General features: G+C 70.7%; 41 protein-coding genes (1 of these 41 cut by a window edge). 20 read left to right on the forward strand and 21 right to left on the reverse strand.

All coding sequences use genetic code 11. The annotated features are described in order from the left end of the window. Positions 1–531 carry the 3' portion of a PspA/IM30 family protein gene (locus tag ACFVH0_RS08755; protein WP_385818877.1) on the forward strand. 180 nt of this gene lie to the left of the window's left edge, so 531 of the gene's 711 nt are visible here — the last part of the coding sequence; its start codon lies beyond the left edge, outside the window; the stop codon is at positions 529–531. Positions 532–547: 16 nt separating this feature from the next. Here the strand turns inward: ACFVH0_RS08755 and ACFVH0_RS08760 are convergent, their stop codons facing one another. The 6 genes from ACFVH0_RS08760 to ACFVH0_RS08785 all read right to left on the reverse strand — a co-directional run bounded on the left by ACFVH0_RS08760 (position 548) and on the right by ACFVH0_RS08785 (position 7,962). Further along, on the reverse strand, positions 548–3,076 hold the full coding sequence (locus ACFVH0_RS08760) for a SpoIIE family protein phosphatase (RefSeq protein ID WP_385819017.1): 2,529 nt from the start codon (positions 3,074–3,076) through the stop codon (positions 548–550). A 191-nt stretch (positions 3,077–3,267) separates the two neighbouring features. Further along, positions 3,268–3,696, reverse strand: a complete 429-nt coding sequence (locus ACFVH0_RS08765) for an ATP-binding protein (RefSeq protein ID WP_266912640.1) — start codon at positions 3,694–3,696, stop codon at positions 3,268–3,270. Positions 3,697–4,043: 347 nt separating this feature from the next. Further along, a complete protein-coding gene (locus tag ACFVH0_RS08770) occupies positions 4,044–4,445 on the reverse strand; it encodes an NUDIX domain-containing protein (RefSeq protein WP_385818878.1) in 402 nt (133 codons plus the stop codon). Positions 4,446–4,614: 169 nt separating this feature from the next. Further along, the gene (locus ACFVH0_RS08775) at positions 4,615–4,815 is read right to left on the reverse strand and encodes an SPOR domain-containing protein (protein WP_266688844.1); all 201 of its coding nucleotides are present in this window, start codon (positions 4,813–4,815) and stop codon (positions 4,615–4,617) included. Between the two features lie 445 nt (positions 4,816–5,260). After that, a complete protein-coding gene (locus tag ACFVH0_RS08780; RefSeq protein ID WP_376425172.1) occupies positions 5,261–6,013 on the reverse strand; it encodes a GntR family transcriptional regulator in 753 nt (250 codons plus the stop codon). Positions 6,014–6,378: 365 nt separating this feature from the next. Then, positions 6,379–7,962, reverse strand: a complete 1,584-nt coding sequence (locus ACFVH0_RS08785; RefSeq protein ID WP_385818879.1) for a S8 family serine peptidase — start codon at positions 7,960–7,962, stop codon at positions 6,379–6,381. Positions 7,963–8,192: 230 nt separating this feature from the next. On the opposite strand from ACFVH0_RS08785, the gene ACFVH0_RS08790 reads away from it, so the two are divergent. Together ACFVH0_RS08790 and ACFVH0_RS08795 are read left to right on the forward strand one after the other, a co-directional pair. Beyond that, positions 8,193–9,290: a threonine synthase gene (locus ACFVH0_RS08790; protein WP_385818880.1), complete on the forward strand. Its 1,098-nt coding sequence runs from the start codon at positions 8,193–8,195 to the stop codon at positions 9,288–9,290. Positions 9,291–9,521: 231 nt separating this feature from the next. Next, positions 9,522–12,152, forward strand: coding sequence for a discoidin domain-containing protein (locus ACFVH0_RS08795; RefSeq protein ID WP_385818881.1), 2,631 nt, complete (start codon positions 9,522–9,524; stop codon positions 12,150–12,152). 65 nt (positions 12,153–12,217) lie between these two features. Here the strand turns inward: ACFVH0_RS08795 and ACFVH0_RS08800 are convergent, their stop codons facing one another. Next, positions 12,218–12,400: a hypothetical protein gene (locus ACFVH0_RS08800; protein WP_361999582.1), complete on the reverse strand. Its 183-nt coding sequence runs from the start codon at positions 12,398–12,400 to the stop codon at positions 12,218–12,220. A gap of 404 nt (positions 12,401–12,804) precedes the next feature. After that, positions 12,805–13,497 (reverse strand): peptidoglycan recognition protein, encoded by a 693-nt coding sequence (locus tag ACFVH0_RS08805; protein WP_385818882.1) that lies wholly within the window; start codon positions 13,495–13,497, stop codon positions 12,805–12,807. A gap of 835 nt (positions 13,498–14,332) precedes the next feature. On the opposite strand from ACFVH0_RS08805, the gene ACFVH0_RS08810 reads away from it, so the two are divergent. Both ACFVH0_RS08810 and ACFVH0_RS08815 read left to right on the forward strand, forming a co-directional pair. After that, positions 14,333–14,839 carry a DUF2004 domain-containing protein gene (locus tag ACFVH0_RS08810; protein ID WP_385818883.1) on the forward strand — a complete coding sequence of 169 codons (507 nt, stop codon included), beginning with the start codon at positions 14,333–14,335 and terminating at the stop codon, positions 14,837–14,839. 172 nt (positions 14,840–15,011) lie between these two features. Next, on the forward strand, positions 15,012–15,356 hold the full coding sequence (locus ACFVH0_RS08815) for a CPCC family cysteine-rich protein (RefSeq protein ID WP_385818884.1): 345 nt from the start codon (positions 15,012–15,014) through the stop codon (positions 15,354–15,356). Positions 15,357–15,400: 44 nt separating this feature from the next. On the opposite strand, the gene ACFVH0_RS08820 is transcribed toward ACFVH0_RS08815, so the two are convergent. The 5 genes from ACFVH0_RS08820 to ACFVH0_RS08840 all read right to left on the reverse strand — a co-directional run bounded on the left by ACFVH0_RS08820 (position 15,401) and on the right by ACFVH0_RS08840 (position 23,079). Beyond that, positions 15,401–16,777, reverse strand: a complete 1,377-nt coding sequence (locus ACFVH0_RS08820) for a hypothetical protein (protein ID WP_385818885.1) — start codon at positions 16,775–16,777, stop codon at positions 15,401–15,403. Continuing rightward, the gene (locus ACFVH0_RS08825; RefSeq protein WP_385818886.1) at positions 16,774–18,762 is read right to left on the reverse strand and encodes a hypothetical protein; all 1,989 of its coding nucleotides are present in this window, start codon (positions 18,760–18,762) and stop codon (positions 16,774–16,776) included. The genes ACFVH0_RS08820 and ACFVH0_RS08825 overlap by 4 nt, the downstream gene beginning before the upstream one ends. Continuing rightward, positions 18,759–19,550: a toll/interleukin-1 receptor domain-containing protein gene (locus tag ACFVH0_RS08830; RefSeq protein WP_385818887.1), complete on the reverse strand. Its 792-nt coding sequence runs from the start codon at positions 19,548–19,550 to the stop codon at positions 18,759–18,761. Before ACFVH0_RS08830 ends, ACFVH0_RS08825 begins: the two co-directional genes overlap by 4 nt. A 312-nt stretch (positions 19,551–19,862) precedes the next feature. Next, positions 19,863–21,110, reverse strand: coding sequence for a helix-turn-helix domain-containing protein (locus ACFVH0_RS08835; RefSeq protein WP_385819018.1), 1,248 nt, complete (start codon positions 21,108–21,110; stop codon positions 19,863–19,865). Positions 21,111–21,660: 550 nt separating this feature from the next. Further along, complete coding sequence (locus ACFVH0_RS08840; protein ID WP_385818888.1) at positions 21,661–23,079, reverse strand: ATP-binding protein; 1,419 nt, start codon at positions 23,077–23,079, stop codon at positions 21,661–21,663. A 308-nt stretch (positions 23,080–23,387) separates the two neighbouring features. Here ACFVH0_RS08840 and ACFVH0_RS08845 point away from each other — a divergent pair, with 308 nt between their 5' ends. Together ACFVH0_RS08845 and ACFVH0_RS08850 are read left to right on the forward strand one after the other, a co-directional pair. Continuing rightward, on the forward strand, positions 23,388–23,540 hold the full coding sequence (locus ACFVH0_RS08845) for a hypothetical protein (protein ID WP_385818889.1): 153 nt from the start codon (positions 23,388–23,390) through the stop codon (positions 23,538–23,540). Positions 23,541–23,550: 10 nt separating this feature from the next. Beyond that, positions 23,551–23,841 carry a type II toxin-antitoxin system RelE/ParE family toxin gene (locus ACFVH0_RS08850; RefSeq protein ID WP_385818890.1) on the forward strand — a complete coding sequence of 97 codons (291 nt, stop codon included), beginning with the start codon at positions 23,551–23,553 and terminating at the stop codon, positions 23,839–23,841. Positions 23,842–23,879: 38 nt separating this feature from the next. Here the strand turns inward: ACFVH0_RS08850 and ychF are convergent, their stop codons facing one another. Further along, the gene (ychF, locus tag ACFVH0_RS08855) at positions 23,880–24,968 is read right to left on the reverse strand and encodes a redox-regulated ATPase YchF (protein ID WP_385818891.1); all 1,089 of its coding nucleotides are present in this window, start codon (positions 24,966–24,968) and stop codon (positions 23,880–23,882) included. A 264-nt stretch (positions 24,969–25,232) separates the two neighbouring features. On the opposite strand from ychF, the gene ACFVH0_RS08860 reads away from it, so the two are divergent. Further along, positions 25,233–25,778: a DUF6542 domain-containing protein gene (locus tag ACFVH0_RS08860; RefSeq protein WP_385819019.1), complete on the forward strand. Its 546-nt coding sequence runs from the start codon at positions 25,233–25,235 to the stop codon at positions 25,776–25,778. Positions 25,779–25,793: 15 nt separating this feature from the next. On the opposite strand, the gene ppgK is transcribed toward ACFVH0_RS08860, so the two are convergent. Beyond that, on the reverse strand, positions 25,794–26,531 hold the full coding sequence (gene ppgK / locus ACFVH0_RS08865; RefSeq protein WP_385818892.1) for a polyphosphate--glucose phosphotransferase: 738 nt from the start codon (positions 26,529–26,531) through the stop codon (positions 25,794–25,796). A 125-nt stretch (positions 26,532–26,656) separates the two neighbouring features. Then, positions 26,657–27,646 (reverse strand): 4-hydroxy-3-methylbut-2-enyl diphosphate reductase, encoded by a 990-nt coding sequence (locus tag ACFVH0_RS08870; RefSeq protein WP_385818893.1) that lies wholly within the window; start codon positions 27,644–27,646, stop codon positions 26,657–26,659. A gap of 74 nt (positions 27,647–27,720) precedes the next feature. On the opposite strand from ACFVH0_RS08870, the gene ACFVH0_RS08875 reads away from it, so the two are divergent. From ACFVH0_RS08875 to ACFVH0_RS08890, 4 genes are all read left to right on the forward strand, one after another. Then, the gene (locus ACFVH0_RS08875) at positions 27,721–29,175 is read left to right on the forward strand and encodes an APC family permease (protein WP_385818894.1); all 1,455 of its coding nucleotides are present in this window, start codon (positions 27,721–27,723) and stop codon (positions 29,173–29,175) included. A gap of 583 nt (positions 29,176–29,758) precedes the next feature. Beyond that, entirely contained in the window at positions 29,759–30,970 is a 1,212-nt protein-coding gene (gene xseA, locus ACFVH0_RS08880) for an exodeoxyribonuclease VII large subunit (protein WP_385818895.1), read from the forward strand. A 67-nt stretch (positions 30,971–31,037) separates the two neighbouring features. Further along, complete coding sequence (locus tag ACFVH0_RS08885) at positions 31,038–31,310, forward strand: exodeoxyribonuclease VII small subunit (RefSeq protein ID WP_385818896.1); 273 nt, start codon at positions 31,038–31,040, stop codon at positions 31,308–31,310. Between the two features lie 377 nt (positions 31,311–31,687). Next, positions 31,688–32,278, forward strand: a complete 591-nt coding sequence (locus ACFVH0_RS08890; protein ID WP_266688864.1) for a malonic semialdehyde reductase — start codon at positions 31,688–31,690, stop codon at positions 32,276–32,278. An 85-nt stretch (positions 32,279–32,363) separates the two neighbouring features. Here ACFVH0_RS08890 and ACFVH0_RS08895 read toward each other — a convergent pair whose 3' ends face one another. Next, the gene (locus tag ACFVH0_RS08895) at positions 32,364–32,882 is read right to left on the reverse strand and encodes a DUF4245 domain-containing protein (protein ID WP_385818897.1); all 519 of its coding nucleotides are present in this window, start codon (positions 32,880–32,882) and stop codon (positions 32,364–32,366) included. A gap of 141 nt (positions 32,883–33,023) precedes the next feature. On the opposite strand from ACFVH0_RS08895, the gene glpX reads away from it, so the two are divergent. Further along, a complete protein-coding gene (glpX, locus tag ACFVH0_RS08900) occupies positions 33,024–34,055 on the forward strand; it encodes a class II fructose-bisphosphatase (RefSeq protein ID WP_385818898.1) in 1,032 nt (343 codons plus the stop codon). Positions 34,056–34,220: 165 nt separating this feature from the next. Here glpX and ACFVH0_RS08905 read toward each other — a convergent pair whose 3' ends face one another. Further along, a complete protein-coding gene (locus ACFVH0_RS08905) occupies positions 34,221–34,601 on the reverse strand; it encodes a WhiB family transcriptional regulator (protein WP_385818899.1) in 381 nt (126 codons plus the stop codon). 276 nt (positions 34,602–34,877) lie between these two features. After that, entirely contained in the window at positions 34,878–35,549 is a 672-nt protein-coding gene (locus ACFVH0_RS08910) for a DUF1707 domain-containing protein (RefSeq protein ID WP_385818900.1), read from the reverse strand. Between the two features lie 203 nt (positions 35,550–35,752). On the opposite strand from ACFVH0_RS08910, the gene ACFVH0_RS08915 reads away from it, so the two are divergent. Continuing rightward, the gene (locus tag ACFVH0_RS08915) at positions 35,753–37,420 is read left to right on the forward strand and encodes a fumarate hydratase (protein WP_385818901.1); all 1,668 of its coding nucleotides are present in this window, start codon (positions 35,753–35,755) and stop codon (positions 37,418–37,420) included. A gap of 94 nt (positions 37,421–37,514) precedes the next feature. Here ACFVH0_RS08915 and ACFVH0_RS08920 read toward each other — a convergent pair whose 3' ends face one another. Next, entirely contained in the window at positions 37,515–38,501 is a 987-nt protein-coding gene (locus ACFVH0_RS08920; protein ID WP_385818902.1) for a LuxR C-terminal-related transcriptional regulator, read from the reverse strand. Positions 38,502–38,571: 70 nt separating this feature from the next. Here ACFVH0_RS08920 and ACFVH0_RS08925 point away from each other — a divergent pair, with 70 nt between their 5' ends. Together ACFVH0_RS08925 and ACFVH0_RS08930 are read left to right on the forward strand one after the other, a co-directional pair. Continuing rightward, positions 38,572–39,945: an MFS transporter gene (locus tag ACFVH0_RS08925; protein ID WP_385818903.1), complete on the forward strand. Its 1,374-nt coding sequence runs from the start codon at positions 38,572–38,574 to the stop codon at positions 39,943–39,945. Positions 39,946–40,372: 427 nt separating this feature from the next. Further along, on the forward strand, positions 40,373–41,674 hold the full coding sequence (locus ACFVH0_RS08930) for a M18 family aminopeptidase (RefSeq protein WP_385818904.1): 1,302 nt from the start codon (positions 40,373–40,375) through the stop codon (positions 41,672–41,674). Positions 41,675–41,736: 62 nt separating this feature from the next. On the opposite strand, the gene ACFVH0_RS08935 is transcribed toward ACFVH0_RS08930, so the two are convergent. Then, a complete protein-coding gene (locus tag ACFVH0_RS08935; RefSeq protein ID WP_385818905.1) occupies positions 41,737–43,266 on the reverse strand; it encodes a ricin-type beta-trefoil lectin domain protein in 1,530 nt (509 codons plus the stop codon). A 106-nt stretch (positions 43,267–43,372) separates the two neighbouring features. Here ACFVH0_RS08935 and ACFVH0_RS08940 point away from each other — a divergent pair, with 106 nt between their 5' ends. The 4 genes from ACFVH0_RS08940 to ACFVH0_RS08955 all read left to right on the forward strand — a co-directional run bounded on the left by ACFVH0_RS08940 (position 43,373) and on the right by ACFVH0_RS08955 (position 49,486). Further along, the gene (locus ACFVH0_RS08940; protein WP_385818906.1) at positions 43,373–44,797 is read left to right on the forward strand and encodes a class II fumarate hydratase; all 1,425 of its coding nucleotides are present in this window, start codon (positions 43,373–43,375) and stop codon (positions 44,795–44,797) included. Positions 44,798–44,855: 58 nt separating this feature from the next. Then, positions 44,856–45,554: a DUF402 domain-containing protein gene (locus ACFVH0_RS08945; RefSeq protein WP_385818907.1), complete on the forward strand. Its 699-nt coding sequence runs from the start codon at positions 44,856–44,858 to the stop codon at positions 45,552–45,554. Between the two features lie 371 nt (positions 45,555–45,925). Beyond that, positions 45,926–47,857 (forward strand): SpoIIE family protein phosphatase, encoded by a 1,932-nt coding sequence (locus tag ACFVH0_RS08950; RefSeq protein ID WP_385818908.1) that lies wholly within the window; start codon positions 45,926–45,928, stop codon positions 47,855–47,857. Positions 47,858–48,016: 159 nt separating this feature from the next. Further along, positions 48,017–49,486 (forward strand): catalase, encoded by a 1,470-nt coding sequence (locus ACFVH0_RS08955; RefSeq protein ID WP_385818909.1) that lies wholly within the window; start codon positions 48,017–48,019, stop codon positions 49,484–49,486. Positions 49,487–49,572: the final 86 nt, after the last annotated feature.

The following is a 49,572-nucleotide window of genomic DNA, read 5'->3' on the forward strand; positions in this document are numbered from 1 at the left end:
GAGCAGGACCACCAGGAGGATGTGGACGCGGCGAAGGAGTGGGGCGGCAAGGCGCTCGCCGCGAGCCGGAAGGCCGACGAGCTGCGGGCGGCCGGGTCGGCCGCGGAGGCGGACAAGTTCGACAACCTGGCCAAGGTGGCGCTCGGCCGTCAGCTGCGTTCGGAGAAGGAGGCGAAGACGGCGGAGCCGACCATCGCGGCGCAGACCGAGGTGGTGGACCGGCTGAAGTCGGGCCTGGACCAGATGAAGGCCAAGCTGTCGGAGCTGAAGGCGAAGCGGGACGAGCTGGTGGCCCGCGCCAAGTCCGCCGAGGCGCAGAACCGGATGATGGACTCCGTCAAGAGCATCGATGTGCTCGACCCGACCAGTGAGCTCAGCCGGTTCGAGGACAAGGTGCGGCGGGAGGAGGCGAGGGCGCTGGGCAAGCAGGAGCTGGCCGCGTCGTCCCTGGACGCCCAGTTCGAGCAGCTGGACAGCCTGGGCGACAGCGCCGAGGTCGAGGCCCGGCTGGCCGCGCTGAAGACGGCCTAGGCCCGGTTCGGGCGGGTCAGTACATGCTGAGCAGCTGGTCGACCGAGAGTTCGGCGGCCGGCTCGCCGTCGGGCAGGGCCAGTTCGAACCAGACGGTCTTGCCGCGCGGGGTCCGCCTCGATCCCCAGGCCACGCTCAGCAGCCCGACCAGCTGGAGCCCGCGCCCGCCCTCGTCGGTGTCGCGGGCCCGCCGTCGCCGGGGCTGGACGAGTCCGGCGTCCCAGACCTCGCAGACGAGGGTGCGGTCGCGCAGCAGTCGGAGCCGGATCTCGCCCTCCCCGTACCGCAGGGCGTTGGTGACCAGCTCGCTGACCAGCAGTTCGGTGGTGTCGACGAGGTCGTCCAGGCCCCAGGCGAGCAGCCGGCCGCGGGCCAGTTCGCGGGCGCGGCCCACGGAGCGGGGCTCGCGGGGCAGCCGCCAGTCGCCGACCGCGTCGGCCGGCAGTCCCTGGATGCGGGCCACCAGCAGGGCGATGTCGTCCTCGCCGTGACCGGTGTCGAGGGTGGTCAGTACGTGGTCGCAGACGTCCTCGATCGGCCGTTCCGGTTCGACGAGCGCCGCGCGCAGGGCTTCGAGCCCTTCGTCGAGCGGGTGGTCGCGGGACTCGACGAGCCCGTCCGTGTAGAGGGCGAGCAGGGAGCCCTCCTTGAGTTCGACCTCGACCTCCTCGAAGGGTTCGCCGCCGACGCCGAGCGGCATGCCGGGCGGCACGTCGAGCAGCAGGGCGGCCTCGCCCGGTTCGACGACGGCGGGCGGGAGGTGGCCCGCGTTGGCGAAGGTGCAGCGCCGGGTGACCGGGTCGTAGACCGCGTACACACAGGTCGCCAGGTAGACCTCGGAGAGGTCCGCCTCCCGGGACTTGTGGGCGGCCCGCGAGGGCCACTGGGAGCCGCCGCCCGAGGCGCTGCCGCCGGGGGTGCCCAGTCCGCGGGCGACCTCGTCGAGCGCGGAGAGCACCTCGGCGGGTTCCAGGTCCAGCAGGGCCAGGGTCCTCACGGCGGTGCGCAGTTCGCCCATGGCGACGGCGGCCCGCAGTCCGCGGCCCATGACGTCGCCGACGACGAGGGCGGTGCGGTGGCCGGGGAGTTCGATCACGTCGAACCAGTCGCCGCCCACCTCGGTGGCCGTGTTGCCGGGCAGGTAGCGGCAGGCGATGTCGAGGCCGGCGGCCACCGGGTCGCCGGGCGGCAGCAGGCTGCGCTGGAGGATCAGCGCACGTTCGTGCTCGCGCCGGTAGAGGCGGGCGTTGTCGATGCAGACCGCGGCGCGGGCGGCGAGTTCGGTGGCCAGGGCCCGGTCCCGCTCGCCGAAGGGCTCGCTGCCCTTGGTGCGGGAGAACTGCACGAGACCGACCACCGTGTCGTGGGCGACCATCGGGACGGCGAGTGTGGACTGGACGAAGCCCCGGTCGTCGCCGGGCACGTCCTCGACGTGGCCGGTGCGCAGCGCGATGGCGCACGGCGAGTTGAAGGAGAAGCGGTGTACGGAGCCGAGCTCGGGCGAGCCGGTCTCCGCGGCGGTGTCGGGCAGGACGTCCGCCACCGCGCTGGCCAGGGCGACGCGGCGTAGTTCGGCGGAGCCGCCGACGGCTTCCTGACGGAGCGAATCCCAGCTGCCGGGCGGTGCGTCGTCGCCGGTGAGCAGCCCCTGGTAGAGGTCGACGGAGGCGAGGTCGCAGAAGCCGGGCACGGCGACGTCGAGGAGTTCGCGGGCGGTGGTCTCCAGGTCCAGGGAGTTGCCGATCCGGGCGCTGGCCTCGTTGAGCAGGGCGAGGTTGCGGCGGGCGCTGGCGGCCTCGCGGGCGGCGATGTGCCTGCGGGTGACATCGGTGGCCAGTCCGGCGACGCCGACGGGGCGGCCGGATCCGCTGTGCACGCGGTAGAGGTTCATGGACCAGTGGCGGCTGCCGGGTTCGCCGGGCGCGGTACCGACGATCCGGAGATCGGTGACGGACGTTCCGGTCTCCAGTACGCGCTCGATGGTGGCGGTGAGCTGGTCGGCCTCGGAGCCGGAGAGATAGTCCTCGACCGTGCGGCCGCGGTGGTCCTCGGCCCGGCCGCCGAAGACGGTGGCGAAGCGCTGGTTGGCGCGGATCACCGCGAGGTCCGTACCGAACAGCACGAAGCCGAAGGGAGATTGGCCGAATATTGCCTGTGATGCGGCAAGGTCCGTCTCGATGTGACGCAGTGCCCGGACGTCCACGACGATGCAGAGCGCGGCCCGTTCCCCGCCGGCCGTCTCGCTCGGCATCACATAGATCTCGGCAAGCCCCCGCACCGCCTCTTCGCCGGGAATGCGGAAGGGGACGAGGCCCGTCCATTCCCGGCCGTCGAGGATCTCTCCGACCGTGCGGCGGCCGTCCGTGCGCAGTTCGGCGGGCATGAATGCCTCGACCGGGTCCATGCCCACCGCTTTGTCCGCGGCAATGCCGAAGAGGCCGGCGGCCCGGCGGCTCCACTGCTCGATCAGGCCATCGGGGCCGATCGAGAAGGAGGCGACCCTGATGTAGTCGTAGATCGAGCCAGGCGGGCTGCTCTGCCACACGATGTCGCCCGCTGTCCCAGGTATTTCGCTCACGCGACCGTCCCCTCCAGCTCACACACCGGACCGGTCATGCCCGCAGTATTCAGCACTCCGGCCCCAACCGACACGGCGTTCACGATCACAGCACGGTCTCAGTCCCTTTCAGCCAGCTTCTGGCCGACCCGGTGATCGCTGTCCGTCCCACCCCACTCCTAACCAGGCAGGGCCAGCTCGAACCACACGGTCTTGCCGGTCTTTCCCCGCCGGGTTCCCCAGCGGCGGGCGGAACACGCCACCAGCTGCAGCCCTCTGCCCCCTTCGTCCTCCGGTCCCGCCATACGTTCGGTGGGCGGATCCGGAAGCGGATCGGAGACTTCCACGAGCAGTCCCGGATGGGCGGAGGGGGCGTCACCGTTGAGATGAGGACGTACCAGGCGTACGCCGATGGGCCCCGATGTATAGCGCATCGAGTTGGTGACCAACTCGCTGACCAGCAGAACTGTCACATCCCCGACAGCGGCGTCGAGCCCCCAGGCGCTCAACGCCCCATGGACCGCATGCCGTGCGGATCGCACGGCGCCCGGCTCAGCCGGAAAGGTCCACTCGGCGCAGTCGCCTTCACTGTCGATCACGCCGATCACTTCCCAAGACCAGCAGCGGGGAACACCCTGTTTACAAGGGTTATTCAGCACATACCCGATATTTGGGTTTAACTATCGCCAGGATCGACACGTGGGGCGTACGGGTGTACGGCCGCGCGCACGAACAGATGTGCCTGGGTAGAAGGGGCGCACGAGGCAGCGGCCACGCGCTGCCGCCTTGGCGCCTGCCCCGGTCGACCACCCCTGGCGCCCCCGCGTACGGGCCAACTCCCATACGGCTTCCGCCCCGTTCGGGCCGCCGGCGCGAACGCCGGGGCAAGGACCGGGGCGAGGGGCGGGGCGATGCGGCGGAACCGTGGTGGTACGGGGAGGCAGGGCGGGGCGGATCAGGCCAGCGCGCCCGAGGCCCTGAGGTCGTCGAAGAGCAGTTGGTCGACCGGCGGGACGAGCGGTCGGTCGGCGTAGGAGAACCAGGCCATCTCCTCGATCTCGCTGCTGACGGTCAGCGTCCCCCGGTACTCGCCGGCGTAACAGCTCATGCGCACGACCACGCCTTCCGGATGGCCGTGCGCCTGCGCCTCGTACGTACCCATGTGGGACACCGTCGCGGGCAGGATGGCCACGGCCAGCTCCTCCTCGACCTCGCGCAGCAGGGTCTGCAGGTCGGTCTCCCGGCCCTCCCGCTTGCCGCCGGGGATGTAGAAGACGTCCTTGCCCCGCGGTCGCGCACAGAGAATCCTGCCGTTCTCCACCCGCACCCATGCCACCGTGTCGATCAGGACCGACATCACTCCGCCTTCGCTCATCCGCAACCCGGTCGGACCGACCCGGGGTCTTTCGTCCGGATCATGCCGGGCGGCCGGCACGGGCGGCAAGCGCGGGCGACGGGCCGGTGAACGCGGGCACGGTCATGCGCCGGAGCGCGATCACCGCCCCGCCGCGCTCCTCGCGCTCGCCCTACGGCCGGGCGCTCTGCCCGACGCGCTCCACCCAGTAGAGCTGCTTGTGGCCGTGCTCATCGAGCTTGTCGGCGATCTTCTGGGCCTCGCCCTGCGTGGCATACCTGCCGACGCGATAGCGATTGCCGTTGTCGTCCTGCCTTATCACCAGCCACGGGAGCACGGCACCGCTGTCGCTCATCGTGTCCCTCCCGAGCATTGCGCCCCTCCCTCGAACGGCGTGCACATCAGTAAAGATCCCCAGGAAACCGCAGTACGCATATGCCCGAGCGTACGCCTGACCTTTACTCAACGGATACGTAATTACACAAAGAGATACGGATCCGGCCGACAAGAGGGGGCGCACCCAGCTGGATGCGCCCCCTTCTGCGCCCCTCGCGCCCACCCCGGACGCCGGAAGCCCGGCCGGTGCACCGGCCGGGCTTCGTGTCGGCTGCGCCCTGTCCGTCACCGACGGCTTCGCGTCCGCCTTCCGATGAGCGGGTACGGAACGGAAGGCAGGATCAGGACATGACAATCAGCTGAGACCGGTGATCACCGCCCGGTCGCAGGATGCGGCAGGGCGTCGGCCCGACCCGGCCCAGCCCGATTCGGCCCGGCGTCGGCCCGGTGGACCGCGCCGGACGGCGCCCGCCGAGCACCGCTCACCGGACCGGTAGGTGGTAGGCGACCCGGTAGCGATCGGCGGGCACCACCACGTCCGCCGTCTCGACCGGGCGACCCGAGGCGTAGTACGTCCGCTCGATCACCATCACCACATGCCCCGGCACCCCGCCGAGCGCCAGGAGCTCCTCCGCCAGCCCCGGACGCGCGCCGACCTGCTCGGCCACGTTGTCCACGACGACATCGATCGCGGCCATCCGCTCGACCACTCCGCAACCGCCCAGCGGACCCTCTTCCGGCAGCATCACCGGCGTACGCCCCGTCACGGCGAGCGGCTCCCAGGAGGTGGAGAGCATCATCGGCTCCCCGGCCTCACGGAAGGTGTACCTCGTCCGCATCACCCGGTCGCCCGGCTCGATGCCCAGGCGCTCGGCGATCTCGACGCTCGCCCCTTCCTGTTCGCTGCGGGACTCCCATGTCCCGTGCACCCCTTCCGCCGTCTGCTCCTGACGGAACGGACTGGCGCCGGCCGCGGACCGGTATCCGGAGCGGGCGATCCGCCGCGGGACGGGGCGCTCGCGCACATAGGTCCCGGAACCGGAACGCCCCTCCACCAGACCCTCGGCCATCAACACCTTTCGCGCCTCCAGCGCGACGGTGTCCGAGACTCCGTACTCCTCGCGGATACGGGCCTGCGAAGGCAGGCGCGTATGCGGCGGCAGCGAACCGTTGACGATCTTCTCTCGCAGATCGCTTGCAACGCGCAGATACGCGGGCTGCTCACCGAAAGTCACAGGCCACTCCCAACAGGTTGACAGTCTGCAACAGCCTGACAACCGTCGGTTGTGAACCGCAAGCGCAGGCCAAAGATTCACTCGAAGTGATGATTCGCCCTGGCCTTACGCATATCCGGCCGTCGGCCACCAGATGGTTCTCGGCTCTTCTCACGCCTCCTCCCCTGGTCCGGTTCACCGCAACCGCGTCCGTCATTTCCTGCATGAACCCGCATACGGAGGCGCTCGCCCGGGAACGCGCGAGTGGGACGGCCGCCGAAGCAGCCGCCCCACTTGTTCGGCGCGTCAGTTGTTCAGCGCGCCAAGGACGTACGGTTTCCCATCAGCCCGTCAGAACTGCAGGCCCGCGGTTTCCCATCAGCCCGTCAGAACTGCAGCCCCCAGGAGTTGATCTTCCCGGTGTCCGCCGCCGCGTTGTCCGCGACCCGCAGCTTCCAGGTGCCGTTGGCCACCTCCGACGAGGCGTTCACGGTGTAGGTGGTGTTCACGTTGTCGGCGCTGCCACCGCTCCCGGCGGCCTTCAGGTTGTAGACCGAACCGTCGGGCGCGACCAGGTCGATCTTCAGGTCACCGATGTAGGTGTGCGTGATGTCGACGGGCACGCTCAGCGTGGCCGGCGCGTTCCCGGTGACACCGCTGACGGTGATCGGCGACTCGACGGTGGCGTTGTCGGCGATGGTGTAGCTCGTCGTGCTCTCGAACTTCTTGCCCGGCGGCGTGGTGGTGCCGGTGCCGACGTTCAGCAGACGGTTCGGCGAGCCCGTGCCCGGGTTGGTCACCACTCCGGTGCTGGCCGCGGCGACCAGTCCGGCCGAGACCTGGGCCGGGCTGTCGCTCGGATGCTGGGCCAGGTAGAGGGCCGCGGCACCCGCGACGTGCGGGGTCGCCATCGACGTACCGGAGATGGTGTTGGTGGCGCTGTCACCGGTGTTCCACGCCGAGGTGATCGACGAGCCGGGGCCGAAGATGTCCAGCACGCTGCCGTAGTTGGAGAAGCTGGAGCGGGCGTCGGTGCTGGTGGTGGAACCGACCGTGATGGCCTCGGTGACCCGGGCCGGGGACTTCGTGGAGGCGTCGGTCGACTCGTTGCCCGCGGCGACGGCGTAGGTGATGCCGGACGCGATGGACTTGCGCACGGCGGCGTCGAGCACCGAGTCCGCCCCGCCGCCCAGGCTCATGTTGGCCACCGCGGGCTTGACGGCGTTCGCCGTCACCCAGTCGATGCCCGCGACGACCTGCTCGGTCGTGCCGGAGCCGCTGTCGTCGAGGACCCGGACGGCGACGATCTTCGCCTTCTTGGCGACGCCGTACGCCGAACCGGCGACGGTGCCCGCCACGTGCGTGCCGTGGCCGTAGCCGTCCTGCGCGGTGTTGTCGTTGTCGATGGCGTCGTAGCCGTAAGAGGCCCGGCCGCCGAAGTCGCTGTGGGTGATGCGCACACCGGTGTCGATGATGTACGCGGTCACACCCTCGCCCCCGTTGTCGGGGTAGGTGTAACTCTGGTTCAGAGGGAGGGCCTTCTGGTCGATCCGGTCGAGTCCCCAGGAGGGCGGCGAGGGCTGGGTGCCGGTGACCCTGAAGGTCCGGTTCTGCACGACGGACTTGACGGCCGGGTCCGCGGCGAACTTCCTGGCCTGCGCGGCGGAGAGCTCGACCGAGTAGCCGTTGAGGGCGGCGCGGTAGGTCTTCCTGATCTTGGCGCCGTACTCCTTGGCGAGCGCCTTGCCCCGCGCGGAGCCGGCCTCGGCCGCCGAGTCGTCCAGCGTGACGATGTAGCTGCCACTGATGGTGCCCGGGGCGCCCGCGTTCTCGATCCGGCCTTCCGCCGCGGTCCCGGACGCGGAGGCGGGGAGCACCGCCGCGGTGGAGAGCGCGAGGGCGGCACCGGCTATGACACTCGCCGCGGCAAGTCTTCGACGCGTGTGGGGGGTGCGACGCATCACTGACATGTGGGGGGTCCTCCTCGATTGCGGTGCACTGGTGGGGGTTGCACACGGAGCGGAGACGGAACGGGACAGCCGAACAGCATGGACATGACAAGCAACTGCTGCGGGTTCCGCACCGCTCGCTCCCTGCCGACAGCGAAAGATTGACCGATTCATAGGAATCACACAAGGGTGCGATGGGCTCTGCAATACCTTCGCCACGGGCCTGCCACGCGCCTGACATGCTGACGGGCATGCCCGCATACATCTGCCCGCAGGACGGCACCCGCGCCGACACCACCGCTCTCACCTGGTGCTGCCCGGTCTGCCGGGGCCCCTGGGACCTCGAATTCGAACCCGTCGGCGCGCTCGCGCTCAACTCCCTGACCGGGCGCGTCAATTCACTGTGGCGTTACGAAGAGGTGCTGCCGCTCTCCTCGCCCACGACCACGCTCGGCGAGGGCCGCACCCCGCTCGTCCCTCTCACCGGCACGGTCTCGGCCAAGCTCGACTTCCTGATGCCGACGCTCTCCTTCAAGGACCGCGGCGCAGTGATGCTCGCCGAGCTGGCCCGCCGGCTGTCGCCCGGGCGCGTCGTCGCGGACAGCAGCGGCAACGCCGGCACGGCCGTCGCCGCGTACTGCGCCCGCGCCGACCTCCCCTGCACGGTGTACGTCCCCGAGGGCACGTCCCCGAAGAAGACCGAGCAGATCCGGGCGCACGGCGCGCACCTGGAGATCGTCCCCGGCGACCGCGAGGCCACTGCTGCCGCCGCCCGTGCGGCCGCCGACGTCCCCGGCACCTTCTACGCCTCGCACGTCTTCAACCCGTACTTCCTGCACGGCACCAAGACATACGTGTACGAGCTGTGGGAGGACCTCGGCGGCCGCCTCCCGGACGCCATCGCCGTACCGGTCGGCAACGGCACCCTGCTCCTCGGCGCCGCCCTGGCCACCGCCGAGCTCCACGCCCGGGGGCTGATCGACCGGCGCCCGGCGCTGATCGCCGTGCAGGCCGAGGCAGTCTCGCCGCTGGCCACCGCCTTCCGCGCGGACGCCGAAGACCTGCTGCCCGACGGCCCGGCCGGCACCGCCGCCACCCTCGCCGAGGGCATCGCCATCCCGCGCCCGCCGCGCGCCCGCGCCATCCTGGCCGCGGTCCGGGAGTCGGGCGGCACCTTTCTCACGGTGACCGAGGATCAGATCCGCGCCGCGCAGCTCGATCTGGCGGCGCGCGGGTTCTACGTGGAGACGACGGGCGTCGCCTGCTGGGCGGCGGTCGGCGACTGGACGGACCGGAGCGTCGTCGTCCCTCTGTGCGGCGCGGGCCTCAAGACCGGCCTCGCGAGCTGACGGAGCGGGCCGCGCGAGCGACCGGAGCGGGCGGGCCGACGAGGTGGACGGGCGGACAAGGTGAGCGGGCAGGCGGCCGGGAACGGCCCGGACGGCCCGGACGGCCCGGACGGCCCGGACGGCCGGGAACGGCCAGGGCGGGCAGGGCCACCGGCCTCCCCCGGCCCCGTCAGCCGTTCACCCCGCGCGCCGCTCACCACCGCGCGGCGCACGCGTCCCTACCTTCGTACGGTGAGCCTCTCGCGCCTCGTTCTCCTCACGTCCCTCACGTCCCTGATCGCGGGCGCCCTGATCGCGCCTTCGGCCCCCGTCCCGTACGCTGCGCCTCCTGCGACGGCGGCGCCTGCCTCCGCGACGACCGCCTGCGGCCGGGACACCGACCCCGCCTGGGCGCCCACGTCCACCCGGTACGGCGAGGCGGCCGGCTACGACGCCTACACCGGCAACGGATACCTGGGCCACCGGGTGCCCGCGGCGGGCGCCGGATACGCGGCGTCGGGCGAGAAGACCGGCTGGCCGCTGTTCACCCCGCGCTACGACGGCGCGTTCGTCTCCGGCCTGTTCGGGCGCGAGAAGGACCTCGCCGGCGGCCGGGAGGTGGCCGCCGCGCTGCCGAGCTGGACCAATCTCGACCTCCGCGTCGGCGACGAGGTCTACGGCGCCGGCACGCCCCCGGGCCGGATCTCGCGCTACCGCCAGACGCTCTTCCTGCGCTGTGGACTGGTGCGTACGTCGCTGCGGTGGACCACGGCCGACGGCCGCGCGACCGATCTGACGTACGAGGTGCTCACCGACCGGTCCGATGTGCACACGGGCGCCGTGCGACTGCGCATAACACCCCACTGGAACGGCACCGCGACCGTCGCCGGCCGGCTCGACCCGAGGGGCGCGCGCCGGATCGCCCTCGCCGGCGACGGCACGTTCCGCACCCGGGGCACCGGCACCGAGGGCGCGATCGTCCAGGAGCTGCGAACCGGGGGCTCGGGGACGGGAGCTCCGGTCGCACCACGGAGCACCCACCGGGTGCGTGACGGGCGCACGCACACCTTCGTGAAGTACGTCGGCGTCGACACCGCGCTCACCTCCGCCACCCCGCGCGCCGCCGCCCGCGAGGCCGCCCGGCGCGCGGCCGGGCGCGGCTGGTCCGGGATCATGGCGGCGAACACCGCGGCCTGGCGGCGGGCATGGGCGGCCGACATCGCCGTACCGGACCGTCCCGAACTCCAGAAATGGCTGCGGGCGGCGCAGTACGGACTGCTGGCATCCACCCGGACCGGATCCCGCGACAGCATCGCGCCGGCCGGTCTGACCAGCGACAACTACGCCGGCATGGTGTTCTGGGACGCTGAGACCTGGATGTACCCGGGGCTGCTAGCCACCCGCCCCGAACTGGCCCGCCCGGTCGTCGAGTACCGATACCGCACCCGCGAGGCCGCCCGCGCCAACGCCCGGAAGCTGGGGTTCCGAGGCCTGTTCTACTCGTGGACGAGCGCGAGCAGGGGCGATCTGTGGTCCGAGTGCCAGAGCTGGAACCCGCCGCACTGCGTCACCCAGAACCACCTCCAGGGCGATGTCTCGCTGGCCGTCTGGCAGCACTACCTGGCGACCGGGGACCAGGAGTGGCTGGCCGGGCACGGCTGGCCGCTGCTGGAGGGGATCGCCGACTTCTGGGCCTCGCGGGCCACCGCCAACGACGACGGCAGCTACTCGGTGAAGGAGGTCGCGGGCCCCGACGAGTACAGCAACGGCGTCACCGACGGGGTCTTCACCAACGCGGTCGCGGCCACCGCCCTGCGCGACGCCACCCGAGCCGCGCAACTGCTCGGACACACAGCACCGGTCGAGTGGAAGCGGGTGGCGAACGGCCTGCGCATCCCGTACGACCCGGGGCGCAAGCTCTTCCTCCAGTACGCGGGGTACAACGGATCGACGATCAAGCAGGCCGACACGGTGCTGCTGATCTACCCGCTGGAGTGGCCGATGGAGCCGGGCGCCGCCGCCGCCACGCTCGACTTCTACGCGGCGCACACCGACCCGGACGGCCCGGCCATGACCGACTCGGTCCACGCGATCGACGCGGCTGCGATCGGAGCGCCCGGCTGCGCGACGTACACCTATCTCCAGCGCGCCGTACGCCCGTTCACGCGCGGGCCGTACGCCTTGTTCAGTGAGGCCCGGGGCGCGAAGGCGGGCGCCCAGGACCCGCTTTCGGGGTTCCCCGCCGACGACTTCCTGACCGGGAAGGGCGGCTTCCTCCAGGTCTTCACGCACGGCCTGACGGGGTTGCGGCTGCGGGAGGACGGGGTGCGTCTCGATCCGATGCTGCCGCCGCAGCTGGGCAGCGGTGTCACACTGACGGGCCTGCGCTACCGGGGCCGTACGTACGACCTCGCGATCGGTCCCCGGACGACGACGGTCCGGCTGGTCTCCGGTGCCCCCTTCACCGTCCACTCCCCCGCCGGCCCCCGCCTGCTCACCGGCATGCTCACGCTCCCCACCCGCCGCCCGGACCTCGCCGCGACCACCGACTCGGCCCGCTGCCGCCCGGTGACGGCGACATCGGAGTCCCCCGGCCTGTACGCGGTGGCCGCGGTGGACGGCAGTCCGGCCACCTCCTGGTCACCGGACGGCGCGAAGGGCGCGCTGACGGTGGACCTGGGACGTGCGGGCGCGGTGACATCGGCCGAGCCGGAGTGGGCGGACGTGCGCCCGTCCTCGTACCGCCTGGAGACATCGCCCGACGGCACGCACTGGCAGCCGTACCGGGCGGGCGCGGTGGCCCGGACGGTACGGCTGACGGTCGAGTCGGAGGACCCGCAGAAGCCCGCGGGCGTACGGGAGTTGAGAATCACCCAGCCGTAACCGTAACCGTATCCGCAGCCGCAGCCGCAGCCGCAGCCGGCGGAGCGTGCCCGGCGTACGGAGTGTCAGTCGCGGGCGCGGAGCCTGCTGCCGAAGCCGTAGTAGAGGCCGAGCAGCACACCGCCCACCGCCGCGACGATCCCCGTCGCCCTGCCGGAGCCGAGGGCCCCGGTGAGGACGACGGCCGCCGCGTACACGCTGGGCAGCCACCAGTTGAAGCCGGATCTCGCGGCCGGGCGCCGTTCCATGATTCCCCCTGATCGATGTCGGCAGGCCGCATGGGTGCGGCCGAGCGTTGCCGATCATGTCATCCGGTCCCGCGCGGCGGAATGGTCTCCGGGAAGAGGACCGGATGGGGGCTGGAAGAGGACTGGCAGAGTCCGGTACCGCGCGCCGGCAGGCCGTATCGGGGAGCCCGCTCCCGAAGATCCGCCGCGAGCCGTCCGAACTCCTTCAAACGGTCGTGGTGAACGGGGCGCCCCGGTCCGGCCGGCTGCGCCGTGGTGAAGAAGGCGGACAAGTGCGGCCCGGCCTGTGGAAGACGCCCTGAGCGGCGAGTTCGCGCCGGAGGAGCCGGCCTGCTTCGAGGAGTACCTGGAGCGGGCGATCACCCTGCTGGGCGGCCTGGACCGAGGTCGGCCCCGCCGAACCATCACTCACCGCCGCTGCGAGGACTTCCCGGGCCCGCGGCGAGCCGGGCGCCGGAGAGGATACGCGGAGACGATCTGCCCTGGAGGCTCGCGGCAAGGGTCCGGATGGCGGGGAGCCGCGCGAACAACGCTTCGCCGGGACAGCTGGTGGCGAAGCCGTCGCGGTGGCCGGAGATGGCGTCGAACTCGGCCGAAGTGCCCTTGGCGTAACGGCTCTTGCCGTTGGTGGAGGTGAGCCGCACCTTGCCGGCGGGGTCGACACCCCCCAGTCCCAGCTTCCAGGCCGCGAGAGCCGCGATCGCGTGCTCCATGGCCGCCGGCACCGGCGCCCCCGGCCCGAAGGTGCCGATGGCCGCGATCCCCGTGGTGCCCTGGTTGAACCCGAGGGTGTGGGAACCGACGACGGGACGGTCGGCACCGCCGGCGCGGCCTTCGTAGATGGTGCCGCACTTGTCGACCAGGAAGTTGTAACCGAGGTCCCCCCAACTCCGGTCACGGGTCTGGCCCGTGTACAGATTGCGCAGGGTACGGGGGACGTCGGCGCAGTCGTAGCCGTTGGGGGTGTCGGTGTGATGAATGAAGACCGCCCTGACACCTCCCGCGTAGTGCGCATGGCGGTCCCTCTTGGTCTCGTCGGCCCGCCACTGCGCACGCGAGACGATGGCGGGCCGGTGCACCGTACGGGGCAACGCCATCGACGCCGCCCCGAGGGCCGGGAACGGAGGCGCGGCATCGGCCGCCGGAACGGCCGGCGGTGTGGCCGCTTCGGGCCGCCATACGGAGAGGGGCCCTTCCGGAGCCGCATCGCGAGCGACTCGGGCCGCCGTCACTCCGGCGGGTGCCACAAGGAGGGGAAGCGCCATGGGGACGGTGGCCCACAGCGCTATTCGGTACAGACGCACAGGAAAAACCTTCTTCGTCTTTCGCCGGGAAGCCGGCGGGAGCGCGTATGCCCACAGCTTTGCGGCGCCGGGTTCGCCGCGCTCGCCGGGTTAGTGCAGACAGGCGAGCAGCACGACGACCACGAAGAGTGACGAAGAAACGAGAAGGGCCGACGGCCGTCAACGTAGCCGCCCACCCTCGAAAGATTTCACAGAAACCCACCTGACCTGGCAATTCACCACAGCTGCGAATCGACTACCGGCCCCCACATGACCGCGTGCAGGGCGCACGACCATCGCGATCATCACCGACCGTTCAACAGCCGGGCAGTGCGCGCATCAAGGTCCTCGCGCCGGTCCCGGGCGACTCGGCGCGGCCACTCTCGCGAATCCCGCGACGCCCCACCACTCGACCGGGTCGCGGATGCCGGCCGACAACCCCTTTCCGTGAGCCACACTTCCCCGGCCCCGACCGCCCAGCCCCTCCCCTCCCCGGCCCGGCCCGGAAATGCACGGCCCCAGTACCGATCCATCGATGCCACTGCACGGATGAGCCACCGCTTCCCGAGCGGAACGGTCAAGGTCCTACCCTGGGCCAGGAACGCTCACTGCTTCTCAAGCCGTACCGCCCATCGGAATGGCAGGCCCCGTGAAGAGCATCGATCACCCCTACTTCGGGCACCTTGAGGTTCCGTCGGCGGACGGGACGGAAGTCATCTGGGAAGGCGCAGCCGCACTGGGAAACAGCAAGGTCAAAGTGTGGCTGTGGGCCGACCCCGGCACCGGGCCGGACGCGGGAGAACTGGATGCGTTCGCGACGCACCTGACCCACCTGCCGGCTCTGGACACCGCGGCTCGCGCGGCGCTGCGCGAGAACCTGGAGCAGGATCGCTACTTCATCGACCACCACGCCGACGAACTCGACGACATCGAAGTGATCGAGCGCCTCACCCGCGAAGCGAACGGCGAAGCGATCAGCGCGGGCGCGTTCACTGCAGCCATGTACCCCGTTCGGATCGGTCTGTGGCACCGGACCGAGGAGGCCGGGGCCCGGATCGTCATGGACTACACAATCGACGCCACGACCAGTGACGAACTCCTCGCCGTCAAGGTGGCCAGCGACGGGACCGTGGTCTCCGTCGACTGGGAAAGCTGACGGCGTCGGCCCCGCCCCGGTGGCGGCAACCCGGCAGCACCGAACGGGGCACGGCGCATCGATCCCGGGCGCTGAGGACCCGGACCGCGCCGGTATTCAATCGCGACAACCCACGGGCCCCCAGGAACTCGCACAAAACGGTGCGCTTTTCGCGGACCTGGGGATTCGGGTGATGCTCCGCAGCCGCAGAAAGAACTCCGCGTCGTCGGCGTCGACCCGGCCGCGAAACTGGAGCTGGTCCAGGACGCCGATAAACCCCTGTCCCTGCTGCGGGCGTCTCGTCCTGGACGAGACGCCCGGCGCGTACGCCACCTACCCTGTCCGCTTCCGGGAGGACGACGCCATCCAGTTTCAGTGGCCCACCATGGATGGCGGGGCGAACAAGGTCTCCCTCACCCATCAACGACCTGGCCGGCCACGCCCAAGTGATCCTCCACTCCCAGTTCTGGCAGGTGGACGCCGGCCGCACGTACGGCGTCTCCGGCACCGGCCTGGACTGGGAACTCGACTGGACTGAGTGTGCGGTGAAGGGGAGCCTCGGAGGACCGAGCGTCTATCGGATCAGCTCCCGTCCTGGTCGTCCTCGTCCTGTGCGCGAGGTGCGGCGGGCCGGTGCGGGCTGCGCGAGGCGTCCCAGAAGTACGGAGGCGCCATGTCGTCCTCGCTCGTCTCCTGCCGGTCTTGGCTCCGTCCGCCTGCGCCGCTCTCCGCGGGCCCCGGCGTGAACGGGTCCGCGCCGGCATCCGGGTCCGCGCCGGCATCCGGGTCCGCGCCGGCATCCGGGTCCGCGGCCGCGTCGGTGAACGGCGCACCCTCGGGGGCTTGGAAGCGCGGCGACCAGGGCCCGGTGGTGTCCCCCTCGCTCGGAGGTTCACCCTCCGGCCCCTCGTCGGGCGCCGGGAGAAGGGTCCGCCTGATCTCCTCGGCGGCCTCGTCCAGCTCGGCCGCCTCCAGGCTCCGCACCACACGGTGCACGAACACCGTGTACTCATCCATGTCCGGCTTCAGGCCCACCGCCGCCAGCAGCAGGAGCAGCCGATCCGAAACCCCCACTGCCTCCTCGCGGTCGAACGTCCCTCCTCCCTGGGTGTGTCCGTCCAACAGCGGGCCTCCGACGGTTGCTCCGGTCCGCGCGTCCACGGGCGGGACGAGCAGGTGCCGGAAGATCTCGGGCACCTCCTCGTTCTTGGCCGCCGCCGAGATCTGGGCGAGCGGACCGATCATGTCGACTGCCTTCTCGATGTCGTCCTCGTGACGGGCCAGCCACCACACCACGGCGCTGCCCGTGCTCTTGAGCACGTCGTCACCGAGGTAGCCCCGCTTGTTGCGCTCGTGCTGACGCTCGTACTCCCAGAGCTCCTCGTCCTTGCGAAGGTCGTTCAATTTCCGCAGGCGCTCGCGGTCGGCGGGGGCGAGGGTGAGTGTCACATCGGCCGCCAGGGCCTTCACCCGTCCGCTCCGGTCAGGGAGCGGTGCGCCCAGCTCCCCTTCCAGGAGATGGCGTGCGAAGCTCGCCCGGCCGGGCTCCTCGTGGCGGACGACCTGCAGGGCCCGGCTGACGACCGAGGAAACGGCAAGGGCTGGCGAGGCGCCGTTGGACCAGTCGGCGTGGTCGGGGACCGGCCTCCACCACACGGTGGCGGAGAAGAGGAAGTCGTAGCCGTCCGTTGCGCTCGGCAGCGCCGCGTCGACCACCCGAGTCTCCTGGTACGGCTGCTCCGTCGGCGCCGCGGGCGGCTCAGCTTCCTCGGGCTCGTACGGATCGGCCGACGCGCGGCCACCGCTGAGAACCGTCATCACGAGCAGCAGGGAGCCCGAGGATGTGACCATGGACATGAAGCCCCACAGCCACGCCGACCAGTGCAGGAGGTTTCCGAGCACAGCCGGTGCGAGGCCGCAGAGAGCGACGAACAGCAGGCTGGGAAAGCGGTGTTTCATCGTGCCTCTTCCGTGGTCCGTGGTCCGGCGCCCGCACGCTTCGCACTCTCCCTGCGGACGTACTGCGCGTTGTCGATGTGCTGCCAGAAGAGGGCGGCGACGGCCGCCCGGGACGGGTGGTGCCTGGGCCCCGCCCAGTCGCAGGCGATGGCGTAGAGGCGGTGCAGAGCGGCCGTGCGGCCGTGTGTCGCCCCGACCATCACGCCCAGCGCCATCTCCCGCGTACTGTCGCCCGCCGCGGCGTTCAGCCAACTGCTCACCAGCGGGTTCCAGCGCTCCGTCGGCGGATGGGAGAAAACCTTCTCCCATCCCAGGAACAGGTCCGGCCACGGTGGCGGCTCCGGTGCCCGGTCGCTCCTCAACAGTTCAGCGAGCAGATGGAGATGGAGCTCTGCCTCGCGCGGTTCCCGACGCGCCCGGTCCCGCAGGCGGTCGATCAGTAGCCGGTAGGCCCGACGGTCGCGGCCGGCGAGGTCAAGAAGTATGTCCCGGGCCTCGCGTGCCGCCTCTCCCTTCCGTACGGCGAGGTAGTGGAGCCGCACCATCGCCTGATCCGGGTGCGTCGCGCCGAGGCTCTGGAGGCAGGCAGCGGTCAGGACGCGAACGAGACCGTCCGACAGGGGACCGGACCTCGCGCACTCGTACATCCGTCTGCGGAACCATCCCCCGAACCTCTCGTGGCTGAGACCGAGTTCGAGGGCCGTCACTGCTCGTGGGTCGCAGGACGCCCCGGTCGCATGGTCCGCCCAGCGGACCACAAGGTCGAAGAGGTGGTCGGGCCGCCCGACGGCCAGGGACCGCTCGCCGAAGCGGACGACGACGTTCACCCGGTCGTCGGTGGTCAGACCGCGGAGCCCGGCGGCATGGCCGATCCAATTCCTGAGGTCGTCGCGCGTCCCGGGGAAGTTCGCCCAGAAGTACGTCCGTACCGCTTCGGCGTAGGCCAGCCGCCCGAAGTGGAGCCGCCCTTCCAGGGCCCGCTCGATCCCGAGCGTCGCCAATCGCTCCCCGAAATCCATCCGTGCGAGCTCGGTTGTCGTCTCTTCCTCGTGCCTCACCGTCCTCATCAAGCCGTGCCACGCCTCGTAGACGGTGTCTGCGCGGGCCTCCTCGAACACTGCCGCCGCAAGCAGCAGGGCCCGTTCGGGCACGGTGCGGACCGTGGCCACCTGCCGGCCCACCTCACCGGCACGGTCGGTCACCGCGTGCATAGCCTGGTCGAGCCATCCCGCGAAGTCGACGCCGAACCGGCCGCTGTCGCGAGCAGACCTCACCAGCCCCGTGAGCCGCGCCAGTTCCCGCATGGGGGAGCGTTCGCACAGGCGCTGGAGGTCGTAGCTCCCCAGGTCCGTGGAGTGGAAGGCCATCCGGTCCATACGGAGGTACCGGGTGACGACGGCGATCCCCCGAGGGCGCCCCAGCGCCACCGTGTGCGGTTCGAGCTGCGGTGCGTGGGCGTGCTCCATGCCCGACGGCAGGACGACCACCATGTGGGCCCCCGCCTCCTGGACCTGCGACCGGCGCACGGCCAGTAGGCGCTGGGCCTTGGCATACGCCTCCTCGTCGGCGATCCCGGAGAGGTCGAGGAGGAAACGGTCCCCCTCGCCGGGGGCGAGAATGGCCTCGTCCTTGTCCGTGGCGGGAAGCTCCTCGAACCGGTCCTTTTCCTGCTCCTCTTCAGCGCCTGCGTCCTCACCGAGCTCGTGCAGCAGCATGATCGCTGCGGCGCGCCGGCCGCTGCCGGGCTCAGCCTCCAGCAGCACCACCGATCCGGGCTTCTCCAGGCAGTCGGCGGCGATGCGATAGCCCACCGGCCGAACGAACCGGTCGGCCAGGCGCATCCGGTCGTCTCGGACGATCCGGAGGGACTCGACCCCTTTGCGGATCATCCAATCCGCGCCGCCGTAGAAGACGTACTGGGGCCCTACGCCATTGTTCACCGGGCCACGCGGATCGTTGACGGTGACGCGGTCCTGCTCGGTCATCGTTTGCCGTCCGAGCGCCGACGCTCGCGCTCGAAGCGTTGGTGGACCGTACCGCTGTTGTCGCCCGCGGTGAACTGGACCCCGGTGTTGTCGCCCTCGAAGTGGGGAGCGTTGTACTGGTGTCCCCCACCGGTGTTCACGGGCCCCTGCGGTTCGTTGACGAAGGTGCCGGACAGATCTCCGTTGAGGTTTCCGATGCCGCGCACGCGCTGTTCGACGTCGCGCGTCCGCATCCTGGTGTGCCTGGCATCCTTGGCCGACTTCTTGCGGGACTTCGCCTCCGCCCGCTCCCGCGCCGCACGGGCATCGCGGTCCACCGCACCCAGCTCGGGCAGGAGCCGGGCGAGGGTGTCGCCGAGCGCCGTCAGGTCCGATTCGGCGTTGCGGTGGTCGAACCGCCTGTACTGGCAGTCCGCCAGCTCCAGCAGATCGTCCGGAAGGACGGAGCGGTCGATCCGCGTGGCCTTTCCGACGAGCACGGGGATCACCAGGACCCCGCGGTCGAGCGCGGTCTGGATCTCGCGACGGGTCCAGTCCTGCTCGGCTTCGAGGGCGGGGCGGCCGTCGGCCCCCCGCACCTCCGCCCAGCGCGGGCCGATCACGGCGAGGAGAGCCTGGCACTCCTCCACCGCCCTGACCAGTTCCACCGGGAAACGGCGTCCGGGCTCGATCGAGTTACTGGCGAAGAAGATCCGCGCGTCGCCGAACCGACGGGCGAGTTCCCGAGCGATCATGGTCGCTGCGGACTCCTCGTCGCCTGTGCGGTAGTTGACGAAGACGTCAGGCATGAAGGTTCCCTTCGTGAGAAGAAGACGGGGCGAACGGGCGCGGGGCTGTGGACCGGCGCTCCGGTCCGCCCGGGCCATGAGGTCCCGACTGTGTGGACGGCATGGCGCATCCACGGGAGGGCGTGCGGGTGGAGGGGCGCCGCCTGGTGCGTCGCTGGTCGCGGGCAGCCCGAAAAAGCCGGGGGCGCGATGCGACGCGTCGAGCGGTGATCAGAGGGTTCCGCCGGGGATCGTGGGATCCGGGGGGGGCGGAGAGACCGGGCAGTCCGGCGAGCCGGGCGGCTCGGGTCCGTGTCGGTCGTGGAGGGGCTGTCAGTCGTGCGCGGGGGCGAGCACGCGTGCCAGCGCGGGTTGCAGCTCACGTACGGCGCGGCTGCTCCGGAACCGGGAGAGTTCCCGTGCGAGACGCCGGACGTCGCTATTCACCGTCGCCGAGGGCACGGCCGGCATCACTTCCAGGAGATCCCCGGCGATCGCACACGCGCGCTCGACCTCCCCGGACGCGGCATGGGCCAAGGACCGGCGGAAGCCGTACCGGGCACGGGCACGCAGCGCGTGCGGCGGGAGGCGGCGGTACTCCCGGTCGAGTACCTCGGCGGCGGCCTTGGGACGGCCGAGGTCGTGCAGGCACCAGCCGGTCGACATCGCCGCCGGATCGCTCACATGGGAAGTGCCGATCACGGGCTCGGCGCCATTGCGGGCGTCGTCACCGGCAAGCAGTTCCCGCGCTTTGTCGAGGCTGCGGAGGCAGTCGACTTCGTTGCCGACGAGAGCGTGCCCCTGGGCCTCCCGCTGGGCCGCGAGTCCCCGGATGCGCGGCGGGAGTTCGCTGCTCTGGGCGCGGCGGGCCAGGGCAACGGTGCCAGCGGCGTCCCCGCCATACATTGTGACCAGGGCGCGTCGCACCAGTGCGTAGGAACCGAGGTACGGGTCACCCCCGGCGCGCGCCAGTTCGGCGGCCTCGCCCGTCCAGCCGAGTGCCGCGTCGCTGTTCCCGGCCTCCTGGGCCATCCAGCCGGTGAACTCCGCGAACCGCGAGGCGAGCAGGAGCGCAGGGGCCCGAGAAACGGACCGGGCGTCGGCGGCCAGCCCGGCGATCATGCGAGTCTGCGCCTCCAGCAGGGGCAGCAGTACCTTGGGTGCGGTGGACTGACCGAGCTTCCGCAGCTGGTCGAACTGCATGCGGAGGGAGGGCAGGAGGGGGTCGTCGGCGGAGGACAGCGCCTGACTGCCGAGTTTCAGGCCGAGGTCGATCAGCGCTCCTGTCCCCGCTGAGAGGACCGCCCGGCGCCCGACGAGCCGGCGGCTCGGACCGGCGGGGGATTCGGCGGTGCCCGAGTCCGTCTCGGGTCGGGTGACCAGGCGCTGCAGCTCGCCGTCCGCGCCGAGGAAGGCGTCGCACCGCCGGGCTAGTTCGGGGGACGCGGAACGTTCCCCGCGCTCGACCTTGCTTATGTGCCCCTTGTCGTAGTTGAGCGCCACGGAGAACTCGGTCAGAGTCAGCCCCGCTTCTACTCGTAAACGGCGAAGTTCCGGGCCAAAACATAAAGTTGTGCTCATCATCAGCCTCCCCTTGAACAGTGACCGTGATAGGCGTCTGCCCTCACGGGAGCCGTCATCCGACGATCATCGGTCGACACGAAACCCCGACGGCGAACACCCGCTGTGACAGCGTCGTTTCGGTCCGCATCCGAAAGTGAGTCTGGCACGACGCGCGCCTGGAGAATCGAGGTTCGGCGGTGTTGCCCGTTGCCTCTTTCGTTCTCCGTTGCTTCCCGTCCGTTTCTTGGAGTGACCGGGGTCGACCACGGTCGGTACATAGCGATCGAGAATGGCAGGATCACGGGCGGGGTCCAGTCGTTCACGAAGTCGCAGCGCTCGTCCATCCAGTGGGGGCGACGAAGATGTTGTCGTCGGCGGGAGCTTCGGAGGCTTCCATCAGAGGCCAGGTGCGGGACTCTTCGACCAGGTGCTCCCAGGGCGCGACGGGGGAGCCTTTCCTGTCCCGGGACCTGGGCACGAGGAGGCTCAGGTCCGCCAACTCCGCACAACAGGGCCGGTAAGCAACCATGGCCTCACCGACTCCCGTACCTCACCCGACATCCGCCACTCACAGCGGCCAGGCAGTCAGCAAATCGCCGGGGCCGTAGGTGGCGTCGAGCCCCGGACAGTCGACTCCACTACGCGAAACCGCCACGACTGGAACAGGTTCGTCGGTGAGGGCAGCCCGGTGCCGGTGCAGAGCGGCCAAGTCATGCCGGTCGAAGGGCGACTGCTCCAGCCACTTGATGGAGCCGACGAAGAACAGCTCCTTGGCGATGGGGGCGCGGTCGGCCCCGACGATATCGATCTCGATGTCGTTGGTGCGGGTCCAGTAGCCGCCCACCGCAGGGGCAGCGGGCAGTCGGTCGTCGGGCAGTATCCGCGCCAGGGCCTCACGGACAAGAGGCTCGACGGCCCGACCACGCCAGCTGGTCCAGTTCTCCCGGATGCGCGCCAAGGTCAGATCGCCCCGCCCCCGCTCGATCTCCTCCATCGACGGGCCGAGCAGGTGCAGCCAGAACCGCAGGTACGGATCTGTCACCCGGTAGCGGCGGTCCTTCGACGGGCGCAGCGATACAGGCAGCTCGCCGGCGACGATCCGTTTGTCCGTAAGCAGCTCCAGAGCTCGCTGCAGCGGCGTGGCCCCGATCCCGCCGACTGCACGGGCGATATTGGTGAAGGTCCGCTCACCACTCCCGATGGCCGTCAGCACCTTGCGCGCCTGTACCTGCGGGGGAAATTCGGCGGCCAGCGAACGCTCGGCCGACACCAGCAGAGCCGAGACCGGATCGCTCAGCGCCTCGCCGAGGAAGTCCCACAGCCCTGCGCCGCGCGGCCACTCCGCGCAGATCAGCGGCAGCCCGCCGGTGACCAGTGCGGCGTCGAAGGCTTCCGCCGGATCCAGCCCAAGCATCTGCCCCACCTCGGCGGGGTTGAGCGGTCCCAGCACCATCTCCCGGCCGCGTTGATGGAAGGGGCGTCCGTAGCTGTTCAGTGCCTCCATCATCGACAGATCGGAGCCGATGAGGACCAGCAGCACCGGCTTGGTCTCCAGCACCCGGTCCCAGGCCCGTTGCAGCATCCCTTCAAAGGCACCGTCGGTATCCATCAGGTACGGCACTTCGTCGATGATCAGAACGCTCGCCCGGTCGGCAGGCAGCGCCGCGGCCAGCACATCGAACGCGGCATCCCAGTTCTCCGGCCGCGCGGCGGCCACCAGCCCCGCCAACGGCAGCGTCGATGCCTGGGCGTCCCGGGCCAGGCGTGCCAGATCATCCCTGGGGGATGCACCAGTCGCAGCGAAGAACAAGAAGGGGGCTCCGGAGCGCTCCGCAAAGCACTCGACCAGCCGCGACTTGCCCACCCGGCGCCGCCCACGCAACATCACACACCGACCGGGCCGCTCCCCGCCGATCCCTGCCGCCACCTTCTGCAGCTCTCGCTCCAACGTCGCCAGCTCCTGGCGACGTCCTACAAAATCCACCACGTCCGGTCAACCTCCACCCATGACACTAACAACAATGTTAGCAACATGGAGGTTAGCAATTACCTTCGTGACCCTCGGTAGACCTGTCGACCGAGCCTTACGACACGGTGACACTCTGTGCGTCAATGCGCACTCAGGGTTGTCACTTCGAGCAGACTGCGCGTGCGCATCGTGTACGGGCAGGTGACACCGGAGGCGCTGTACCGACGGAACCGGTACCCGCGCAAGGAATGACCGAGGTCGCAACCTGGCCCAGGAACGTTCACTGCTTCTCAAGCCGTACCGAGCCCACCGGAATGACAGGCCCCGTGAAGAGCATCGATCACCCCCACTTCGGGCACCTTGAGGTTCCGTCTGCTACGACCAGTGACGAACCCCTCGCCGTCAAGGTGGCCCGCGACGGGGCCGCCGGCGTCCCGATCGAGGACGTGATGAGGGAGACGCTGGCACGCAGCGAGTGACTACCGCACGGTGTTCCGACCCGAGGCCCAGGCCGAGCTTCGCAAGATCCCTCGCGACATGACGCTTCATATCCTGGCCGAACCGACAGAGTTGGAGAGCGACCCTTTCGGCTTCAACACCACGGCACTTGTATCCCAGCCCGAGCGCCGCCGCCCACGAGTCGGCGACCATCGCGTCTTCTGCACCATCGACAACGGGGAACCAGCGGTGCGGGTCGTACACGTCGGACACCGCTCCACGGTCTACGCCACGCAGCCGCCTCAGGTTCTGCGGACCACTACGGACAGCACAACGGCCTGACCTGCCTTCTCGCAGGTCAGGCCGTTATTCACGTCCAATCAGACGTTGAAGCGGAACTCCACAACGTCCCCGTCCTGCATCACATAGTCCTTGCCCTCCATGCGGGCCTTGCCCTTGGCGCGGGCCTCGGCGACCGAACCGGTCTCCACCAGGTCCTCGAAGGAGACGATCTCCGCCTTGATGAAGCCCTTCTGGAAGTCGGTGTGGATCACACCGGCCGCCTCGGGGGCCGTGGCGCCCTTCTTGATCGTCCAGGCTCGGGCTTCCTTCGGGCCCGCCGTGAGGTAGGTCTGGAGGCCCAGGGTGTCGAAGCCGACGCGGCCGAGGGTGGCGAGGCCGGGCTCTTCCTGGCCCATGGACTGGAGGAGTTCCAGGGCCTCGTCGTCGTCGAGCTCGATCAGTTCGGACTCGATCTTGGCGTTGAGGAAGATCGCCTCGGCGGGGGCGACCAGAGCGCGCTGCTCGTTCTTGAAGTCCTCGTCAACCAGCTCGTCCTCGTCGACGTTGAAGACGTAGAGGAACGGCTTGGTGGTGAGGAGGTGCAGCTCGTGGAGGAGGCGGCCCTTCTCGGTGGAGGCCGTGATGCCGGCGTGGAAGAGGGTGTCGCCCGCTTCGAGGATCTTCTGGGCCTCCTCGACCGCGGCGAGGACCGCGACCTTCTCCTTCTGGAGGCGGGACTCCTTCGTGAGGCGGGGGATGGCCTTCTCGACGGACTGGAGGTCGGCGAGGATCAGCTCGGTGTTGATCGTCTCGATGTCGTCCTTGGGCGAGACCTTGCCGTCGACGTGGACGACGTTCTCGTCCTTGAAGGCGCGGATGACCTGGCAGATCGCGTCGGACTCGCGGATGTTCGCGAGGAACTTGTTGCCCAGGCCCTCGCCCTCCGAGGCGCCGCGGACGATACCGGCGATGTCGACGAAGTCGACCGTCGCGGGGAGCAGCCGCTGGGAGCCGAAGATCTCCGCCAGCGTGTTCAGCCGGGCATCCGGGACGCCGACGACGCCGACGTTGGGCTCGATCGTGGCGAACGGGTAGTTGGCCGCCAGCACGTCGTTCTTGGTCAGGGCGTTGAACAGGGTCGACTTGCCGACATTCGGCAGGCCGACGATTCCGATCGTGAGCGACACGTTGACGACTTCCTGAGGAGTGGAGTGGTACTGCGGGCCCGGGTGGGTCGATTCTCCAGTTTACGGGCGGGGGCGGCCGGGTCCTCACGGGTCCGGTCGGGTGCCGATTCGGTTCCCGTTCGGCCGTGTGGCATCGAACTCATCCCCTAGGTCGCGCAAAGGGCGTGTCCCGTACCTGCTTCCTGCTGCCCGGCGACCTACGTTGTCCCGGTGGAGCAGCACAGGACACGTCCCCCGCAGCGCAGGCAGTCTCGCCAGGCCCCGCTGTCCCCGCAGGGCACCATCGAGGAGACCGCGACCGTCTACCGGGTGGTGAGCGCGCCGGAGGGCCGTTCGCGTCCGGTACCGCCCGTCGTTCTCGCGCTGCGCAGGCTGCCGAACCCCCGGCTGACCGGGATCGGGGCCGGGCTCTTCGCCGCCGCCACCATGTTCGTACTGGCCTGCCTCGACCTGCTGGTCCTGGACGGTTCCTCGGTGGTGTTCGGTGTGCTGTTCCTGCCGGTCTGCGCACTGACCGCACTGTGGGTGCGGCCCGCGGACCTGGTGACCGCGCCGATCATCGTGCCGATCGCGTTCGCCGTCGGCGTCATCCCGATCGCCGGTGGCACGGGCGGCTTCGGCGGCCAGACCATGGCGGTCGTCACCGCGCTCGCCGTGCACGCCGGGTGGCTGTACGGCGGAACGCTCATCGCCGGGCTCATCGCGACCGTACGGAAGGTACGGCTGATGCGTCAGCGGCAGCGTCGCATGCTGCTCGCCGCGCAGACGGCGCGCCCCTCCTCACAGGGACCGCGCCGCCCGCGGCGGTGAGCGGCGCGTGAGGCTCTAGTTGCCCCTGGCCGCCATCGCCGCGCCGACGATGCCGGCGTTGTTCTGGAGCTCCGCGGGGACCATCTCGGCCCGTACGTGCTCGATCAGCGGCAGGAACTTGTCGGCCTTGCGGCTGACCCCGCCGCCGATGATGAAGAGCTCGGGCGAGAACAGCATCTCCACATGGGCCAGGTACTTCTGCACCCGGTGCGCCCAGTGGTGCCAGCTCAGGTCCTCGTCCTCCTTGGCCTTGGTGGAGGCGTGCTTCTCCGCGTCGTGGCCGTTCAGCTCCAGATGGCCCAGCTCGGTGTTGGGTACGAGCCGGCCGTCGATGAAGAGGGCGCTGCCGATCCCCGTACCGAGCGTCAGGACGATCACGGTGCCCTTGCGGCCCCGGCCCGCGCCGAACGTCATCTCCGCGACGCCGGCCGCGTCCGCGTCGTTCAGCACGGTGACGGGGAGGCCCAGCCGGTCACCGATCAGTCCGCGGGCGTCCGTGTCGATCCAGCCCTTGTCGACATTGGCGGCGGTACGGGTGACCCCGCCGGTGACGACGCCCGGGAAGGTCACGCCCACCGGGCCCGACCAGTCGAAATGGCCGACGACCTCGGCCACGCATTCGACCACGTCCTTGGGCGTGGCCGGGTGCGGTGTCAGCACTTTGTGGCGCTCCTGCGCCAGGTCTCCGCGGTCCAGGTCCACGGGAGCGCCCTTGATCCCGGATCCGCCGATGTCCACGCCGAAGATCTGCATGCAGTCCACGGTACGGGCAGGGCGCCCGGCCCACTTCCCGAAATCGGAACCGCGGGGGCGGAACCGCGGGGTCGGGACAGCGGGGGCGGGGCAGCCTGTGATCGGGACAGCGTGACGCCGGGGCGCTACTTCTCCGAGAGTGCGGCGGCCTCGGCGCGCAGGTCGCGGCGGAGTTCCTTGGGCAGCGAGAAGGTGATGGACTCCTCGGCCGCCTTCACGATCTCCACGTCCTCGAAGCCGCGCTCGGAGAGCCAGGCCAGGACTCCGTCCACCAGCACCTCGGGGACCGACGCTCCGGAGGTGACGCCGACCGTGGAGACACCCTCCAGCCAGGCCTCGTCGATCTCCTCGGCGAAGTCGACCAGATGGGCGTCGTTCGCACCGGCGCCGAGGGCGACCTCGACCAGGCGGACCGAGTTGGAGGAGTTCTTCGAACCGACGACAATCACCAGGTCGGCGTCCGCGCCCATCTGCTTCACCGCGATCTGGCGGTTCTGCGTGGCGTAGCAGATGTCGTCGCTGGGCGGCGAGATCAGGAGCGGGAACTTCTCCTTGAGCGCGCCGACCGTCTCCATCGTCTCGTCGACGGAGAGCGTGGTCTGGGAGAGCCAGACGACCTTCGACGGGTCGCGCACCTCGACACCGGCGACGTCCTCGGGGCCGTCGACCAGCGTGATGTGGTCGGGGGCCTCGCCGGAGGTGCCGATGACCTCCTCGTGGCCCTCGTGGCCGATCAGGAGGATGTCGAAGTCGTCCTGCGCGAAGCGGACGGCTTCCTTGTGGACCTTGGTGACCAGGGGGCAGGTCGCGTCGATCGTGGCGAGCTTCCGCTCGGCCGCCTCCTCGTGCACGGTCGGTGCGACGCCGTGCGCGGAGAACATCACGATCGAGCCCTCGGGGACCTCCGCCGTGTCCTCGACGAAGATCGCGCCCTTCTTCTCCAGGGTCTGTACGACGTACTTGTTGTGAACGATCTCGTGGCGCACATACACCGGGGAGCCGTACTGCTCCAGGGCTTTCTCCACGGCGATCACGGCACGGTCCACGCCCGCGCAATAGCCACGGGGAGCGGCGAGCAGGACGCGGCGAGGTGTCGTAGCAGTCATGCGACCCATCGTAAGGCCGAGTCGAACGCGCGGAAGATCGGCCGGGTGGCGAGACTGATCCGTACGCGATCGAGGGAGGGCTCATGTCGGATACCGGCAGCGGCGTCGGCGAGGATGTCGGCGGCGGTACGGAGCCGGCGGGGGCGGAAGGGGCGACGGGGCCCCAGGGGGCCGTGGGGGCGGCGGGGGCGCACCAGGAGAGCGGCAGGCTGCGGCGGACGCTCGGCTTCCGTGACCTGGTGGTCTACGGGCTCCTGTTCATCGCGCCGATGGCGCCCGTCGGGGTGTTCGGCACGCTCGACGCGAAGTCCGACGGCGCGGTCGCGCTGGTCTATGTCGCGGCGACCGTGGTGATGGCGTTCACGGCCTTCAGCTACGCCCAGATGGTGCGGGTCGCGCCGCTGGCGGGTTCCGTCTTCGCGTACGCGCGCAAGGGGCTCGGGGAAGGGCCGGGGTTCATCGCCGGGTGGATGGCGATGCTCGACTATCTGCTCATCCCGGCGGTCGCCTATCTCTTCTCCGGGATCGCGCTGAATTCCCTGGTGCCCTCGGTGTCGCGGTGGGTGTGGACGGCGCTCGCCGTCGTCGTCACCACACTGCTCAACCTCTGGGGTGTGCGGGCCGCCGCCCGGGTCGGCTTCGCGGTGCTCGCGATGGAGACCGTGGTGCTGCTGGTGTTCCTGGTGTCGGCGGTGGTGGTGCTCGTACGGGACGGCGCGCAGCGCGGCTGGCTGACCCCGCTCACCGGTGATTCCGGCTTCTCCACGTCGGCGGTGCTGGGGGCGGTGTCGGTGGCGGTGCTGTCGTATCTGGGCTTCGACGCGATCGCCTCGTTCGCGGAGGAGGTGACCGGGGGTTCGGCGAAGGTGGCGCGGGCGCTGCTGTTCTGTCTGGTGCTGGCGGGTGTGCTGTTCGTGGCGCAGGCGTATCTGGCGGCGCTGCTGGAACCGATGACGTCGGCGGAGCTGGCCGCCGATCCGGCCGCGCAGGGGTCGGCCTTCTACGACACGGTGGACTCGGCGGTCGGGAGCTGGCTGCACGATCTGGTGGCCGTCAGCAAGGCGATCGGGGCGGCCTTCGCGGCACTGGCCGGTCAGGCGGCCGCGGGCCGGCTGCTCTTCGCGATGGCCAGGGAGCGGCGGCTGCCCTCGGTGCTCTCCAGGGTCGACCCGCGGTCCGGGGTGCCGCGGACCGCGATCCTGCTGGCCGCGACGGTGACGCTGATCGCCGCGGTGTGGGCGACCCGGCGGGACGACGGGCTCGACCATCTGGTGTCGGTCGTCGACATCGGCGCGCTGACGGCCTTCGTGCTGCTGCACGCGTCGGTGGTCGGCTGGTTCGCCGTACGCCGGATGGCGGGGCCGCCGAGCTGGTGGCGGCATGTGCTGGTGCCGGTGGTGGGTGCGGGGGTGCTGATCGCGGTGATCGTGGAGGCGACCGGGAGCGCCCAGGTGGTGGGGGCGTGCTGGCTCGCGGTGGGGCTGGTGGTGCTGGCGTTGCAGTCGAGGCGCGGCGCACGGGCCGGTGCGGCGGGGTGAACCGGCCGGTGCGGGTGGTGCGGGTGGCGTGAGCCGACCGGCGCGGGTGGCGTGAGCCGACCGGCGCGGGTGGCGTGAGCGGCGTACGGGCCGGGACGGCGGCGTGAGCCGAGCAGGGTGAGCAGCGCACGGACCGGGACGGCGGCGTGAGCCGAGCAGGGTGAGCAGCGCACGGACCGGGACGGCGGCGTGAGCCGAGCAGGGTGAGCAGCGCACGGACCGGGACGCGGGTGGCGTGAGCGGCGTACGGACCGGGCGGCGGGGTGAGCCGAGCAGGGTGAGCAGCGCACGGACCGGGACGGCGGCGTGAGCCGGGCGGTGGGCGGCATACAGCCAGGGCAGTGGGGTGAACCGGGCGGCGCGGGTGGCGTGAACCGGGCGATGTGGGTGGTGCAACCAGCACACGGGCCGGGGCGGCGGCGCGAGCAGCGCACAGGCCGCGGCGGCGTGAGCAGCGCACGGACCGGGACGGCGGCGTGAGCCGGGCGGTGGGCGGCCTCCGGGCCGCCCTTGTCGTGGCCGCCCGATTGTCGGTGCGGCGGATGCGCCCGCTCTGTCGGTGGGGGCGGATACGCTCGCTCGCATGGCTCTCCAAACGTCCGCGGAAGCTCCGCTGCCCGTAGGTGATGTGTCGCGGCTCATCGGCGGCTGGATCGACCGGCTCGGGGCGGTCTGGGTCGAGGGACAGATCACCCAGTTGTCGCGGCGGCCGGGTGCCGGGGTGGTGTTCCTGACGCTGCGCGACCCGTCCCAGGACATCTCGGTGAGCGTGACGTGCTTCCGGCAGGTCTTCGACCGGATCGCGGATGTGGTTACGGAGGGGGCGCGGGTCGTCGTCCTGGCCAAGCCGGAGTGGTACGCGCCGCGTGGCCAGCTGTCCCTGCGGGCCACGGAGATACGGCCGGTCGGCATCGGTGAGCTGCTGGTCCGCCTGGAACAGCTGAAGAAGTCGCTGGCCTCGGAGGGGCTCTTCGCACTCGACCGGAAGAAGCCGCTGCCGTTCCTGCCGCAGCTGATCGGTCTGGTCTGCGGGCGGGCGTCGGCGGCCGAGCGCGATGTGCTGGAGAACGCCCGGCGGCGATGGCCCGCGGTCCGCTTCGAGGTGCGCAACGCGGCGGTGCAGGGTGTGCACGCGGTGAATCAGGTGGTCCAGGCGGTGAAGGAGCTGGACGACCTGCCGGACGTCGATGTGATCGTCGTGGCGCGGGGCGGCGGCAGCGTCGAGGACCTGTTGCCGTTCTCGGACGAGCAGCTGATCCGGACGGTGGCAGCGTGCCGTACGCCGGTGGTGTCGGCGATCGGTCATGAGCCGGACTCCCCGCTGCTCGACCTGGTCGCGGACCTGCGCGCCTCCACGCCGACGGACGCGGCGAAGAAGATCGTGCCGGACGTGGGCGAGGAGCTGGACCGGGTGCGGCAGCTGCGCGACCGGGCGCTGCGTTCGGTACGGGGGCTGCTGGACCGGGAGGAGCGGGGGCTGGCGCACGCCCTGGGCCGGCCGTCGATGGAGCGCCCCCAGCGGATGGTGGACGAGCGCGCGGCGGAGATCGACGCGCTGGTCGGGCGGAGCCGGCGGGTACTGGGGCATCTGCTGGACCGGGCCGACTCGGAGCTCGCCCACACCCGGGCGCGGGTGGTCGCGCTGTCGCCCGCGGCGACGCTGGAGCGCGGTTACGCGGTGCTGCAGCGGCCCGACGGCCACGTCGTGCGGGCTCCCGAGGACGCGGGGGCGCCGGGCGAGGTGCTGCGGGCGCGGGTCTCGGGGGGCGAGTTCGCGGTGCGGGTGAGCGAGTGAACGGGGTCAGGATCATGGACGGACGAGGTCACAGGCTCCCGGTGGGCCGGAACGTAGGGTGGGGCGCATGACGGACGACGCGACTACGGCGGCTGGTGCGACGGGCACGCTCGGCTACGAGCAGGCACGTGACGAGCTGATCGAGGTGGTGCGCCGCCTGGAGGCCGGCGGTACGACGCTGGAGGAGTCCCTCGCGCTCTGGGAGCGGGGCGAGGAGCTGGCGAAGGTGTGCCGGCACTGGCTGGAGGGCGCGCGCGCACGGCTGGACGCGGCACTGGCCGGCCCGGCCGACTCCCGGGAGAGCGGCGGCGCGGCAGCGGCAACGACCGACAACGGCTGAGGCCGAGTGGAACCGCCCCGGTGACCGCTGAGGCCCACCGGGACCGGCCGCTGGCCGCTGTGGCCCGCCGGGCGGTTGCGCACCGCCCGGGCTGCCCGGACCGCTGAGAACTGCCGGGACCGCCCCGACTGCCGGGACCGACCCAGCGGCCGCTGCGGCCCGCCGGGCGGTTGCGCACCGCCCGGGACCGCCGGAACCACGGTGGCCACCGGGGCCGTAGCCGCCGCCGGGGCAGCTGAACCGCCCTGGCAGCCCGGCAGCCGGGCCGATGTGGAACGGATCACCCGGAGCACTTTTAGTTGAAAGTTAACCTATCTCTGGGTTACCGTGATCCACGTCAGTCGATCCATGTGTACATCCGGAAGGCAATACGCACGATGTCCCTCGCTCTTGACCCCGCCGCCCAGGACCTCCTCTTCCGTGAGGCCCGCACCGCCAACACCTTCACCGACGAGCCGGTGACCGAGGAGCAGGTCCAGGCGATCTACGACCTGGTCAAGTACGGGCCGACCGCGTTCAACCAGTCGCCGCTGCGCGTCGTCCTGGTCCGCTCCGACGACGCCCGCGCGCGCCTCGTGAAGCACATGGCCGAGGGCAACCAGCCGAAGACCTCGACCGCCCCGCTGGTCGCGATCCTGGCCACCGACAACGAGTTCCACGAGGAGCTCCCGGCCCTGCTGCCGCACTTCCCGCAGGCCAAGGACGCGTTCTTCTCCGAGCGCCCGGTCCGTGAGTCGGCCGCCGCACTGAACGGCGCGCTGCAGGCCGCGTACTTCCTCATCGGCGTCCGCGCCGCCGGCCTGGCCGCGGGCCCGATGACCGGCTTCGACGCCTCGGGCATCGAGAAGGAGTTCCTGGACGGCGACCACAGCCTGCTGATGGTCGTCAACATCGGCAAGCCGGGCGAGGACGCCTGGTTCCCGCGCCTGCCGCGTCTCGCCTACGACGAGGTCGTCACGACCGTCTGAGTCGGACCGCCGCCGCGCCCGGCGGCGCACGGAGAAGGCCCTGGAGCACCGAGCCGAGTGCGCCAGGGCCTTCTTCCGTACGGCGTCAGGAAGTCTTGAGCGCTGCGGCCATCTCCGCCAGCCGCTCCGGCGAGGCGGAACCCGTGACCACGGTGGTCGAGCCCTTGTCGTGGCGCACCAGGGCGTCGTACTTCGAGCCCTCCCAGTGCTGCCAGGTCTCGCCCGCGACCTGCTTCGTACGCCCGGTGTTCCTGGCGTCCTGGCTGACCTCGGTGACGTACTTCTTCGCCGGGGAGGTGGACTGCTCCACCCCGACGTACTTGCCCTCCGGGTCGAGGAAGCCCAGGTGCCAGCTGTTGCCCGCCTTGCGGTCGTAGCTGACCGAGGTCGGCTTCCACTTCTCGGTCAGCCCGTCCGGGGCGACCACGGGGTACGGCGCCGCGCGGCGGGCCGTCAGGAGCTCGACCCGGTAGTCGACCGCCTTGACCGGGTTGGCGTTCTCGTCGTGCGGAACGAAGATGTAAACAACCCCTGCCGCAGCGGAGACGACCGCCATCGACAGGAACATGTCCCGCACTGTCTGCTTGCCTCGCTTGCTAGCCACGGGTCCATGGTCGCATTAGGCCCGACGGGCCCGACCCGGGGGCAGCCGCTCATAAGTGACCCGGTCTGCTCATTTTGTCGACCTGGCGATAGAGTCACAGCACCCTCTTCCGGTCGTCGCCGTACAGAAAGGTGCGCTCCGATGTCCGAGCATCATCTGCCGTCTCAGCTCGAGGTCTCCCCCGAGGCCCCCGACCGCAACCTCGCCCTGGAGCTGGTCCGGGTCACCGAGGCCGCCGCCATGGCGGCGGGGCGCTGGGTGGGTCGCGGCGACAAGATCGGCGCCGACGGCGCCGCCGTGAAGGCCATGCGGACCCTCGTCTCCACCGTCTCGATGAACGGCGTCGTCGTCATCGGCGAGGGCGAGAAGGACGAAGCCCCCATGCTGTTCAACGGCGAGCGCGTCGGCGACGGCACCGGCCCCGAGGTCGACATCGCCGTCGACCCGATCGACGGCACGACCCTGAACGCCAAGGGCATGCCGAACGCGATCGCCGTGCTGGCCGCCGCGGACCGCGGCACCATGTTCGACCCGTCGGCCGTCTTCTACATGGACAAGCTGGTCACCGGCCCCGAGGCCGCCGACTTCGTCGACATCAACGCCCCCGTCTCGGTGAACATCCGCCGGGTCGCGAAGGCGAAGAACTCCGCCCCCGAGGACGTCACGGTCGTCATCCTCGACCGCCCGCGCCACGAGGGCATCGTCAAGGAGATCCGCGAGACCGGCGCCCGGATCAAGTTCATCTCCGACGGTGATGTAGCCGGCTCGATCATGGCCGCCCGCGAGGGGACCGGCGTCGACCTGCTGATGGGCATCGGCGGCACCCCCGAGGGCATCATCTCGGCCTGCGCCATAAAGTGCCTCGGCGGTGTCATCCAGGGCAAGCTCTGGCCGAAGGACGAGGCCGAGCGGCAGCGCGCGCTGGACGCCGGGCACGATCTGGACCGGGTGCTGTCCACCGACGACCTGGTCAGCGGCGACAACGTGTTCTTCGTCGCGACCGGCATCACGGACGGCGAGCTGATGCGCGGCGTGCGGTACCGCGCGGAGACGGCGACCACCGAGTCGATCGTCATGCGGTCCAAGTCCGGCACCATCCGGAAGATCGACTCCACGCACCGGCTCTCGAAGCTGCGCGCCTACAGCGCGATCGACTTCGACCGCGCGAAGTAGGCCGACCCCCAAGGCCCGGAGAACCGGCCCCGGAGAACCGGCCCCGGAGGCCCGGACACGGTCCCGTCCCGGAGACCTCCGGCAGCAGAACGCGAAGAGGCGCCCCCCATGTGCGGTGGGGGCGCCTCTTCGCGTGGCGGTCCTACGGGAGCCGGCCGGCTCCGGTCAGCCCGCCGCGGCGATCCGGCCCGTCGCGCCGGCGGCGGACGAAGCCTTGCGCTCCATCTCGCGACGTCTGCGCCGGGCCAGGACCACACGGCGCTCGGCGGCGGTGAGCCCGCCCCACACCCCGTACGGCTCCGGCTGTATGAGCGCGTGTTCCTGGCATTCGATCATCACCGGACAGCGCGCGCAGACCCGCTTCGCGGACTCCTCGCGGGCGAGCCTGGCAGCAGTCGGCTCCTTCGACGGGGCGAAGAACAGCCCGGCTTCATCCCGGCGGCACACCGCCTCCGAATGCCAGGGACCGGCCTGGTCCTCCCGCGCGGGGGCGCGCTGGGCAGGGACAGCGGCGACCTGCAGGGGCTGATGCGGCAGTTGCAGCACGGTCTACTCCTGACGACGGCTTCGCGAGCGAGAGACGATGCAGCAGTCCCTACCCGCTGTACGCGCGCCTATGCACTGAGTGGCACCGGGCCAGGGCTGCGCAATAGCGGCCGACAAGGAATCTGGCTTGTTTTCGAAGGCGCTCCCGAGTCGTTCCGAAGGAGTTCCGGAGAAGTTCCGAAGGAGTTCCAAAGGAGCACCGAGGGAGTTCCCGCGAAGTTCCGAACGACGGTCCGGAGCGGCTTCAAGCGACGGTCCGGAGCGGTTCCAAAGGAGCTATCCGAGGTATTTGCGCAGCCGGTCCTGGAGGTCCGCGATGAACTTCCCCCGCTTGGGCTTCGCCTCCACACTGCCGAACACCGAATAGCCGTTGACCACGACCACCGGCGCCTCGGGGTCCGCGGATTCCAGTGTGGCGACTTCGAAATTACCGAAGACGCCCGTGCCGCTGCCGCGCAGCGAGATGTTCTCGGGGACCTTGACGTCGACACTTCCAAAGATGGAAGTCGCGTTGATGACCGTGAGTCTCTGACCGAAAAGCGCCTCGGTCAGATCGACCTCCACACTGCCGAAGAGCGCAAAGGCGTTCGTACGGCTGCCGACCCGCCAGCGGCCCTTGCGGGTCGAGCTGCTGAAGATCGCCACCAGGTTCTCGGCAGGGCCGGTGGGGCTCTCGTGACCGTAGGCGCCGGGGGCGGCGGCCGCCCGGGCGGCACCGCCCGGGGCTGGCAGGTCCCGTACCAGCGGCTCCAGTTCGCCGACGGTCTTGGCGCGGTAGACCGCGTCGACCCGCTCGGCGTGCTCGTCGGCGGTGAGCCGGCCCTCGGCCATGGCTTCCCGCAGGATGTCCGCGATCCGGTCCCGGTCCGCGTCGGAGGCGCGGATGCCGGCCGGTTCCACCGGGGCCACCGGCTGCTGGGGCTGCTGGGGCTGCTTTTCGAGGTCCACCGGCCCAGCGTACCCAAACGCGATAGATCGCGACTACCCCCCGCCCCGCCCCCGCCGTGTCGCACCCGGCCCCCGCAACGGCCCCCCGGGGTGGCCGGACTGAGCCTTACCTCACAGCTTCGGCACTCGTGCGGCGTTCTACCCTGGTGGGTGCGCTGCCCAAGGGAGGTCAGCCGCCGTCTGCCGAGTGAGGAATGGCCGTAATGCCAGAGTTTGCGTACTCCGATCTGCTCCCCCTGGGAGAGGACACCACGCCGTACCGTCTGGTGACCTCCGAGGGTGTCTCCACCTTCGAGGCCGACGGTCGTACGTTCCTCAAGGTCGCTCCGGAGGCGCTGCGCACCCTGGCCGCCGAGGCCATGCACGACATCTCGCACTACCTGCGCCCCGCCCACCTGGCGCAGCTGCGGCGGATCGTGGACGACCCCGAGGCCTCGTCCAACGACAAGTTCGTCGCGCTCGACCTGCTGAAGAACGCGAACATCGCGGCGGCGGGCGTGCTGCCGATGTGCCAGGACACCGGCACCGCGATCGTCATGGGCAAGCGCGGACAGAACGTCCTCACCGAGGGCGGTGACGAGGAGGCGCTGTCGCACGGCATCTTCGACGCCTACACCAAGCTCAACCTGCGCTATTCGCAGATGGCTCCGCTCACCATGTGGGAGGAGAAGAACACCGGCTCGAACCTCCCCGCCCAGGTCGAGCTGTACGCCACCGACGGCGGCGCGTACAAGTTCCTCTTCATGGCGAAGGGCGGCGGCTCGGCCAACAAGTCGTTCCTCTTCCAGGAGACGAAGGCCGTGCTGAACGAGGCCTCCATGATGAAGTTCCTGGAGGAGAAGATCCGTTCGCTGGGCACGGCCGCCTGCCCGCCGTACCACCTGGCGATCGTCGTCGGCGGTACGTCGGCCGAGTTCGCGCTGAAGACCGCGAAGTACGCCTCCGCGCACTACCTGGACGAGCTGCCCGCCGAGGGCTCCCCCACCGGCCACGGCTTCCGGGACAAGGAGCTGGAGGAGAAGGTCTTCGAGCTGACGCAGAAGATCGGCATCGGCGCCCAGTTCGGCGGCAAGTATTTCTGCCACGACGTGCGCGTCGTCCGCCTTCCCCGGCACGGCGCCTCGCTGCCCGTGGCGATCGCCGTGTCCTGCTCGGCGGACCGCCAGGCCACCGCGAAGATCACCGCCGAGGGTGTCTTCCTGGAGCAGCTGGAGAAGGACCCGGCGCGCTTCCTGCCGGACACCACGGACGAGCACCTCGACGAGTCGGGTGACGTCGTGAAGATCGACCTCAACCGGCCGATGGACGACGTCCTCGCCGAGCTGACCAAGTACCCCGTCAAGACCCGGCTCTCGCTGACCGGCCCGCTGGTCGTGGCGCGCGACATCGCGCACGCCAAGATCAAGGAGCGGCTGGACGCGGGCGAGGAGATGCCGCAGTACCTGAAGGACCACCCGGTCTACTACGCGGGCCCGGCGAAGACGCCCGAGGGGTACGCCTCCGGCTCCTTCGGCCCGACGACGGCCGGCCGCATGGACAGCTATGTCGCGCAGTTCCAGGCGGCGGGCGGTTCCAAGGTGATGCTCGCCAAGGGCAACCGGTCCAAGCAGGTCACCGACGCGTGCGACGCGCACGGCGGCTTCTACCTGGGCTCGATCGGCGGCCCGGCGGCCCGGCTCGCGCAGGACTGCATCAAGAAGGTCGAGGTCGTCGAGTACGAGGAGCTCGGCATGGAGGCGGTCTGGAGGATCGAGGTCGAGGACTTCCCCGCGTTCATCGTCGTCGACGACAAGGGCAACGACTTCTTCACCGAGCCCGCCCCGGCACCGACGTTCACCAGCATTCCGGTGCGGGGTCCGGGTCTCGCCTGACCTTCGGCCACGGAGCCAGGGCCCCGCGGGGGCGTTCCGGCAGGAGCGCTCCCGCGGGGCCTTCCCGTACCGATTCCGCCCCGTACCGCCGTTCTCACGCCTCCAGCAGGCCCGACGTCGCGACCAGATAGCCGAGTTGGGCCCGGCTCTTGCTGCCCAGCTGCTCGGAGACCCTCCGTACGTGCTCGGCGACGCTGCGGCGGCTCATCCCCAGCCTGCGGGCGATCGACTGGTCCGTCTCGCCGCCCACCACCGCCTGCAGGATGGTCCGTTGCAGGTCGGAGGTGACGACCGGGGTGCGCAGCGGCACCCGTTCCGGGCGGACCGGGACCGAGCGGGCCCAGGCCTCGTCGAAGTGCCGGGCCAGGAAGCGGACCAGGGACGGGTGCTGGATGCGCAGGGCGCTGTGCGGCTCGTCGGAGAACGGGATGAACGCCAGGCTCCGGTCGAAGACGATGATCCGGTCGGCGACCTCGGCGAGCGTTCTGACCTCGGCGCCCTCGGTCGTCACCCGCTCTATGTAGGCGAGCGTCGTACGGTCCGAGCGGACCGTGTGCTGGTAGATGGTCCGTTGCCGGATGCCCCGGCGCAGATTGCGTACGTCCCTGGGCAGCGACTCCTCCAGCACGTGCACGGGACGGCCGCCGCCGGGATGGGCGGTGCGGACCTCCTCGCGGCAGCCCGCGACGCCCGCTTCGAGCGCCTTGCCGATGACGGCCTCTCCGGAGAGCCGGGTGAGCGCGGGCGGTTCGAGGCGGTGTGCGTCGGCGTACAGGCCCTCGAACACGGTCAGCGCGGCACGCGCCGAACGCAGTGTGCGGCGCTGCCGGGCGATCGCCGCCTCGATGGGCCCGAGCACATCGAACGAGGCGGTCTCGGGCGGTACGGGGATGAGCCGTTCCGGTGCGTCGCGGTCCTCCACCATCAGATGCAGGGCGCTCAGACAGCCGGGCACCTCGCCCGCCGGAAGGCTTCCGTCCGCGAGCGCGCGCCGATAGGCCGCGAGGGCCGGGTCGCAGACGCGGTTCGGCGACGATTCGCGGCAATCACACGCCCGTGGGCCGGAATGATCGTCCTTCACAAGGATGCAGATTACATTCGTGCAATCGCGCGGGCACGGGTGAACGCAACCGCTCGGTGAGTATGGGCCGGTGACGCAGGACATCGAGCAGGCGGACGACCGGCCGGACCGTGCGCCGGAGAGCGACGGGGCCGGCCGCGCGCGCGGGGAGCGCCGCTATCGATTCCTGATCGCCGGATACGCGTTGTCCTCGTACGGCACATTCCTGAACATGGTGGCGCTCAATCTGTTCGTCTACGAGACGACGGGCAAGGCGCTGGCGATGGGCCTGTTCATGGCCGTGCGGCTGGCATCGGGATTTGTCGCCGGGCTGATTGCCGGTGGTCTGCTCGCCCGGTTCGCGGCCAAGCGCGTCATGCTGTGGACGAATGTGGCGCAGGCGGCGGTGATGCTGCTGCTCGTCCTCGCGCCCGAGGGGATGCGGACGGCGGCGCTGATGGCCGTTTCCGTGGTGGTCGGCGGCTGCGGAACGCTTTTCATGGTGTCGCTGCGCAGTTCCATTCCCGAGATGGTCGGCGATGACCGGCGGTCGTGGGCGAACTCCCTTTCCATCACCGGGCGTTCGCTGGCAATGGTGGCCGGTTTCGCGTCGGCGGGCGTGGTGGTCTCACTCGTCGGTTACACCGCCGCCTTCGTGGTGGACATGGCCACCTTCGTGGTCTGCGCCGCGACCGTGGCGCTGCTGCCGATCCCGGGCGGGGGCCGGGGAAAGGACGCCCGGCCGGAATCGGAGGGGGATTCCGGCGGGGCCAGGGGGAAGGGGCGGACCGGCGGCCGGGGGAAGCCGGGCCGGTGGCGGCGTCCGGGCGCGTTCCTCGCGTCGGCGGCCGCGCCGGGCCTCGGTCTGATGGTGGTGCTGCGGAGTGTGGACGCCTTCGGCTCCTCCTCCCACAACGCCGCGCTGCCGGTCCACTCCGCCGCGCTCGACGCGGATCACCCCGCCGTGTTCGTCAGCGCGTTCTGGTGTCTGTGGGCGCTGGGGAACGTCGCCGCGCAGCAGGTGATCCAGCGGTACGTCAAACGCACCGGGCGGACGGTGGGGGCGCCGGGCTTCGGGTACGGCACCTGTCTGATGTCCGGGGCGTTCATCCTGGCGTTCGCCGGGTTCCCCTGGGCGGCGACCGCTGTGATCGCGCTGGTGGCGGGGGCGGCCGACGGGCTCACGGAGGTCTCGTACACCTCCCATCTGCAGACGCTCCCCGCCGGTCTGCGTGCCCATGCCTTCGGGCTCTCCGCGACCCTGGAGAACCTCGGGTTCGGCGTCGGCATGATCCTGGTCGCCGCGGCCCTCGACAGGTACAGCCCGCCGGCCGTCGTGGGCTGGTCGCACGGGGCGGCCATCGTGGTCGCCGTGGTGTTCCTGATCAGGGTGTCCGGGGCGCGCGGGCGGGCCGACGTCCCCGTTCCCCGTTCCGGCGGCGATCGCGGCGGACCGGAGCGGTGAGGATTCCCGTACGACGTTATTCAGCCAATCTCGGGGGCATCGGCGAGGGGCCGGGCGCCCGCCGCACCGTCCCGCACCCTCCCGGTGCCGGCCCCGGCACGCCCCCGCCCGCCCCGGGGCCCGCCGTCGCCGCGGCCCGTACGGCACCGCCGCTTTCACGCAGCGGGCCGCGCCGCGGACTTGCGTCGTACCGGCCCGCTTTGGTGGGTTGTCGGACGTTCCTGAACCACTCGGCCGCGCCCGGCTCCGGGATACCCGCCCCGGAGGACCGGCAGACACTCGCGGGCCCCGGGCGGCCCCACCGGATCGCCCGGGTGACCCGGGACCGGCCGCCACCCCCCGCGCCGCACACCGCCCGCACCGCACCCAGCGGCCCGGCGCGGGTTCCTCCACCCTCACCGTCGAACACCGGAAAGGCGGACGCCCGATGACGCCGCTTCCCCACCGCAGCCACACCGACGACCTGCTGTCCTTCATCAGCAACAGCCCCTCCCCGTACCACGCGGTGGCCAGTGCCGCCCAGCGCCTGGAGAAGGCCGGCTTCCGTGAACTGCGGGGCACGGACGACTGGACGGGCACGACCGGCGGCAGTTTCGTCGCCAGCGGTGGTGCGCTGATCGCCTGGTACGTCCCCGAGGGGGCCCCGGCCCACACCCCCTTCCGGATCATCGGCGCCCACACCGATTCCCCGAACCTGCGGGTCAAGCCCGCTCCCGACACCTCGTCGGCGGGCTGGCGGCAGATCGGGGTGGAGATCTACGGCGGCGTTCCGCTGAACACCTGGCTCGACCGCGACCTGGGCGTCTCCGGACGGCTCGCGGTGCGCGCACCGGGCGGCGGGGTCGCGTCCCGGCTGGTCCAGATCGACGAACCCCTTTTGCGGGTGCCCCAGTTGGCCATCCATCTGGACCGCACGGTCAACGAGGCACTGGCGCTCGACCGGCAGCTCCACCTCGCCCCGATCTGGGCGCTCGGCTCCCGTGCGGAGGGTGCGCTGCTGCGCCGGGTCACGACGGCCGCCGAGGTGGAACCGGACGAGGTGCTGGGCTGGGACCTGATGCTCCACGACATCCAGCCGCCCGGATATCTGGGCGCGGACCGGGAGTTCGTGGTGTCGGCGCGGCTGGACAACCTGGTCTCGGTGCACGCGGGCGTCACGGCCCTGACGGGTGCGGCGACCGCGGCCGACGAGCCGGCGTACGTCCCGGTGCTGGCCGCCTTCGACCACGAGGAGGTCGGCAGCGGTTCGGCGACGGGTGCGCAGGGTCCGCTGCTGGAGCGGGTCCTGAGCCGCTCGGTCACGGCACGCGGCGGCAGCCCGGAGGACTGGTCGCGCGCCCTGTCCGGGGCGTTCTGCATCTCCGCCGACATGGCCCACGCGGTGCACCCCAACTACTCGGAGCGGCACGACCCGGAGCACCGTCCGCTGCCCAACGGCGGCCCCACGCTCAAGGTCAACGTCAACCAGCGGTACGCCACCGACAGCACCGGCATGGCGGTGTTCGCGGCGGCGTGCGAGCGGGCGGGCGTGCCGTGGCAGCCGTTCGTCTCCAACAACGCGATGCCGTGCGGTACGTCGATCGGCCCGCTCACCGCGGCCCGGCTGGGTGTGGAGACGGTCGACGTGGGGGTGCCGGGGCTGTCCATGCACTCGGCGCGTGAGCTGTGCGGGGTCGAGGACCCCGGCCATCTGGCCGCCGCGCTCGGTGCGTTCGTGACCTCCGGCTGACCGGCGCCGGACGGCCCGAGGGGGGCGGAGCGGTCCCGGCCGCCCCGCCCCCCTCGCCACTGCTACACGAACCGCTGCTGTGCGCTGCCGTCGCAGCTCTGGAGCCTCAGCGGGTCCTTCGCCGCCGCCAGCGTCAGGCACAGTCCGGTCGAGGCCGCCGGGCGCAAGGTGCCCGACTGCTTCACGAACTGCTGGTTGGCCGCGCCCGAGCAGTTGTACACGATGAGCGTGGCGCCCGCCTTGTAGTCGGCGCCCGGCACGTCCAGGCACCGGTCGTGGCTCAGCTCGGTGCGGAGGGTCTTCGTACCGGAGTCGTACCACCAGCCCTGGTTGCGGCCGCCGTGGCAGTCCCAGCCGCCGATCTTGGTGTCATTGCGGGTCACCGAGCCGGGGACGTCCACGCAGGTGCCCGTCGCCTCGTTCTTCAGGGGCTCGAAGGAGTCGTCCCACGCCCCGGACTGCAGGACCGGCTTTCCGGTGCTGGCCGGGTCGGCGCAGCTCGCCTCGCGCAGGTTCGAGTTGTAGATCTGGGTCAGGCAGGACGCGAAGGCGCCGTGGCCGCTCGCGTTCGGGTGGTAGGACTGCCGCAGGGAGTTGGAGTCCGGCGGGAAGTGTCCGAGGTCGATGTAGAGACCGCGGGCCCAGGTGGACTCGCTGCACACCTCGTGGCCGTGGAAGAGCCGGGAGTTGTCGAGGTAGACGGCTCCGGTGTCCGCGGCGGCCTTGCGCATGCCGCGCTCGAAGGCGGGGACGGCCACGTTGCGGCCCCAGGCCGCGTCCGAGTCGTACCCGGCGCAGCCGCCGGGAAGCTTCCCGGGGAAGCTCGGGTTGTCGTAGAAGTCCGGGCCGATGGGGCTCGGGTAGCCCATGACCACGAGCTTGTAGTCGCTGTCGCCGTACCCGGCGCCGGACATGACGGTCTTCAGGTCGCGCACCGTCTTCTCGACCTTGGGGACGAGTCCGTCGACGCGCGCCTGCCAGCCGCCCTCGTACTTGGGCTGGCAGGTGCCCTGGGAGAGCACCCAGCGCTGGACGCAGTCCGTCATGACCGGGCCGAACTGGAGGTCGTCGTTGGCACCCGCCACCAGCACGATCATCTTGATGCGGGTGTTGCGGGCCTTGATGGCGAGGTTGTCGCTCTGCACCAGCTCGTCGGAGTACTGCTTGGAGCCGCCGATCACGATGTTGCCGGTGTACGCGCCGGAGCAGGAGACGTTGTACGTGACGTCCGCCGGGATGCCGGTGCGGTGGATGGCGGAGTCGGGCGAGCGGTGGCACCAGTTGTCGGGGCCGTTGGTGCCGGCCTCGTACGTGCCGACGCCCTCGCCGGAGATCTCGCTGTCGCCGAGCGAGATCAGCCCGGTCTTGCGGTCGGCGAGCGGCCGCTCGGCCGGGTCGCCGTACAGCTTGGTGGCCTCCGCCGCGCGGATGGCCTCCAGTTCCGGCGACAGGGGGGTGGATGCGGTAGTGCTGGAACCGGACCGGTCCGTCGCGCCGGCCGGTCCGGCGGCTGCGGTCATGCCGCCGATCGCCGCCGCCATGGCTGCGGCGGCCGCGACCGTACAGCGGAGTCTGTGCCTGGTGCGCCTCATTGCGCCTCCCCGGGTTGTGGTTACCCCCGGTATTTACTGGTCGGTAGGCGACTTGGGAATAGACAGAACAAGACAAGGGCTCAACTTTTTCAGGAGGTTGAACGAGATGGACGAGTCACAGACCGCCGGGCAGTCCCCCGCGGGCGGCGGAGATTTCCGCATCGAACACGATTCGATGGGCGAGGTGAGGGTGCCCGCGAAGGCCAAGTGGCGGGCCCAGACGCAGCGCGCGGTGGAGAACTTCCCGGTCTCCGGCCAGCGCCTGGAGCGGTCCCACATCGAGGCCCTGGCCCGGATCAAGGCGGCCGCCGCCAAGGTGAACGCCGAGCTGAAGGTGCTCGACCCGGACATCGCCGCGGCCATCGAGGAGGCCGCCGCCGAGGTCGCCGACGGCCGCTGGGACGACCAGTTCCCGGTCGATGTCTTCCAGACCGGGTCGGGCACCTCGTCCAACATGAACACCAATGAGGTGCTGGCCACCCTCGCCACCGAACGGCTGGGCCGCGAGGTCCATCCGAACGACCATGTCAACGCCTCGCAGTCGTCCAACGACGTCTTCCCGTCCTCCATCCACATCGCCGCGACGGCCGCCGTGACCGGAGATCTGATCCCGGCGCTGGACCGGCTGGCGACCGCCCTGGAGCGCAAGTCCGCCGAGTTCGCGACGGTGGTGAAGTCGGGACGTACGCATCTGATGGACGCCACGCCCGTCACCCTCGGCCAGGAGTTCGGCGGCTACGCGGCACAGATCAGGTACGGCATCGAACGGCTGCGCGCCTCGCTCCCCCGCCTCGCCGAGCTGCCCCTGGGCGGCACGGCCGTCGGCACCGGCATCAACACTCCGCCCGGCTTCTCCGCCGCCGTCATCGCCGAGGTCGCCCGCGCCACCGGGCTGCCGCTGGCGGAGGCCCGCGACCACTTCGAGGCGCAGGGCGCGCGGGACGGGCTCGTGGAGACCTCGGGGCAGCTGCGTACCATCGCCGTCTCGCTCACCAAGATCTCCAACGATCTGCGCTGGATGGCGTCCGGTCCACGCACCGGTCTCGCCGAGATCAACCTCCCCGACCTCCAGCCGGGCTCGTCGATCATGCCCGGGAAGGTGAACCCGGTGATCCCCGAGGCCGTGCTGATGGTCGCCGCCCAGGTGACGGGCAACGACACGACGGTCGCCACGGCGGGCGCGGCGGGCAACTTCGAGCTGAACGTGATGCTTCCGGTCATCGCGAAGAACCTGCTGGAGTCGGTACGGCTGCTGGCCAACGCCTCCCGCCTGCTCGCGGACCGCACGGTCGACGGGATCACGGCCAACGTCGAGCGGGCCAGGGAGTACGCCGAGTCCTCGCCGTCCGTCGTCACCCCGCTGAACAAGTACATCGGCTACGAGGAGGCCGCGAAGGTCGCCAAGAAGTCCCTCGCGGAACGCCGGACCATCCGCGAGGTGGTGCTGGACTCGGGATACGTCGAACAGGGCGACCTCACCGTGGAACAACTCGACGAAGCACTCGACGTACTGCGCATGACCCACCCTTGACCTGCCCCGCAGCCCCGGGGGCGGCGGGCCCCGGGGCCGGAGGCCCTAAGATCCGTCCATGGCAGGTACCGGAGACATCGAGCACTGGGCGCCGGGTGATCAGATCCTGTGGCGCTATCGCCGCAACGGCGCGTCGGCCGGGCGCGGGGCGCCCCGGGGCGTCCCGGACCCGTTCCACATCTGCCGTCCCGTCACCGTGGTCCAGGACACCGGCGAACTGCTCGCGGTGTGGGTGGCGCCCGGCACCGAGTGTGTGAAGCCGGTGCTGGCCAGTGGCCGGGACGTGCATGCCGAGCCGCTCGCCACCCGCTACACCGCACCGCGCACCACCGCCCGTTCCACCTGGCTGGGAAACGGTGTGCTGAAACTCGCCCGGCCCGGCGATCCCTGGTCCGTCTGGCTGTTCTGGGATCCGGTCTGGCAGTTCCGCAACTGGTACGTGAATCTGGAGGAACCGCACACCCGCTGGCAGGGCGGCGTCGACTCCGAGGATCATTTTCTCGACATCTCCGTCCGCCCCGACCGCAGCTGGGCCTGGCACGACGAGGACGAGTTCGCCATGGCACAGCGGGCCGGTCTGATGACCCCGGAGGCCGCGCAACGGGTGCGGGAGGCGGGACGGGCGGCCGTCGAGGTGATCGGGGAGTGGGGTGCGCCGTTCCGGGACGGCTGGGAGAACTGGCGGCCCGATCCACAATGGCGGGTTCCCGCGCTTCCGGATGACTGGGACCGCACCCCCTCGTATACGCCGTCGTGAGACCCTTGATGCACCCCAGGGGGACAACCGTAGGATCGTCCTCCGGAGTGCCGCTCCGCCCCAACCGGGAGGCTCGGCACCCGACCTGACCACAAGTCATCGCACGAGCACCGCGCACTGCATGAGCTGTATGAGCCACATCAGTCGTATGAATCGTATGAACCACTACGAGGGGGTGGAGACGTGCTCGCTGTTGCCCGCCCCGTCGCCGGAAACGTTGTCACCGGCCAACCCCACATGCATCCGGTTTCAGCCCCTCGTTCCGGGGCATCCGGTGACAGCCGTTGTTATCGCCGCTCTTGCCGGGGCACAGTAACGCCCCACGAGGTGATTGCCTCATACAACCGGCCCGGACGGACGGAACCCCACGCGTGACGGAGCACCCCACCTCCCACGAAGGCCGGCAGCCTCTCGCCGCCCGGTCGCAGGAACGCACCCGGCCGCGGCAGCAGGACGCCGCGCCGGCCGCTTCCCCTGCCACCGCCGCGATCCCCGGCCCGGCCGCGGCTCCGGGGTCGGCAGCCGGCCCCGCGACTCCCGCGGCGGGCACCGGCCCCGCAGGACTCGACCCGCAGGCCGCGGCCCGTCGCGAGGGCGACCGGCTGCGTTTCGTCGGGGCAGCCACCCGTCGGATCGCCCGCGGCATAGACCTGGACGAGATCGTGCTGGGTCTGTGCCGGGCCAGCGTGCCGACGTTCTCCGACGCCATACTGGTCTACCTCCGCGACCCGCTCCCGGTCGGTGACGAGCGGCCGGTCTCCCCCTTCGTGCTGCGGCTGCGCCGGTCCGACCGGCTGCGGCTGAGCGAGGAGGAGACGGACAGCTCGTCGGAGACCGAGCGGCTGCGGCTGCCCGTCATCGATCCGCACGGGGACCTGACGCCCGCGGCCGAGCTGTGCGAGGTCCGCTCCGGCGGCGCGCTGGCCGAGGTGCTGCGCGGGGTGCGGCCGGTCTTCGGGGACTCCGCGGCGGCCCGCGCCGCGCTGCCCGAGCTGCTCGGCGCCGGCCGGACCGTGCCCACCGGACACCGCGCCATCCTCGCCCCGCTGCGCGGACGGCGGCGGGTGATCGGTGCCGCCGTCTTCCTGCGCGGGACGGAGCGGCCACCGTTCGAGTCCAACGACCTGCTGGTCGCCGCCCAGCTGGCGACGCACACCGCGCTCGGCATCGACAAGGCAGTGCTGTACGGGCGCGAGGCGTACATCGCCGACGAGCTCCAGCGCACCATGCTGCCCGACTCTCTGCCGCAGCCGACCGGCGTCCGGCTCGCCTCCCGCTATCTGCCGGCCGCCGAGACGGCCCGGGTCGGCGGCGACTGGTACGACGCGATCCCACTGCCCGGCAGCCGGGTCGCCCTGGTCGTCGGCGACGTCATGGGCCACTCCATGACATCCGCGGCGATCATGGGCCAGCTGCGCACCACCGCACAGACCCTCGCCGGGCTCGACCTGCCGCCGCAGGAGGTGCTGCACCACCTCGACGAGCAGGCCCAGCGGCTCGGCAGCGACCGCATGGCGACCTGCCTGTACGCGGTGTACGACCCGGTCGCGCACCGGATCACCATCGCCAACGCCGGGCATCCGCCGCCCGTCCTGCTTCATCTGGGCGGCCGTGCCGAGGTTCTGCGGGTGCCGCCCGGCGCCCCGATCGGGGTCGGCGGGGTGGACTTCGAGGCCGTCGAGCTGGACGCGCCCGCGGGCGCCACGCTGCTGCTGTACACCGACGGCCTGGTCGAGTCCCGGCTCCGGGACGTGTGGACCGGGATCGAGCAGCTGCGCGAACGGCTCGCCGCCACCGCCCGGCTGACCGGCCCGGACCACTCGCCGCCGCTGGAGGCGCTCTGCGACGACGTGCTGGACATGCTCGGTCCGGGCGACCGGGACGACGACATCGCGCTGCTCGCCGCCCGGTTCGACGGGATCGCGCCGAGCGATGTCGCGTACTGGCATCTGGAACCGGAGGAGACCGCGCCGGGCCGGGCCCGCAGGCTGGCCCGTCGGGCGCTCAGCCGCTGGGGGCTGGACGATCTCTCCGACTCGGTGGAGCTGCTGGTCAGCGAGGTGGTGACCAATGCGGTGCGTTACGCGGAGCGGCCCGTGACGCTGCGGCTGCTGCGCACCGACATCCTGCGCTGCGAGGTCGGCGACGACTCCCCGCAGCTGCCCCGGCAGCGCCGGGCGCGTGACATGGACGAGGGCGGGCGCGGCCTGTTCCTGGTGAACCGGCTGGCCAGACGGTGGGGGGCGACGCGCCTGTCGACCGGCAAGGTGGTCTGGTTCGAGATGCCGTCCCGGAGCCAATAGCAGGACCGGCGAAGGGCACGGCGAATGCGTACGGGACGGGCGCGGGGCAGAGCCCTGTACGCACGGTAGCGAAATGTTGCCGACCTCCTGTCGGCGGGTTTGACTTCAGTCGTGAACGAGACGGCCTGACCGAAAACCCCCACCGACGGGAGGACGCTCGTGTCCGAGGAATCGAAGACCAAGAACACCCCGTACACCACGAACAACGCCGGAATCCCGGTGGAGAGCGATGAACACTCGCTCACTGTCGGAGCCGACGGACCGATCCTGCTCCAGGACCACTACCTCATTGAGAAGATGGCCCAGTTCAACCGTGAACGGGTTCCCGAACGAGTGGTCCACGCCAAGGGATCCGGCGCGTACGGCACCTTCAAGGTGACCAATGACGTCAGCCAGTTCACCAAGGCCGACATGTTCCAGCCGGGCAAGCAGACCGCCATGCTGGCCCGCTTCTCCACCGTCGCCGGTGAGCAGGGCTCCCCCGACACCTGGCGGGATCCCCGCGGTTTCGCCCTGAAGTTCTACACCGAGCAGGGCAACTACGACATGGTCGGCAACAACACGCCGGTCTTCTTCGTACGTGACCCGATGAAGTTCCAGGACTTCATCCGCTCGCAGAAGCGGCGCCCGGACAGCGCGGTACGCGACCACGACATGCAGTGGGATTTCTGGACCCTGTCCCCCGAGTCCGCGCACATGGTGACGTGGCTGATGGGCGACCGGGGCATCCCGAAGACCTACCGCCACATGAACGGCTACAGCTCGCACACCTATATGTGGGTGAACGCGGGCGGCGAGCGGTTCTGGGTGAAGTACCGCTTCAAGACCGACCAGGGCATCGACTTCTACACGCAGGACGAGGCCGACCGGATGGCCGGTGTGGACGGCGACGTCCACCGCCGCGACCTGTTCGAGGCGATCAAGCGCGGTGACCACCCGAGCTGGACGCTGTACGTCCAGGTCATGCCGTTCGACGACGCACCGGACTACCGGTTCAACCCGTTCGACCTGACGAAGGTGTGGCCGCACGGCGACTACCCGGAGATCGAGGTCGGCCGGATGACGCTGAACGAGAACCCGGAGGACTTCTTCGTCCACATCGAGCAGGCGTCCTTCGAGCCGTCGAACCTGGTGCCCGGCATCGGTCCGTCGCCCGACAAGATGCTGCTCGGCCGGCTCTTCTCGTACCCCGACACCCACCGGTACCGGATCGGCCCGAACTACGCGCAGCTGCCCCCGAACCGTCCGCGGTTCGGCCGGAACTCGTACGCGAAGGACGGCCCCATGCGGTACGAGCCGAGCCGTACCGGAGCGGTCTACGCGCCGAACTCGTACGGCGGTCCGGCGGCGGACACCGCGCGCTACGGCGACCCGGCCGGCTGGGCCACGGCGGGCGAGATGGTCCACGAGGCGTACAAGCTGCACAGCGAGGACGACGACTGGGGCCAGGCGGGCACGATGGTGCGCAAGGTCCTGGACGACTCGGCCCGCGACCGGCTGGTGTCGAACATTTCCGGCCATCTCCTCGACGGGGTGAGCGCCCCGGTCCTGGAGCGCGCGCTGCAGTACTGGCGCAACGTGGACAAGGACCTCGGCGACCGGATCGCCAAGAAGGTCAATGGCGGCTGACACCGAATATGGCAGTGGCCGCGCGGTCACGCCGCCGCCCCGCGATCCCCCCAACCCCCCCCCCCACCCCCCAACACGAAGCCCGA

The organism is Streptomyces sp. NPDC127117 (genome assembly GCF_042677325.1).
Lineage (GTDB): Bacteria > Actinomycetota > Actinomycetes > Streptomycetales > Streptomycetaceae > Streptomyces.

Coding starts and splice junctions, on each gene's coding strand:
- ACFVH0_RS08805 (WP_385818882.1), bottom strand. CDS start 13,497: ATGGCGTTGCCCCGTACGGTGCACCGGCCCGCCATCGTCTCGCGTGCG.
- ACFVH0_RS08835 (WP_385819018.1), bottom strand. CDS start 21,110: ATGAGCACAACTTTATGTTTTGGCCCGGAACTTCGCCGTTTACGAGTA.
- ACFVH0_RS08785 (WP_385818879.1), bottom strand. CDS start 7,962: ATGTCAGTGATGCGTCGCACCCCCCACACGCGTCGAAGACTTGCCGCG.
- ACFVH0_RS08915 (WP_385818901.1), top strand. CDS start 35,753: ATGCCAGAGTTTGCGTACTCCGATCTGCTCCCCCTGGGAGAGGACACC.
- glpX (WP_385818898.1), top strand. CDS start 33,024: ATGTCCGAGCATCATCTGCCGTCTCAGCTCGAGGTCTCCCCCGAGGCC.
- ACFVH0_RS08945 (WP_385818907.1), top strand. CDS start 44,856: ATGGCAGGTACCGGAGACATCGAGCACTGGGCGCCGGGTGATCAGATC.
- ACFVH0_RS08885 (WP_385818896.1), top strand. CDS start 31,038: ATGACGGACGACGCGACTACGGCGGCTGGTGCGACGGGCACGCTCGGC.
- ACFVH0_RS08875 (WP_385818894.1), top strand. CDS start 27,721: ATGTCGGATACCGGCAGCGGCGTCGGCGAGGATGTCGGCGGCGGTACG.
- ACFVH0_RS08815 (WP_385818884.1), top strand. CDS start 15,012: ATGCTCCGCAGCCGCAGAAAGAACTCCGCGTCGTCGGCGTCGACCCGG.
- ACFVH0_RS08830 (WP_385818887.1), bottom strand. CDS start 19,550: ATGCCTGACGTCTTCGTCAACTACCGCACAGGCGACGAGGAGTCCGCA.
- ACFVH0_RS08825 (WP_385818886.1), bottom strand. CDS start 18,762: ATGACCGAGCAGGACCGCGTCACCGTCAACGATCCGCGTGGCCCGGTG.
- ACFVH0_RS08790 (WP_385818880.1), top strand. CDS start 8,193: ATGCCCGCATACATCTGCCCGCAGGACGGCACCCGCGCCGACACCACC.
- ACFVH0_RS08935 (WP_385818905.1), bottom strand. CDS start 43,266: ATGAGGCGCACCAGGCACAGACTCCGCTGTACGGTCGCGGCCGCCGCA.
- ACFVH0_RS08800 (WP_361999582.1), bottom strand. CDS start 12,400: ATGGAACGGCGCCCGGCCGCGAGATCCGGCTTCAACTGGTGGCTGCCC.
- ACFVH0_RS08940 (WP_385818906.1), top strand. CDS start 43,373: ATGGACGAGTCACAGACCGCCGGGCAGTCCCCCGCGGGCGGCGGAGAT.
- ACFVH0_RS08770 (WP_385818878.1), bottom strand. CDS start 4,445: ATGTCGGTCCTGATCGACACGGTGGCATGGGTGCGGGTGGAGAACGGC.
- ppgK (WP_385818892.1), bottom strand. CDS start 26,531: ATGCAGATCTTCGGCGTGGACATCGGCGGATCCGGGATCAAGGGCGCT.
- ACFVH0_RS08820 (WP_385818885.1), bottom strand. CDS start 16,777: ATGAAACACCGCTTTCCCAGCCTGCTGTTCGTCGCTCTCTGCGGCCTC.
- ACFVH0_RS08870 (WP_385818893.1), bottom strand. CDS start 27,646: ATGGGTCGCATGACTGCTACGACACCTCGCCGCGTCCTGCTCGCCGCT.
- ACFVH0_RS08930 (WP_385818904.1), top strand. CDS start 40,373: ATGACGCCGCTTCCCCACCGCAGCCACACCGACGACCTGCTGTCCTTC.
- xseA (WP_385818895.1), top strand. CDS start 29,759: ATGGCTCTCCAAACGTCCGCGGAAGCTCCGCTGCCCGTAGGTGATGTG.
- ACFVH0_RS08775 (WP_266688844.1), bottom strand. CDS start 4,815: ATGCTCGGGAGGGACACGATGAGCGACAGCGGTGCCGTGCTCCCGTGG.
- ACFVH0_RS08890 (WP_266688864.1), top strand. CDS start 31,688: ATGTCCCTCGCTCTTGACCCCGCCGCCCAGGACCTCCTCTTCCGTGAG.